This is a genomic window from Acinetobacter sp. CIP 101934 (assembly GCF_000369585.1).
GTDB lineage: Bacteria > Pseudomonadota > Gammaproteobacteria > Pseudomonadales > Moraxellaceae > Acinetobacter > Acinetobacter schindleri.
In genome coordinates this window covers 448,338-506,008 of the sequence record NZ_KB850094.1, presented here as the reverse complement: position 1 = coordinate 506,008, position 57,671 = coordinate 448,338, and the positions used below count along the sequence as shown (strand labels likewise).

Sequence of the window (57,671 nt, the reverse complement as noted above, 5' to 3'; positions counted from 1 at the left end):
GAATCTTCATATAATTTTTAATATCTTTTTTTACATCACCTGTCGAGGCTCCTGCTGCTTTTTGAACGGCTTCGAAAAGTTGCTGGGTTTTATCTTCTATCTGAAATTCATCTTCAAATAAAATAGGGTCTTCTTTTTTAAGACTTTCATAATTAAAAATTTTAACACCTGAATTTTCAGCACTTTCAAGCATATCTTTTAAAGGTATACGTGCAAAATTATTACTAATGGTTTGTGAGTTCGGCTCATAGCCACCACCTACATCGGAATGCATCCCAGGATAGACTATTTCTTTCCATGTTCTTGGATTAGCTAATTTACCATTTATATAAATTGAATCTACTGGAAAAGCAAAACGTAATTCATTCCCAGCAACTTGATGAACGCAATTTTTTACTCTTAGATCGACTACCATGTCTCGACCTTTGAAACTAAATTTATTTGGCATATTCGTCGCCGGTAAACCAAAAGATGCAACAGTATCAAATATGCCTAAAAACTGAATTTCCATCGGTACAGGATCAGCCTGACCTGAGATTTGATACTTTAGACTCAAATCCTCAGTTTCAGTTTTCCAAATCATTTCATTAGAAAATACCCGTGCCAGTGCAGCCCCGCGTGAGAAACCAAAGATCGATAAATTAACTTTTTTGATTAGACGATGTTCGTTGAGCTTTGCCTCCATTTTAACTATCGCTTCATTTTTTCGCGCTTCAACTTGAGGCTTTAAGGCCGCCTCGGCTTGGGCTATTTTTTGTTTTAAGGTGTTTTCCAAACTTTTACTAATCTGACTCTCACCATATTCTAAGCGTCTTCTACCACCAATGCCTGTAAAACCGCCCGAAAGATCATGATCTTGCACTTTAGCTATTATGTTATCAACTTTGCTCAGCTCACCATTAAATGGGGTTCCAACCCCAGAAACATAAATAGGATGATTTAACTTCACTGGCGACTTTGTACGCTCAATTTCGAATAAACTATAAGATTGTGCATTTCGCCATAACTTTGCTGGGTTGGCGAGTTTTCCTTTATCTTGGTCTGCTTCTAAATTGTTTCCTGTCCCATCAAAAAAAACAGAAATATTAACTACATCAGCGCAATCTTGCTTGGATTGTGGATGCAGATTACTGACATCTTGATTGCTATTTTTTATTTTTTGTAATTGAGAAACCATATTCTTACCTTTTCATTTTTTTATCATTTTCATTTAATTCATCAATTAATTTCGATCTCACATCTAATCCTTTTTTTGTAGCATCAGGCATATTCCGCCCTTCCGTCAATGTGATTTCAACCGTATCATCCGGATAAAGATGTACAGCTAAATAACTTTTTCCTTTCAAATCCTCTTTGGTTAAATAAGGAACATTTTTTGCGACGTGTTGTTTACGAATATTTGTTTGTCCCCATGTAATATATTGTGGTCCAGTAATAATCGCAGATCGTTTGGTGGCTGCACCAAATCCTCCTCCGACTTCCTCGCCATTTACCTGTACAATATAAGGTCTATATCTTGGATCATAACCAAACGATGTCGTCGTAAGAACATAGGTTTTACCGGAACCTGAACTGCATCCCACCAAGCCTAAAACCAGGCCTGCTGGTAGCATCACAATTTTTTTAAATATATTCATAACATCCCCTATAATTTTTAATTTACTTAAAGAATATTCCTAACTTCACGCGTTGCTTTGATGATTAATTAATTGTGTTAGCATAAAGTTCATGTTTTATGATTTATTCGTTTTCTTCAACTGGACTCTCTAAGTCTTCCATCGCCTGATCCATTGTGATCATCTTATTCTTCACTTTTAATAGCACACTTTGAAGAAGGTCATCTTGTTCGAAATTATTTTTATATATCAAAGTTAGACAAATAAAATTTAAAATATCCCGAGTACCTTCCAAACCATATTCACGTGCTAATGCTATTTTTTCCACAACATATGGGTAAAGCTCCCATTCCTTAAAGTCCTCAACCAAGAAAGGATTATTCAGATTTAGATAATAAATCAAATGATCAGGAAAGGTTGCTTCTACCATCATGTCTTCTTGTACTGGCGTAAACGTAAACGGATTTTGCCAATCATAAAATTTCAAAGATTCATGACCATTACCGCCGATGATTTTATGTAATTTGTCTTTTCGATCCCAATACCACCAACTATGAATAGGCTCTAATAAAACTTTCTTCTGCTGGTCTGATAACACTTGCTGCTTAACATAAAGAGTCTGGTCTGAAATTTGACCGACTAAAGTACCAAGAATAGCTGGATCCCAAAATGCTAAATACATCTCTAATCCACTTTTAAACTGGACATTCAGAAATTGCCTCAAATGTGAATATAAACTATCAAAATCTAAAGAACTGATTATTAAGGTTAATCGAGGAGTCCCAACCATGCGTTTGGAGATATATTGCCACTCGACATTATGATTGTGTCCGAGTTGAATCAAATGAGGTGAGATTTCTGCAGCTTTATCACCAGCAGCTTCTGTTAATAAATTGCGATAATGTAAATGTGAATTCTTTTTTAAAAACCAACTGTCTTGTGCTGCATCAGCCAAAGCATAAATAAAATAAGTCTTATGTTCCCCAGATGGATATTCTTCAAAAAAATAATGTAAATCAGGGTGTAATAAATTTATCATTTATGAACCATCCCCTTTATTGACAAATGCCCCACGTTGACTTGCTCTTCGTGCCAGACATTCCCAACACACACTTTGTGGGAAGAATGGTAAGTTCATATTTACTTTCATGCCAGGTACAAACTGATGCTGCCCCGCCTTCACCTCAAACTTGCCACCAGTGGTTGGCAAAACTCCTGAACTACTGATTTCAATCTGTGACCCGCCCGCGGTTAGTACAATCTTTTTGGCTGCAGTAATTTTGATCTGATCTTCAGTAGAGATAATTTTGATACCTTTACGCGCAATAACATCTATTCCATCTCCTTGTGCCTGAATCTCGACTTTGCCTTTACCTGCATATAAACGTGCTCCGTCTTGCACTGCGAACAGGCTTAGTTTCTGGCTGGCATGGGCAATTAAAGATTGTTGTGTACTCAGGTTAATACTCTCTCCTGCACTTTGACTAATCTGACCATCAGCAGATAAATGAATGTCCTGCTGGGTACTCAGCGCAATCGATTGTGGTGCCGTTAAGATCATGATTGCCTGTTTAAAGGCAGCAGCTTTTTTCTGATCCTGTTGTTCAATCTGCTCAATCAGGCTTTTTAAATTCTCAAAAATTTCCAATGGATCAGTTTGCTGATTTTTAGCCACATCACTGAGCACCTGACTCATCTGTAGAGCTGATTGAAGCTGGCTTTTCGCTGGTTCAGCATCCATATGTGAACCATCTGCAGCTCGCTGTTTATGAGTCGAGATCAACAAACCTTCACCGGCACGGACTGCACCCCATTGGTCAGTTCTCAGTTCAAAACCTTCTCCACGCCCTTCACTTTCAGCCTGTTGTTTCGGATGACTCAAATCACCCAGGTTAAGTTGACTCGCAGCATGGCTGCTATGCAACTGTGCACTGATCTGTCCGGTGGTATCATCAAAACGTAACTGGTTAAAACCTTCTCCTTGCACTTCTTGAGAGCGAATACCACTAAGTTTTTGGGTCTCTGGTAAGCGTCCTTTCTTGTCAAATTTTGTTGGTGAACGCTGACCTTCATGAATTCGGCCCACCACAAAAGGCCGGTCAATATTGCCATCAAAAAAGTCGACCACAACAATCTCACCAATACGTGGCAAGAAGCGCACACCATAACCTTCCCCTGCCCAAGGCGTGAGAACATCTACCCAGGCCGAGTCAGCATCACTGTCATTCGTTCCGGCTCCATTATCATGGGTATGATCGTCCGGACGGGTGAATAAAAACCGGATTTTGATGCGTCCCCATTCATCCACATAAATGTCTTCACTTTCTGGCCCGACTACTTTTGCCCGTTGCGGGCAGGCTGGTGGTCGATGCAATAAAGGCTGATATTCAGGAACCAAAGGAATATTGCGACGTTGTAAGACTAAATGATTGGCCTGGCGCTCATCAGCATCTTTAACTTCTGTCAGCTGCCACTGGCTTTGCTGGATTAAAGCATTCACCTGTGCATTCAGGTCTTTGGGTAGATTATTCTGGTTATAGAATTGCTTGGAAAGAATCAGAAATTCTTTATCAGCTACCTGATGCTGGTCAATTTCTGGATGCTGATCTAGTCGGAACCAGTAACCGACTTGCGCATCACGTACAGTGCATGTTGCTAAAAACTGCTTGGTCTGCGCATCATAAAAATGTTGCAGGTTCTGGTTAATTTTCTCAATTTGCACATTTGATGCTGACGTGGCCTGGTCCTCATGCTTGAGGTCAGTGACCCATGCCGGACTGATATGCCAGGCCTGTTCCAGTCCCAGACAGGCATTATCCTGAGTTTGGCTATGCTGATGCCTACTTTGTACTGAACCTGCACCTTCTTCCTGACTCAAGCAATCAGCATGCCAGCGCTGGATATGTACAGCAGTCGGCTGTAATTTTCGTTCTGCAATAAAGCTGGTCATGCTATCTGTCTGTTCGGTAGCACTAGAACGGTGGAAACGGATTACCCGGCGGCTTAGAGCCTGATATTGACTATTATCATCAATCAATCTGAGTTTCTGTGCTGTAATCGGTGCAGAGGAATGTAGGAGCAATAGCTGAGATTCATCAATCAGCCAGTTAATACCTTCACTGCGCCATAAACGGGTTAAAAATTCATAGTCAGTTTCATTTGACTGCATACTAAAAGGACGCACATCATAGGTCTGCTGCAAACCGGATAAATCCAGCTTGAGTGCAGCCGCAAATAATGGGCTTTTACTCTGCCATTCCTCAAATAATATTCTGGTAATATCGCGGACACTTTTGTCCATAAACACACGACTATTCCGGCGTTTATGCCAAAGTGAAGTGGCATCTTCCAAAGTAAGTTTATAAAGCGTTAATGCGCCATCACTTTGCCCCTGAACTGCCCGGGTAATAATGCCTGAACTGCGAAACAGCTGCCCTTGGTCTGTCACCTGATCTACCGCGACCTGTGTACCTATGAAGCTTTTGAGAGGAATCAGGGCATTGCTAGATAAACAAATAAGTTCAATCGTCAGTCCTTGATTGAGCAGATGCTGTCCATCAATACGCTGCAGAAAGATTTCCGAATTAAGCTGTTGATTAGAAAACTGAATATGTAAAGCGCGTTTCTGTGCGCTTAATCCCAAATGTTCGAGTAGTTGAGCAATAGAATTTCTAATCATTTTTATTTTTATGCTTATTTTTTCGGCATTATAATAAATTTAATTGATTAAGCCTAGCCAGTTTGGTCTGATGGATTTGCTTCAATGATTCTCTGACCAGCGAAAATATGTTTGCTTGCTAAAGAGATAGGCTTCTTTAAACTTTATCGCTTTAAACTCAAGTTTTTATTGTGAAATAGGCTTCACGCCCAGAAAGCATTGATTAATCGAAGCAGGGCAAATAATTCAGTTCATCTGCCCAACACGTTATTACCCTTTCTTTACCAGATAATGAAACTCTTTATTGCCATTTTCATCCAGGCGTTCTTCCTGTAACAGTAATTCATGCCCCAAGTGCATACAGAATTTTGGAATATCCCATGAAGTCGAATTATCCGTTGCAAACACCTCAACCACATCACCTGACTTGGACTTACGAATCGCCTGATGCAGCATCATCACAGGTTCTGGACAGCGTAAACCGCGGGTATTTAGTTGCAGGCTAGGAGTAATTTCAGCTTCAGACATCGGCAGGCTCAGGAGGGAAAGACCAGGTTATTTTAACATAAACATGTGTCTGTACCCATGACTGGCTTTATTGCCATTTTCGTTTTAAGTAGTTGACTGCGACAGTCACGGTCGCCTTAAATAATTGCAATAGACAACTGCATTTTCTGCGGTATGATAAAATTACATTTTTTTAGATATTAAGAGTTTTTAGGAAAGATCATGCACGAGGAATCAGGCCCGTCGTGGGGTATGCGCGGCTTACGCAAATGGCTGGGAACCGCTCCCGAAACTCGCGACGAACTGCTAAAACTAGTACAAGATTCACGTCGATTTCTAGAACCCGATACTGTAGCGATGCTAGAAGGTGTACTCGACCTTCCAGCGACCAAAATTCGTGAAGTGATGACACCACGCACTTCCATGATCAGCTTACAGGAAGATGACCAGCTTCTTGATATTCTGCATGTTTTGGTAGAATCAGCGCATTCACGCTTTCCCGTATTTTCATCAGATCAGCCTGATAATGTGGTGGGCATTTTGCTTGCCAAAGACTTGCTGCCTTTCCTGACCGAACCGACTTCTAAGGTGGATATTCGTGCCTTAATGCGCCAGCCACTGTTCGTACCTGAAAGTGCACGTTCAGATCAGGTTTTGCGTATGTTGAAAAATACCCAGACCCATATTGCAGTCGTAATTGATGAATATGGCTCCACTTCTGGTCTGGTGACATTAGAAGACATTCTGGAAGAGATTGTTGGTGAAATTGAAGATGAACATGATATTGCTGATGAAGAAGCACTGTATATTGTTCCCGACAATGATCCGACCACAGCCAATACCTGGATTGTGCAAGCACTGACTCCAATTGAGCATTTTAACAATATGCTCGATGCCGACTTTTCTGATGATGAAGTAGAAACCATGGGTGGCCTGTTATTGCAGGAAATCGGATTGGTGAGCGATTTAGAAGGTCAGGTGATTGAGCTTGGAAATTGGATCTTTACCATTCTGGAAGCGGATGCCCGTTCTATTCACTCGATTCGGGCTGTGCGCCAATGAGGGCACATTTCGACAAGTTGTTGAAGCAATCTGAAGGCTCTGAGCAACCTCCACTGATTTATCCACTGCTGCTGTCTTTATTTTCCGGTGCCATCTTCAGTTTTGCGCTGGCGCCGTACCACTATTGGTGGTTGGCCATCCTGTCTCCGGCGCTGCTTTATGCTTGTCTGCGTAAACGCAGTGCCAAACAGGCTTTTGGTATTGGCTGGGCTTATGGCATTGGTTTATGGTTTGTCGGTGCATTCTGGTTGTATACCTCGATCCATGAATATGGTGATACCAGCTCATTCCTTAGTGTCGTGATGATTCTGATCATGGCCTTGGTCATGGGTCTATTTACCGCAGTACAGACCTTTATCTACCGTCGCTTCTTTCCGGAAACCCCTCTGACCTTTGCGCCATTGTGGGTACTGTTTGAATGGGCGAAGACCTGGGTCTTTACAGGTTTCCCATGGCTATTTGCCGGCTATGCCTTTACCGAACGTTTGCTGGATGGCTATGCGCCACTCTTCGGTGTGTTTGGCGTATCCTTCGTGGTGATCATACTGGCTTGTGCTTTGGTTGAGATTCTTAATCGTCGTGTGTTCTGGGCAATCCCATCCCTGCTGCTTTTGCTGGGTGCCTGGGGAGCTTCGCAACTGACTTTTGTAGAACAGAAAGAAGGCACTAAGCCACTCAGCGTGTCCCTGATTCAGGGTAATATTCCACAAGATTTGAAATGGTTGACTGAATATCAGGTTAAAACCCTGCTGATCTATGCCAATCTGACCAAGACCGAATGGGGTCGTGATTTGATCGTGTGGCCAGAATCTTCGATTCCGATGTTTCAGGCCGATATTCCTGATTTCCTGGATGCGATGAAAGCACAGGCAGAGAAATCCGGAAGCTCCTGGGTTACCGGTATTCCTTATTGGGATCTGAAAGAATCCCAAGCCGAAGGCACACCTAAGTATTACAACAGCATCATGGCCATCGGTGATGAAGCGAGTGGGCTATATAAGAAACAGCGCCTGGTGCCATTTGGTGAATACATCCCACTTTCCGGCGCGCTCAGCTGGGTACTTCCCGCTTTGCAAAATGATCCATCTATGAGCGGTTTTTCTCGTGGGGCAAATGATCAGCAACCGCTAAATATCAAAAATCAGCATCTAGGCTCTGCGATTTGCTATGAAGTCGCTTATCCGAATCTGACCCGTCGTAATGCCAGTCAAAGCGACTTTCTGGTAACGGTATCTAATGATGCCTGGTTTACTGGAACTGCCGGACCGCAGCAACACCTGCAAATGGTACAAATGCGGGCCAAGGAAAATGGTCGCTGGTTTATCCGTGCTACCAATACCGGTGTAACCGCCTTTATTGATCATAATGGTCATATCGTGAAACATGCGCCTATGGATCAAGAAGCGGTATTACGCGGTGAGTTGCCAGCAATGCAGGGTGAAACACTGTATACGAAACTGAGTGACTGGCCTGTACTGATTCTCTCAACCCTACTGTTATTACTTGGATGGCGTTTCCGCCCACGTAAAGTGGATGTCAGCTTTAAGTCGAGAAGATAATTTCTTAAGTTCCCCGTCCTGAGCTAATTTTAAAGCACTGCTTTTTAAATTAGCGCAAGTGAGGGTTAGGGAGAGGTAAATTTTTACCCTCTTCTCTTGCAAAGCAGTGCTTTTCATCTCCCAGAGGGAGAAAAAATTTTATGCAGTATTTTAAAATAAAAACCGAGGCTTATACCCCGGTTTTTTTATTGAGAAAATAATTAAATCTGTACAGCAAGATAGGACATCATACTGGCCAATGATAGCATCGGCAGAAAACGGTAGAGCTGAACCACGCCACGCTCAAAGGATGAAATTCCTTCCTGTTTCACCTCCATGACGCTGGCTTTTAATGCCGACCAGAAGCACAAAGCTAACAGGCTGCTCATCAGACTCAATGCAAAGAAACCTACCATGATCTGGCTGCTACCTTCCGTGCTTTGCCACAAATGCAAAACTGCTTGGCTCACCGGAAGAATGCTTAGAACCAAAAAGACAGATTTCAGCATCGACCAATGAAACTGATTTATTTCATCTCTTAAAATTAATGCTTTCATACCTATCTCCTTTGGCCGAATTTGTGCCATAGAAATCATTATGAGCTTTTTTATAGAAATGAAAAGTCTATATTTATTCATATTTTACGATAATTGTAATCGATAAACATGGGAATAATTCTTATTATGACTATCAAATAGAATAGATTATAAAATTAATTTTAAATTCATGTATTTAGATTATATTTATGTATTAATAGTTATTATCACTTCACTTAGTATTGAAATATCTAATTAAATGAAGTGATATATTCCATAAATAAGAAATTTATAATGGTTCTCAATTAAGGCTGATAATAAATATCCGCATCTGTGCCTTCACCGCCAGACTGGCCATCGGCACCAAATGAATAAAGGTCAAATGAACGTCCATCCGTACCAGGAATGACATATTGCAATTCATTATCCCAACTGTCTTTCGGATAACCGCCTTTGACATAGCCACCCGGTAACCAGTTTTTTGCAGATGCAGGTTTGTTGACTAAAGCATCTAAACCACCTTCCTGCATACTTGGATACTTACCATTATCCAGCTTGTACTGGTCCAGAGACCCGGCCACGCTTTGCAGTTTGATCACTGTAGTATCAACTTTTGCCTTCTCACCACGGCCCATCACGTTAGGTACGATCAGTGCAGCCAATACGCCCAGGATCACAATCACGACCATTACTTCGATCAGGGTAAAACCCGAAGCATGTTTGATACGCGTCATACCTGAGCCTGTTTTTAAAGAATCTGGCTGTTCATTCATCATCTCAGTCCTTTTCACTCCATGTCTCTCATTGCTTAATTTTGAAAATCTGTTTGGGCTTATAATTGGAATTCTACCCACACTTTATTTAAATCATATTATTCATATTCACAATTGGCAGCATCACCGCAATTACGATTACTAACACAATACTTGCCATCAGCACCAGCATAAGAGGTTCCAGCAAAGCCAGTAACGTCGAAATCAGTGTGGTCACTTCACGGTCCTGCATGGTTGATGCCCGGTCCAGCATCCGGTCTAGTTCCCCGGAAGCTTCACCACTTCGAATCATTTGTACCATCATCGGTGGGAAATAACCACTACGCTCCAGCTGGGTCGCCAGGTTGCCGCCTTCAGTCACCTTTTCTGCTGCCAGATTAACGGCATCACGAATGACCCAGTTATTGCTGACCGCCGCACCAATCTTTAAGGCATCGACCAGCGGTACCCCAGAACGAGTTAAAATGGACAGGGTACTGGCAAAGCGTGCCGCATTAATCCCACGTGATAGTTTGCCAAATAGCGGTAATTTCAAGGTCAGGCGGTCAAAAGCATAATGTCCTGCGGTGGTGCGTAGAAAACGCACCAGCAGGAAAATAGCAACGGCACTACCAGCCAACATGAAAGGCCAAGCCATCCGGATAAAGTCACTGGCTTTCATCAACGCGACCGTGATCCATGGCAAAGCATCTTTGCTCTGGTCAAAGGTTTTGACAATGTCTGGAACGACATAGGTCATCAGGCCCATCACAATGGCAAAGGACATCAGCAGCAGAATAATCGGGTAAATCATCGCACCCTGAATTTTTTTCTGCATGGCAAAGCGGTTTTCGGTATAGTCCGCCAGCTGGTCCATAATCAGGTCCAGATGTCCGGAACGTTCACCGGCAGCAATGGTTGCAATATACAGTTCCGGAAAGCGGCCGGATTGCTGCAAGCCCTGTGCCAGACTATGCCCTTCCAGCACCTTGGAACGCACCGACATCAGCAGATTCTGTACATGCACCTTTTCGCTTTGTTTACCGACGGCGCGAATGGCTTCTTCCAGCGGAATACCGGCGGCAACCAGAACAGAGAGTTGCCGGGTCATCAGTGCCAGGTCATAAGCTGTAAGGCTTTTTTCAAACCAGCGCGGCCGGTAATGCTTGTCCTTTTGCTCGACTGGATCAACAGACACCGGAATCAAGGCTTTGTCCCGAAGTTGCTGACGGATCTGACGTGCAGAGTCCCCTTCCAGTACGCCTTTTTGCTGCTTACCCGAAGCATCAAGCGCGATAAATTGATATGCTGGCATTGTAATGCTCTAATTTTCCAAAAATTTGCCCCAACGCAGTTGCGTCAGACCATCAAAATCATTCATATTCTTAGATATAAAATATCTGCTCACTCTAACACAACTGCCTTTTTAGCACGACGAAAATTCATCAGGATGTCTCACTTGCCCATCTCAGATCACCCAGCCTCAACTCCTTCAGTTTATCGTGTTCGTGTTGCTGTTCCTGTTCATCTGTTTGACTGTTTTGATTACAGTTTAAGTGCGGCACAATATCAGCAGGCTGAGGTTGGTGCGCGCGTGGCGGTGTCTTTCGGGCGGCAGAATCTGGTTGGGGTCATTATGGAAAAGCTACCGCCAGACACTCCGCTAGATTCCAGTTTTAAACTTAAAGAGATTACTGAATTACTGGATGACCGGGCACTCATTGATGACAAGGTACTGAATCTGCTGAACTGGTCAGCGCAGTATTACCAGTTCCCGATTGGTGAAGTGGTGCAAAGTGCCTTGCCAACCTTATTACGTCAGGGTAAGCCCTATAACCTGCTGGCCCGGAACTGGAAACTGTTAGATGACCAGGCAGAAGCCAAGGTGCGCCGTTCCGAGCGTCAGCAGGAAGCCTATAAAATTTTAAAATTGCATCCAGTCGGTACCACTGAAACTGTACTGAACCTGGCAGGGATCGAAACAGCTACCCTAAAAGCTTTAGAGAAAAAAGGAATTTGTGAATGTGTGCTGGAACCTCAGGATTTCAGCCCGCAGCCTGTTCAATTGGCACAAATGCCGCTTACAGCCAATCCGGAACAGCAGCATGCCATTCAACAGGTACTGAAATTTAAAAATAAATATCAAGCCTTTTTACTGGATGGTCTGACCGGCAGCGGCAAGACTGAAGTTTATTTGCAGATCATGGAAAAGGTGCTGAAACAGGGAAAACAGGTTTTAGTGCTGGTACCGGAAATTGGCCTAACGCCACAAACCATTAGCCGGTTCCAGTCACGTTTCCATTGTCATATTGCCTTGTTACATTCTGGTTTAAATGACTCGAAACGTCTGCAAGCCTGGCAAGCTGCAGAAACCGGTAAAGCCTCGATTGTGCTGGGTACCCGTTCTGCCATTTATACCCCGATGCCCAATCTAGGATTGATCATCCTGGATGAGGAACATGATCTGTCTTTTAAACAGCAGGAAGGCTTCCGTTATCATGCCCGAGATGTTGCGCTTTATCGCGGGCATTTGCAGCAATGTCCGGTGCTTCTGGGCTCTGCCACACCCAGCATCGATACGTATGCACTGGTTGCCAATGGCAAAATGCAGGTACTGGAACTTAACCAGCGTGCTGGTACAGCCTTAATGCCAAAGATTCATATTTTAGATTTAAAGGTGGCACAGAAACAGCATGGCATCAGCGTGCATCTGATTCAGGAAATACGCAAACGTCTGGAAAAAAAGGAACAGGTACTGGTATTCCTGAACCGCCGTGGTTATGCACCCGTTTTGATTTGTGACAGCTGTGGCTGGCAGGCACAGTGTCCAAACTGTGATGCCAATTTCACTGTACACCGTCAGCCATATCAACATTTGCATTGTCACCATTGTGGCACCCTGCACCGTATGCAGGATCATTGTCCAAGCTGCAATCATACTGAACTCAAAACACTCGGCATGGGAACCGGCAAGGTCGAAGAGCAATTGAATGAACTCTTTCCCGATCATGAAATCATTCGGGTAGATCGTGACTCTACCAGCCGGGTCGGTAGCTGGCAGAAAATCTATGACAAGATTCAGAAAAGCGAGCCGGCGATTTTACTCGGTACGCAAATGCTGGCCAAAGGTCACCATTTCCCCTATGTCACACTGGTCGCTATTTTAGATATTGATTCTGGTCTGCTCAGTGTAGACTTCCGTGCCACCGAACGCACTGCCCAACTGATTGTACAGGTGGCTGGTCGTGCCGGTCGTGGCGAGCACAAGGGTGATGTCTATCTACAGACCTTACGTCCTGATCATGCTTTGCTAAATACCTTGGTGACAGATAATTACCGGGCTTTTGCTAAACAGACCTTAGAGCAGCGTCAGATTGCCCGCATGCCACCCTATCGCTATGCAGTGATGATCCGTTGCGAATCACGTGATCAGGCATTAAATACAGAGTTCTTACAGAAACATGCTGCCTTCTTAAGGCAGTATCAGGACCTGCAACTGGAGATCTGGGGACCTATTCCCGCACCAATGGAACGCAAGGCGGGCCGTTACCAATCACATATGGTACTACTGTCTGCAGACCGTCCACGTTTGCACTATTATATCAGGGCATGGTGGCAAGCCATGCTGCAAGACAAGCCTTCCTCAATGAAGTTAAGCCTGGATGTCGATCCACAAGAGCTGAGCTAATCCTGCAAGCTGCAATACGGAAATAAGATTTAAGGTTAAACATGTCGATACTGTTGCAAATTACATTAATTCTGGTGGCAGCATTGCTGATTGTACCAATCACCCGCTATTTGAAACTGCCAGCAGTGCTGGGTTATTTATTGACAGGCCTTGTGCTCGGTTCTGAAACACTGAATCTCATTACTGATCCCCAACTTCGTTCGATGCTAATGCAAATCAGTATCCTGTCTCTGCTGTTCTGGACGGGTTTACAACTACGACCACAACGCTTCATCCAGATGCCTCATTCTGCCTGGATCTCAACTGCTGCACTGGTCTTGGGGTCAGGTGCCATTCTGAGCTTATGTTCTGCCATTTTTTTACAGCAAAGTCTCATCGCCAGTGTCGTCATTGGGCTGGCTGGCAGCCTGTCTGCGATGACACTCAGTATTCAACATCTGATGCGACAGGAGCAACTCGCGACTTCCCATGGTCAGCTCAGTTATATCAGTTTATTAATTCAAGCCCTGCTGCTGATTCCACTAATTGCCATTATTCCACTATTTTCCGGAGTAAGTTCGACTGAACATGGCGTGGCTTATTTTGCTGCCATTATGGCAACCTTTACCGGACTGTTCCTGTGTAACCGCTATTTGATGCAACCCCTGTATCGCTGGATTGCCAGAAGCAGCAGCCATGACCTGCATGCTTTGGTGGCAATTTTTGTAATCCTCGGCTTGTTGGTACTGATGCAGACACTGGGACTAACACTATATTTAGGGGCCTTATTTGCGGGAATTCTGCTGGCAGATTCCGATTTCAGACCACACGTCGAAAATGCCATTCAGCCTTTTCATGGCATATTGATCGGTTTGTGTTTTATCAGTATTGGCCTAGCGATTCAGCTAAGTGATGTTTTGCAGATGCCTGGATTGATCATTGGTGGCGCCGTGCTGATCATATTGAGTAAATTTGTGCTCAGTCTGGCTCTTGCCCGTTATTATCAAAATAGCTGGCGTACCAGCACCTTAACCGCAGTTAGCCTGGCCCAAGGCGGTGAGTTTGCTTTTGTGTTACTCACTATTGCAGTTACCCATACCATCTTAGATATCAGCTTGTTATCACCATTGCTATGCATGCTGGCGTTATCCATGTTAATGACACCAGCGCTCTACTGGTTGCTTGATCAACAAATCTTACCGCGATTAAATCGCTCGCATCATCTGGTCGCAGACTTTGATACCCAGGTAGAGCCTTTAGCCACTACACCAATTTTACTGATTGGTTTTGGTCGCTTTGGGCAAATCGTAGCGCGTGTACTTCATCAGCAAGGTCTGAGCTTTAGTGTAATGGACAATACGGTTGAAGCAAGCGAACTACTCAAAGATCAAGCTATTCCCTTCTTTCAGGCAGATGCAACTGAAACCACGGCGCTACAACTGGCAGATATTGCTTCCAAAGATCAGGTGATTGTCGCGATTGATGATATTGAGGATTCTTTGCTGGTCGTACGTCATTTGTGCTGGAATTACCCGGATCTAAAATTGTGGGTACGCGCGCGTGATCGCCATCATGCACATTTGCTGCATGAACTGGGTGTGGAAAATGTTTTCCGTGAAACTTATCTTTCTGCTTTAGCGCTGACACAGTCATTACTGGCAGCAACCCATCAATCTGTAGAACTCGCTGAGCAGACAATTCTACAGTTCCGTCAGTATGATGAAACTGTATTAAAAGCAGAACAGCAGGCTGAATCTGCTCCTGAGTCATTACATGCTCAACAGCACAGCAGCATGGCGGAGTTAAGCTACCTGTTCGAACAGGATCAACATCGTAAAAGTGTAATAAATCCAATACAGAAGCAACAGAATGTCAACGGCACAGGAATTGATACCATAACAGATGATCTGTCATAACTTGTGTTTTACAATAGTGTCACCATTAAAGCAGGGTTATGGAGAATTTTATGTCTGATTTACGCCAACGCTTTTTTATTGAGGATAGCCCTGTTCGTGGTGAAGTAGTGCATCTTCAAGAAGCTTTACAAACAATTTTAGCGCAGCGCGACTATGCTCCTGCCGTACAAATCCTTTTGGGCGAGATGCTCAGTGCAACTGCCCTATTGGCAAGTACGTTAAAAATCAAGGGACGCATCAGTCTGCAAATTCAGGCTACTGGTACGTTTAAATGGGCTATGGCGGAATGTAACCATCGTGGTGAAGTGCGTGCGTTGGCTGATTATGAAGAGGATCCTCGTTTTCAGGTGGCAGAAGACAGCAGTACCGTTCTAAAAGCCCTGATCAGTCCTGTACTGTTTATCAATATTGAGCCTGAAGTGGGTGAGCGTTACCAAGGTATCGTACCACTGGATAAACATAATCTGGCGGGATGCCTGATGCAGTATTATGATCTGTCTGCGCAGATTCCAACCCGTATTGTGCTGGCAAGTGACCAGAAGCGTTCAGGTGGCTTGCTGATCCAGCTTCTACCACGTAATAGTGAAGAAGAACAACGCTATGTGGATGAAGATTTGTGGCCACGCGTGACCATGTTGACTGAAACCTTGAAAGCAGAAGAACTGGTTAGCCTGGATACCAATGAAATCCTCTATCGTTTATATAACGAAGAACAAGTTCGTTTGCCTGAAGCAGAACAGCTGAAATTCGGTTGTACCTGTTCTAAAGAACGCTGTGCCATTGCCTTGCAACAGATCGGGGTTGAATCCGTTCGTGAAACTTTAGAATTCCAGAATCCAATTGAAATGGATTGTCAGTTCTGTAACAGCCAATACACCTTTACTGCTGAAGAAGCTTTAGGTCTGTTCGGTGAGCACCTTAGTTAATTACAGGTATCTTTGTTAATAAAAGCACTCAATAGGAGTGCTTTTATTTTTATAAATCCAGAGTTTTCTTTTCCATGAAGAATAAATATTTTTAATTTCAAACTTACCATATCCTTCAGCTCTACACGGCTATATGGAAATACCAATACTTGGCCCCACTCTATTCTTAATGAATATAAACTCAATCCCCTATTAATTAACCCTGACTTCCAAAGCTGTCTGAGCTAATTATTTAACCAGCTTTCAGCCTCTTTCCCTTTTTAATGTGCTAATCCATCAAATACTCATCACGTCCCACATTTCTCGATTAATGTGATTTTTCATCAATTTAGGTTTTAATTTTTCTTGGAGATATTTGATTATTCACTGGTAATTAGTAGATTTTTCACGCTATATTAATCCCATAATATTTTTATGCCTTTAAGATTTTAGAAGTATTTTTAATACTTGGGGAATGTGTGATGATGAAATTTAAACTGTTCTGTTCCTTGATTGTTGCAGCAGCAAGCACAATTAGCCTGTCAGTATCTGCCAACAATGATCCACTGCTTGGACAATGGAAAACCATTGATGACCGTACCGGTTATTCTCTGGCAGATGTCATCATCAGTAAGGATGCTAAAGATCGCTATATGGCCAAAATTGTAAATGTACGTGAGGTTCCGGGGGCGGTTCCACAACAAAACTGTACTCAATGCACCGGCTCTCTCAAGGATCAGCCTCTGGTTGGACTGACCATGCTTAAGGGTCTGAGCAGTCATCCAGAAAAGACCAATGAATTTATTAATGGCACCCTGCTCGACCCCATCTCGGGAAAACTATATCAGGCACGTGCACGTCTGAAAAATAATGGTCGACATCTGGCAATTCATAGCCGGACTGAAGGATCTCCAGTCGGGCGTAATATGACTTGGATCAAAAATTGAAAATTGCGTTGTCCAAGTTATGCGATACGACTTGGACAAGCTTCAAACATTTTCGATAAAACATGATTTTTCGTTCATTTAACCCATATTAAAACAACTTTCATCACAAAATAATAAATTGATTTATAAAGTTATTATTTATAAATTAGAGCAATAAATCTATTTTTAAAACACGATAATTTCCTAGGATGGATATGAAACAATTAGTACGCGCTTTATGTATGGGGATTTCTTTAGCAACCGTATCAGTATGCAGTTTAGCCAATGTAGATCCATTGATTGGAATATGGAAGACTGTAGATGACCAAAGTGGCTATTCACGTGCAGATGTCGAAATCCGCAAAAAACCTGATGGCACCTATGAAGGGATTATTGTCGAAACCCGGAGTCTACCAGGTGCCGAAAAACAAGTTATTTGCCATAACTGCCCTGGCAAGCTCAAAGGTAAACCGTTCATTGGCTTACCTTTTATTTGGAATTTTAAACAAAATCCAAATAAGCCAAATGAATACATTGATGGTCAAGTCTTGGATCCAATTGGGGGCAAGATCTATAAAGGTAAAGCACGTTTGAACGCTAATGGTAAACGCTTAACTCTACGTGGTTATGTAGGCGTTTCCGTAATTGGACGCAGCGTAACTTGGATAAAACACTAATTTAGTTAGTATTTTAAAAAGCCTCTACTCGGAGGCTTTTTTATTGTCATGATTTGAAACAATAAGGTACAAATCTTCACTGTTGTAGTGCACTAAAACTCAGAATAATGGATCGAACGCGGTTATTTTTTATCCATTTACTATGTTCAGATCGTATACCTATATGCTCCAACGATTACCTGACTCTTTATTAAAAGCGGGTCACGGCACAGGGATGTCCAAAAATAAGAATAAGCAATATGGTGATGCATCTGAAACTATTTTTGACCAATGTTCGGCAAAACAGTTGCTATGGCGTGGCAGATATCAGCCACTTTTAGCTCATCACTTGCCTAACTTAAATTTAAGCAGGTTTTGTACCTCCAGCAGTTTTTACACGACTGCCACGCATATATTGAATCATGGGAAATCTGATCTCAGGCATTATCTCCAATCCTATCTATTACCATATGCCCCCGATCTGATTCACAGCAATGACTTTAGTCTGGATATTTAAGGAGCAGGCCATGACCACCATTCAATATAAAGAAAATTTTTCTCAGGGTTTTATCCCCTCAGAAATCATGGATGACCATCAATTTGATCTCAGCCATTTTGCAGAAGCATGCGGGCAAAGCCCGGAATGGGTAATACAGCTGATGGAACATGGCATTTTACCTAACCGTAGTCGTAACACTTCCTATCATTTCATTGGTGAAGATGTTACCCGAGCACAACGGGCATACCGCTTACAACGTGATTTTGATGCATCTTTTAGTGCTGTCGCCATGATGCTGGATCTGATTGATGAAGTTCAACAGCTACGTCGTGAAGTGAAGCATCTGCACTTCAAATAACCTCCCCCTCCCTGGTCTATCTCGGCTGAAACTGAGATGGTTCGGGGATTCTTACATTATTTTTTTGAGTTTATAACTGATTATGAAAACCAGAGATTGCAATAAAAAATTAAAGTACATGTTCCCCGAATATCGCGACCTTATTACCCAGCTTCGGGATGAAAATCCGTATTTCGCCCGTATTTTTGAGGAACATGATGAATTGGATCGACAGATTGCACAGCTGGCATTAGACCCGGTAAATCTTGTTAATACAGATATCGAAGCAATCAAGCGAAAAAAATTAAAGCTAAAAGATGAGATTTACAGATTACTCAAGAATTCAGAGGCAGATCCTTTGACCTGATTCAGAATAGTTAAGACTAAAAGCAGGCAGCTCATGTTATAAGAATCCAAAAGTGATTTTAAGCATAAGCAGGAGAATGATTGGCATCCTACTTCCTGCCTCTATAAAAATGCCAAAAACCTAAGGTGGTCTAAATAATTTAGTGGATGATATTTTGTTCATAAGCGAAAGAATCAATTCAGTATTGTTTAGATCACATCTCTGCTGGCAGCAAATTCAATTAACTTTAATTTGCTGCCAGCGCTCTGGTCAAAATAAAATCTAAAAATATGATCAAGACATAATCCTCCAGCAACATCATCGTAAGCGATGTAATTCAAATATTGACTGGATCTAACGGATTTTTCTCACTTAAATCAGCCGGTATTTTTTAATCTCATAAACTTCAAATGTAAAAAAGCCTGCATAAAGCAGGCTTTTTTCAGACTTTAAAAGTCATCTCACAATTAAGCTTGTTCAATGTCTTTCATTGTCAATTTGATACGGCCACGGTTGTCAACATCAGCAACCTGTACTTTCACTTCCTGACCTTCTTTCAATACGTCTGCAACGTTGGCAATACGTTCGTTAGAGATTTGAGAAATGTGTAGCAGACCATCAGTACCTGGCAGGATATTAACGAACGCACCGAATTCAACGATACGAATCACTTTACCTGTATAGATCGTACCTGGTTCAACTTCAGCAGTCAGCGCCTGGATTTTTGCAATCGCAGCTTGTGCAGCAGCTTTAGTTTCACCAAATACGCGTACTGTACCATTGTCTTCAATATCAATCGCAGCTTTGGTTTCTTCAGTGATTTGACGAATAGTCGCACCACCTTTACCAATGACATCACGGATTTTGTCAGGATTAATGGTAATTACCTGGAAAGTCGGTGCGTGCATAGAAATTTCTGGACGAGCACGTGAAATCACCTGGTTCATTGCATTCAGGATGTGCATACGACCTGCATACGCCTGGTTCAAAGCAACTTCCATGATTTCTTCAGTGATACCTTCGATTTTGATATCCATCTGAAGTGCAGTAATACCGTTTGCAGAACCAGCTACTTTAAAGTCCATATCACCAAGGTGATCTTCGTCACCCAGGATGTCAGAAAGAACTGCGAAACGTTCGCCTTCTTTCACAAGACCCATCGCGATACCAGCCACTGGTGCTTTAATTGGTACACCTGCATCCATAAGTGACAGAGAAGCACCACATACAGAAGCCATTGAAGATGAACCGTTCGATTCAGTGATATCAGATACGATGCGGATTACATACGGGAAGCGGTCAGCTGCTGGAAGAACAGCTTGCACACCACGACGTGCCAAACGACCATGACCAATTTCACGACGTTTAGGACCGGATTCACGACCAGTTTCACCTACAGAGTATGCAGGGAAGTTGTAGTGAAGCATGAAGTTGTCAGTTTTAGTACCTGACAATGTATCAACCATCAAGGCATCACGTGTGTTACCTAAAGTTGTTGTTACCAACGCCTGAGTTTCACCACGTGTAAACAATGCTGAACCATGTGCACGGTCTAACACGCCAACTTGTACGTCAAGTGCACGAACTGTTTTCGTGTCACGACCGTCGATACGTGGCTTACCAGATAGGATGTTGTCACGTACTGTGCGGTATTTCAGATCTTCAAACAATTCGTTCAAGTCATCTGCAATACCGGTTTCGTCATTTTCAGGAACGAATTGAGCAACTGCTTCTGCTTGAATTGCATCAAGTGCCGCATAACGGTCTTGCTTAACTGCAATGGTATATGCTTCAGAGATTTTCGCTTCAAACGCTTCTTTCAGTTTTGCCTGAAGATCTTCGTTTTTAGTTGGAGCAACCCAAGTTGATTCTTTCGCGCCAGCTGCAGCAGCAAATTCTTTAATTGCTTGAATCGCGATTTGCATTTCGTCATGACCGAACAATACAGCGCCCAGCATCTGGTCTTCTGAAAGTTCTTTCGCTTCAGATTCAACCATCAATACCGCAGATTCTGTACCTGCAACCACCAGGTCAAGGTCAGACTGAGCCATTTGCTCATAGTTCGGGTTAAGAACATATTCACCGTTGATCAAACCAACACGTGCGCCACCGATTGGACCACGGAATGGTGTACCCGCAATCGCAAGTGCAGCAGAAGTACCTAACATCGCAGCGATGTCAGCTTCCATGGTCTTGTCAGAAGAGATTACAGTCGCAGTCACCTGGATTTCGTTGTAATAACCTTCTGGGAACAATGGACGGATTGGACGGTCAATCAGACGTGAAATTAAAGTTTCAGCTTCAGATGCACGGCCTTCACGCTTACCATAACCACCTGGGATACGGCCCGCAGCATATTGCTTTTCTTGGTAGTTTACGGTTAACGGGAAGAAGTCTTGACCCGCTTTAGCAGTCGGTTGAGCAACAACAGCGACCAGTACGGTTACGCCGCCCATAGTAATCACAACAGTATTGGCCTGGCGTGCAACACGACCAGTTTCAAGAACCACCTGGTGCTGACCAAACTGGAATTCTTTACGAACAATATTAAACATCGACATGTTTTATTTTTTCCTAGTTCTTGTGAACAATTATTCTAGTGGAGACCCCTAAGGTTTGGCATTCACGTCCTTTTGAACGAGTAAATGACAAAGCTTAGAAGCCGACCTCACCAGAAAGAAACACTAATTTTAAACACAAAGAAGGAGCGAAACATTCGCCCCTTCCTAGGCCTGACTAAAAAGCCAAGCTGACTTTAGTTTTCAGCTGTAAAGCACAATGCATGCAATAAACCCGAAAATAAAGCTTAAATCGAATTAACGACGTAAACCTAAAGCACCGATCAAAGCAACATAACGACCGTGGTCTTTACCATTTAGGTAGTCAAGAAGCTTACGACGTTGGTTAACCATACGGATTAGACCGCGACGGCTATGGTGGTCGTGTTTATGCTCTTTGAAGTGACCTTGTAAGTCATTGATTTGAGCAGTTAAAAGAGCTACTTGAACTTCTGGTGAACCAGTGTCATTTTCAGCGCGAGCAAATTTAGCGATGATCTCTGCGCGATCTGCGTTTGTTAAAGCCATTCGATTTCTCCGAGATGCTTATATATCTTGATAAAAATCAAAGTAATGAGAATTCAGAACATTGACTGCCGTGCATCACTACAGCAAGTTGCATATTTTAAGGGAAATTACGTTAGATTGCAAAAATAGATCATGCGACGATAGATAGATTTAAAGAAATCCACTCAGTTCATTGGAATCAGATTGTTTATCTGCAAGATAAAGCTTGTCGAATTGGTTTAGAGATTGAACGAAAAATTATGAAAACACCTTATTATTTCAGACAAATATAGAACAGCTGATCTTTCGCCTCATTGGCTAAATATACAGGTAATTTTATTTAACTATAAAAAAAAGCCCGAGAGGACTCGGGCTTCTTGTGCGCTGTAGTTTCTTCTTCTTCATTATTTTTTTATTGTTTATTGTTTTTATTACGCTGCATCGCGCTTTATAGTTATTATTGTTAATAAAAACTTTCCATGCTCTTACTGCAACATCCCTGTGTAGTAGATTCTGCCATAAAGCCGGGCTACTCATAGACGCATTTTTCGCATCTATATGTAAGTATTTTCTTACATTAATTAACCTAAATTGTGATTAATATTACACAAATCTCATTTTTAACCCATCCTGTTCATCTTACGCAGATGATTTAGATAAATTAAATAATTTATAAAATTATGCTACCTTTCCATAAACTCAAGACATAAAAAAGCCTTGTAGTCTCTCCCAAAACTACAAGGCTTAGCGGCTGTAAGTTTCCTCTTTTTTCACCTACATCAATGTAAGTTCGCTGTCTCACGACTTTCTTATAATAATTATGCGATTATACTCAACTTTCCTTGTTGAGTTCTTTGTAGGGCCCATCTTCTCAAAAAGGGCAGTGAAGCTCTATCCGCAAATCTCCTGAATCGCTGTAAGCATATGCTTACATTAATCAGTTTCACTATTACCTGAAAAGTTATGACACTGTTCAATGATTTTTTTGCTTAAGCCACTACGACGGGTAGTTTTCAGGCTTAATGATTGTATAAATGCTTCACGATCTACCAATAGTGTGACTGCTTTTTTTGCACGTGTAATCGCTGTGTAAATCAGTTCCTTACTTAACAGGTTACTGGCTTTATGATCCAGTACGACTGCAGTGTGCCGAAACTCTGAACCTTGGGATTTGTGAATGGTTAGAGCAAAGGCAGTTTCAATACTTTTTGGCAAACGCGTTGCTAAAACCCATTTTTCCAGACTCGGAAAATAGACTTCAAACTGGCGCTGTCCAAGATGCTCCCGCAGGAAACAGATCCCAATATCCCCATTCGATAGTCCCAGCTGGTAATCGTTATAAGTCATCATCACCGGACGACCGATATACCAGTCGCCCTGCTTGATCTGCCCGGTTGCAGTGAGCAGGCGCTGTTCAATCTGCTGATTAAGTCGGGTCAGACCCAAAACCCCATGGCGGATTGCCGTCAGGATACGGTAATCATCAAAATGACGGATAATCTGCTCTACAAACCTATTAAAATCTTGACTGCCTCCCCCTGTTTTGAGAGCCTGTACATAGCCCTGATAACCATACATCAGCTGGTCATAATAAGGTTGAGCATCATTGAGCAGTAGATTTTCCGGCAGGTATTGCAGCTGTAGATGGTCAATTTCGATCTGCTCCAGATCAATGGCCTGTAGCTCGGATGCAGTTACCACCTGCTGTTCAAATTCGGTTAACAGATCATGATCAGGATGTGCTTTCTGAATAAAATGTGCCAATGCACCAATCCGTGCCCCTTCACTAAACCGTCGAGTTTTCATCAGATTGATCCGGTTATTGGCCAAGGCCGGAACCTGCTGCAAATCAGCCAATACGGTGCCGACATCGACAGAAGCCAGCTGATTCGCATCGCCCAGTAGAATCAAACGCGCCCCATCTGGCACCGCTGCCAGCAGCATCTGTGCCAGGCTCAGATCAAGCATAGAGGCTTCATCGACCACAATCACCTCATAAGGTAGTGGCTGTCGGGCATGGAATCTTGGCTGTGCAGTTATTCCCAGACCCAAGAGTCGGTGTAAGGTCACAGGTTGTAACTGTTTCAAAGTTTCCAGATTAAACTGGGCCAGTGCTGGACTGCTCAAGGCATTCTGCAACGCTTCCTTCATACGCTGTGCCGCCTTGCCGGTCGGTGCTGCCATGGCAATCCGGATGTCCGGCAAACTTTCATTCAGTACCGCAATGATATGTGCCAGCGTATAGGTTTTCCCGGTTCCCGGGCCACCCGTAATGATACTTAAACCTTGACTGGCCACCATTTCCAGCGCTTTCTGCTGTTGCGGATCAGCAAGCAGGCTGCGATGATGCTCATTCAACTGAACGGCTTTTAACTGCTGGGATTTGATGCGAACCACATGCGCAGCGATTGCGTGTTCCAGTTTCCAGTAACGGTACAGGTACAACTGCTGGTCTTGAAAAATAAAGGGTGCAATCGCATGCTGATCAGACTCGCCACGGCGCACCAGATTGTGCAGCAAGGCGACTTGATCCTCTGCCGCGTCAATACAGCTGTTACCATTTTGCATGGCTTCCAGTACGGCATGCATGAGCAGCTTGGCCTCATCGCCGAAGTTAGCTGAGCTGAATGGTGGCTGACATATATGCTCGATCCAGAGCATCGATGGCGAAGCCAGCTGTGATATGTGATTTTGCTCATTTTCCACACAGTTATCCTCAAACTTATCCACAGGATAATTTTCTGTTTCTATTGTATATATTTCTTAGTTTCGCCATTTTATGCCGACTTATTCACCGCATAATAGCCCAGAATCTGATCCAGTTTTTGGATAAATTCAACTTCAGGCTGCCAGTGATATAGCCCCTGTCCGGCCTGCCCATTCATGCCGCGCAGATACAGATAGGTCGCTCCACCCAGATGCTGCCGGATGTCATAACCCTGCAGATTAGCACTTAAATAGCGGTGCATGGCGACTAGATACAGGGCAGCCTGCAACCAGTAACTGGAATGCGTCATGCTGTCATGAATTGCTTCCGGCAGATAATCCTGCTGATTGGCACCGAGATAGTTACTCTTATAATCGGCGATGTGATAGCGCTGACCATCAAAATATACCAGGTCAATTGCCCCGGTCAGGTAACGTGCCGATTTGGCTTCATTAAAGTCCGGCATGATCAGGCCATAATCCGCAAACAGCTGATGAATCTGGCGAATCTGTAACGGGGCATCATTCAAAGCCAGATAAAACGGGAATTCTGACAAAAAGCTGTGCTGATCCAGCTGGCTTAAACGAAACTCGCTCTGAATCGGTGTGTTCAGGATTTCCCCGACCCAATCATGCATTAGATTCAGCAGAATATCTTCGGATAATTCCTCAAAGAATAGCCCCGCTGACTGCTGCATTAGTCCAGTCACATCAATATTTTCATGTGTGCTTGCTTTAGGCAGCTGCCCCATTTCCTGCTCAAACTGCTGAATAAAGGCATCATCATCCAGTTCTAGAAAATAACGCTCAAACTGCGTCATAAACTGTAGAAAATGAGTGACATCTAAAGATGGCTGCTGAAAAAAGCTATGCCATGTATGGCGATAGGCAACACTTTGGTCATGCAAGCGGATACCGGTCAACAGTTTATAGTTGACGCTGGCTATAACACGTAAAATAGCCTCAGCTAACGCTTCTGCTTTTAAGCCGGCATTGCTGGCTACCCGCTTAAACAGAGTATTCAGGTTAATCGTAGCCTGCAGATAATGCTGCTGGAAGGCCTGCTGCAGCCGCTGCAGAATCTGAAAGTCCTGCTGGAACTGGTCTTTCAATTCCATCCAGATATGTGGCGCGGTATTCTTGAAACGACGGCGGATTTCCAGATTCCAGTAACTGCTATCCTGAAAATCCAGATGCTCGAAAATACTGTGCAAGAAAGTTCCGGCCACAGTACCTTTAGGAAAATTCAGCTTGATCCAGTCCAATGGCTGTTGCAGCACTTCTGCTTCTGTCTGCAGATGGATTTCATCGGCAGCACTTTCTGGGTGTTCATATAGACTGACCAGATCATCTTGCAGTACGGTTACATGCAGCTGATGTCTCGATAAAGCGGTGAAGCTGGTTTTGGTCCGTGGATAGAACTGCTGTTCCGGTAAAGGATGAGCAACTAATTCCAGTGCTGTTTGCATCTGTTCTACCGCAATACGCGGTGGTGCTGCTGTTAAGGTATTTTCCATACAGCTGAGCGGGTGCTGGAAGACCTGTTCACCCTGCCCACGCCAGTAGGCCAGACACGAATCTGATTGACCACTCTGATCCTGTAGCATGGCGTAAACCCGATGGCTGGCACGCGTTAGCGCCACATACCAGAGACGGTGATTCTCTGCGGCATTCCGTGCTGCATTCTGCAGCTGTGCCTGTTCATGCAGATCCTCACGATTTACCGCAATCACTCGTGACTGATTCAGAATATCGTCCTGCTCATGACCGGCCAGCGAGAAGTTAAGGTTACCTTTGTTGACGTCAAACGGCGCATCAGCGCCCATCAGGAATACGATTTTGAATTCAAGACCTTTGGAGGCATGGATTGTCAGCAACTGTACGCCACGATCGCCAGAGAGCTTGCGCTCTTTTTCGCTGTCCTTGCCAGAAGGAGACTGTAGCTGGCGCAGATACCAGTAATACAGTTTCTGTGCACCCTGATAATATTCGCTTTGCTGCGACAGAATTTCGGTCAGATGACGCAGATTGACCACAACACGCTCATTATCAATGCTCTGGCTTGATACCAGATTAGTCCAGACGTCAAACAAGTTCAGGGCATAGTTCCAAGCACTCAGGAAGCCCTTGTCGAACCACATTTCCCGGATCACCTCAAAATCGGCAATAAAAGTACTTAGGCCAACTGGCTGCTGTTGCAGTTCCAGCAGCTTTTTCAGGTCAAAGCCGAGCAGACGGGTCACTAAAGCACGGCGGACCTTGGCTTCATTAAACGGGTCCATGATCGCGGTCAGCACCGCGGCAACATCTTGTGCCACATTACTGGCAAAGACACTCTGTTTTGATTCCTTATAACAGGCAATCCCCATGCGTTGCAGACGCTGCTTGACCTGTTCCAACGTATAATGTCCAAAGGACAGTACAGCAATATCATCCTCAGTTAGAGGAGCAGAACTTTCCTGCTGCTGGAAATACAGTTGTTGCTGTGCAGATTGATTCAGTAATTCGCGGATTTTCCAGGCCACCTGATCGGCTTCATGCTCCTGCTCACCTAGCTGCATCCAGCGTAATGGATAAGGATTAGCTTGTCCGGAATCAATCAGGTCCGGATGGGGACGACTACCAGCCTGAATCAAACTATAATTAACACTTTCACCAAAATCCATCCGGCGCTGGAACAGGGCATCAACCACTTCCACCAAAGCTTTGACCGAGCGGTGGTTCTGGGTCAGGGTATATTCATAGCCCTGCTTTAAACGGACATCAGCATGTGCCTTGTTATAGGTCAGCATGTCGCCGCCACGGAAACCGTAAATCGCCTGCTTTGGATCACCGACCATAATCATACAGCCGAGCTGTACCCGTGCAGCATCCCGCCAGATTCGTGCCAGCAGATCGTCCTGATCCTGGTTAGTGTCCTGAAATTCATCTACCAGAATTAAGGGATAACGAGACTGCACAAACTGGGCAAAACGGCGCCCCTGCTCACCTTGCAAGGCTTCAGTCAGGGTACGGATCTGTTGCGAGAAGGTAGTTTCTCCCTGCTTATGTAAGGTCTGTGGCAGACGACGCTGCACACTGCGAATTAGGTGATATTCCAGATAAGCCGTGAGCTGTTTGAATTTCTCATCCAGTGCCTGTTTCACATTGCACAGGGCTTCGATGGCACAGATCAGAGGATGGCTGAGGAAATACTGCTGCTCTTCTTCGCTACAGCTTTTGGTAAAACGCTGCTTGCCTGGCTGAAAATCAGTTTTATTACGCAGCAGATAACATAACTTCAGCACCAGCTTGCACAGCTCAGGATCAAAGAAGCACATACCCTTCTGTTCACTCAGCTGTACCGCCCAGTCAGAAAAATTGCTGCAGATTTCCGACAGTTTTGCATGAAAGTTTTTATGAAAATATTTCGGGGTTTCGGCGCAGTAAGTCTGTATCTTGAGCAGTTCTGCCGGACTGATATTGACCAGCTGCTCAATACAGGCATCCAGTTCACCCAAATCCCATTCTACCTGGCGGACTGATTGGAAATGATTGGCGCTAAAATTGAGTGCATCACGTACCAGCCCCACATAGTGTTCAGGAGCTTTGAGCTGGTTCTGTAAATACATCTGGTTAATGACATACTGCGGCTGCTGCTGGATCCATTCCCGTAGCACATCATGAATCAGCTGCTGAATATACAGGTCCTGATCTTCAGTCAGTTCAGCACGTTCAATCCGACCACTTTCAAAAGCAAATTCACGCAGTAACTTTTGACTAAAACTGTCCAGCGTGCCGACAAACAGTTCATCCAGCTGGTTCAATACCAGCCCCAGACGACGGCGAGCGTAATCCATACGACTGCCATAATCTTGCAGCACTTTCTGCAACAACGGATCAGATTCCTGCTCGATTTTCTGAGTCATTTCTACCGAATTAAGATGCTGATAGCGCTGGATATAACGCAAAGTTTCTTCCACACGTGCGCGTACCCGGCTTTTCAGTTCAGCTGTTGCCTTACGGGTAAACGTCGTCGCAATGACCTGATGTGGATAGTATTTATCCAGAAAAATCCGTACCATCAGGCTGGACAGGGTATAGGTTTTGCCAGTCCCTGCCGAAGCCTCGATCCAGTGCAGACCAGTAAAGGTCATGTCCTGAATTGGATTGGTTGAAGTTTTATGTTGCTGTTGAGGGGCGATGGTCATTTATTTTACCCACTCTAAATGTTGTTGAATCGGAGCATACAAGTCATAGGCAAATTTCAGCAGACTGTGCTGCAACGCCTGCTCTGAATCCTGATCCTGTAAAATGAACTGCCAGTCCTGATGCAGTACACAGGACTCATCCGAACTCAGTGGGCGGGTACTTTCATAAGTGTTGTTCCAGGCCGCCAACAGCTTATCCAGATCACCAATAATCATTTGACCCTGCTCATTGGTTTCCCATTGCCAGTCTTTTTTCAGAATGAGCTCAGCCGGCAACACTACCGGTTGCTGCTGACCTGCTTCCCAGGCCTTAAACCAGTGAACCAAATATTCTTTAGCCTGAGAAGATGTCACCTTGCAGAATTTTACGGTCTTGTTACTGAATAGCACAATTCGTTCCAGCTCTGCGGTATAACTGTCATCATTTAAATAGGCCAGCCAGAGCAGATATTCCAGCCAGACATGCGCGCGACGGCGCTCTGAGGCTGAAGCGGACTGCATACTCAGCCAGTACGACGCATTCGGTTGCTGCGGCACAGTAATCTGCAACATCAGATCAGATGAATAACGATAGTTTTGCTGCGTGGTACGAGTAATCTGTTTGTCCAGTTGCTGTAGGCGCTGCTGCAGCAATTCCTGTTCCTGCTGGGTACTCAGCCAGGTTGCTTCCTGGGTTTTTCCGACTGGCAGACGATCCAGCATCAACCGGGTATCTATTTCCTGTTCCTGCTGCTGCAGGAAATCCCGTACCTGATATTGCTGCAATTTATCCAGCAATAATGGTTCCTGTGCCGCGGGCAAGTCTTTATATTTCACGCTGGAAATGCCAACACTTTTCAGGAACAGACGTGCCGGGAAGATCATGTCCCGAATCCATTCATCGCCATGCAGAATCCGAATCTGCTCCTGCTGTACTGGCGGACAATGGATATTAATCCAGCTGCGACGCTGCCCTTCAGCCTTACAAAGAAAAGAAGCCACATCATGCCACTGATCCTGAAAACGTGGGGTACGTAGTGTACTAAAACCAACTGGATCAAAAGGCTGTAAAGGATGCACATGATAGAGCTGCTGGATATGCGCTGCGACTGGCAAGCCATTCATCTCGGTCATCACATCGACATCTGCATCTGGATGCTCGGACTGGCAGATCAGGGCAATATGCTGGATTAATTCCTGCAATGACGTGGATGGATCACGCACTTCGCCATCATTCACATCAAAGCCGTTGTAGAATAGCCACAGATTTTCCTGTGCTAACAGCAAGGCATCCAGAAATGCACCCTGATCATCATCCAGACGGGAGCGGTCACCGAGCTGTGGCTTGAGAATGCTCATCAAGTCAAACGGTAGCTGCTGATTTCGGCTCGGGAAGCCAGTATCCAGATTCAGCATCACCACCAGCTTATAAGGCAGCGGGCGAATCTGGCCAATCTGGCTAAAGGTAATTTGTCCGGTCGGTTCGGCCTGATCCAGTTGCATGTCCAGGCTATTCTGGATTTCTTCCAAGACATAAGGCAATGGTAAGCTCAATGCCACCAGTTCCTGAATCGCATTTGGATCATCCTGATCATGATAATCGGCCAGCGTCAGCATACGCATCTGCTTTTCAATGATTTCTGCTACGGTTTTTAATGACTCAACCCCATTGCTGCGGAATGCATTCACGTCCCGATTTAGATATTCCAGCCAGGTTTTTACCGGTGTACGCTGTCCCTGCTCATGTGCATTCAGCCAGCCGCGACGTTCATTGAAATCCTCATAGATCTGAATCAGGATAACAATCAGCGGAAAATCACTGCTGAGCACTTTGGCATAACTAAGGGTATCTTCAAACAGCTGATGTTCTGGCACCGCCATGCCCAGTACCAAGCGATCCAGAGCAAAGCGGAAGCTAAAGCGGTAATCTTCATCACCTTCATATAAATGCTGCTGTAAATGCTGCTGATCTAAGCCACGCTTAAAGCCGGCATCACTGAGCAGCTGGATGATGCGTTCCACTTGTGCATAGTCCAATGCATAGTACTGCTGAGTCGCACTTAAACTCAGCCAGTCGGCAAAATCTTCAATGCTAAAACGGCGATGCATCAACTGTATGCGGCCCAGCACGGCACGCCAGGCATTGCTGACATCCAGACGGGATACCCCGGATATCTGGATCGGCAGATAAATATTGTTTTTGCGCAGACGGGACTGGCTGCCTTCTCGTTCACGTGGTGGTGGTGCAAAGACACTACGAATCGCCGGTTCCAGTTCTTTCAGGTTTGGACTCAATACCAGGATGTCACTTGGCTGACGCGGTACCTCTTCCGTGCCTTGAGCCAGCCAGTGAATGATCTGTTCGCGCAGTACTTCCAGTTGGCGTAATGAAGAATGACAGACATGGATCTGTACCGAGCTATCATCCGGCTTCAAGGGATAAGTATGCCGCTCCGGTTCTACCAGATACAGAATATCCGACTGGATTTTTGCCAGCAGATGGTCCTGATAGTCATCGACAAAGGCATCCGCCCAATGTCCTTCCTCACCCGAAGACAGTTTGGATAATAACGAGAAGTGATCCCGTGCCTGCTTACCAAAACGGGTCAGTAAAGGATGACGTGATTCACGGTCTTCAGCATTAAAGTTCAGCTGGAACTTTTTCCAGAATGCAGCAATTTCCTCATCACTCGGCTTACCTCCACGCGACTGTTCGTATTTGCGGATAAAGCGTTCCTGTACACCCAGGTCATAGCGCGCCTTCCAGCTCGGATCGACACTATCCGCCCAGTATTCCTGTGACGGGTTAAAATGGAAAATATAAATCTCGATGTACTGACCCAGACGGCGCAAGAAATCCAGCTGAGCCGGTGGCAATTCCAGCATGCTAAAGACCACCACCTGGGATGGCAGCTGCTTTAAGGCCTGCGTTCGGGTTTCCGGATTTTCGATGCGTTCCCAGTACAGCTTTTCAATTTCCAGGATTTTGGCATAGTCATCCTGAAATACGTTCTGCCACAGCCAGCGCTGCCAGGCTTCCAGTTCCCGTGCCTGAATTTTGACGAAATCTGCTACCGGAATTTCCTGACCATTTTCATCTTTGGGGATATATAGCATCTGCTCTATTTCTAAAGGCAGATTTTGTCCCCAGTTGTTCAGCCAGTTGGTCGGGCAACTACATTGTTGCGGCGGACAATTGCGTGCGCAATAGCCGCGATAATCCATATAGTGACTAAACAGGCGCGATACCTGTTCACAGACCCAGTACAGCATGCTTTGTTTTTTAAGCAGACGCTCATTCGGCTGTTCCAGACGGTCAGCGCTGTCATAAATCCGCTTTACGATCGAATACAGCGGATGCGGGGATTTGAGTGGAATTTCATCCGCCAGAATAGTCTTGCGTAGCGCCTGAAAGGCTCGCCACTTAATGATGATACGTGGGATATTGGCTTCACGGACCTGCTCCAGCTCTTTTTGGCTGTTCAGTACCCATTGATAAGAAGTCCATTGAAAAGCACGAATTCGATGGTGAAATTGTGTATTGGCACTGATGCCCTTTTTCTCGGCAATTTTCTGGGTGAGCCAGGCTTCAACGGCAGGCGAAGGCACAATGAAATGCTGCGGCTCAAGCACCTGAAAAGCAGTTCTTTTCTGCTGACTCGTAACCAGCAGCATGCTATCCAAAAGCACATCAATTTTCTGACTTTGAATAACATGAATAGCCATGAATTCCCCAAATTAAAAGAAAGCAGCACTACAAAACAATAAAGATTATTTACTATACACCCTGTTCTGTCTATGTCACTTTTAATCTACACTTAAGTAGAAAAATTTCTTTTAAAAAAGCATCTTAAGGATACTTTTTTAGAAAAACAACAACAGGAAGCTTTAGGTAATCGCCCATGAAATTAGACAAATTTCCCGATCAAATTGATCCAAGTTTAAATCTAGAACAGATCCGTGAAGAATGCCTGGAGCTGATTAAGAAGCGTGCCTATATGTCTGCAGGTGCAGCCGTGATTCCGGTACCGTTTCTTGATGTCTTGATTGACGTCGGCATCCTGTCACAGCTAATTCCTGAAATCAATGCCCGATTCGGCTTGGCACCAGAGCAGGTCAGCGTATTTGATCCAAAAACCAAACAGGTTCAATGGGATGAATTACGTAAACGCGGCGTACAATTTTCTGGTTTTGTAGTGGCACGTACGGCGGTAAAAAAATCCATCAATAATGTTGCCGCAAAATATATCACCAAGCAAGTGACCAAATTTATCCCGCTCGGTGGTCAGTTAATTGCTGCAAGTTTAGGCTACTTCGTAATGAAAAAAGTTGCCGAGGCACATGTGGAAGACTCTTATAAACTAGCCAAAAATATCCAGCAAAAACAGCAAGCTAAAACAGTATAATTTTGATTTAGAATCATCTTATTTAAACGCAGCTTGGTCGTATTAACTTACGCCAAGCTGTTTCAGTATAGTCTTCAAGATTTGTAAACGCGCGCTATCTTTATCATCGGTAGCAATCACATGCCATGGCGCCTGATCGGTGCTGGTATGCTCAAACATATCTGCCGCTGCCTGCAAATAATCCTCCCAGCGTTCACGGTTACGCCAGTCTTCATCAGTGATCTTGAAACGCTTATGCGGCGTCTGTTCACGCGCCTTAAAACGTTCAGCCTGTTCGTCCTTGGAAATCGCTAGCCAGAACTTGATAATCACGGTTTGCGCCTCAATCAGGTCATTTTCAAACCGGTTAATTTCTGCATAAGATGCCTGCCATTGCGCAGGACTAATCAGTTCTTCAATCCGTTCTACCAGTACCCGTCCATACCAGGACCGGTCAAAAATCGTAATCTTGTCTTCCGGCTGTAACCTGGTCCAGAAACGCCACAGATAAGGACGGCGCAATTCATATTTTTCCGGTGCACCAATGGTATGAATTTCATATTCGCGTGGATCAAGCTTTTTCACCAGCCGCTTGATTGCTCCCCCCTTACCGGCTGCATCCATCCCCTCGAATACGATCACCACATTACGTTGATCCATACGCATTGCGCTAGCCACCTTGCGGGTCAGTTTCTTGAGTTCGTCCTTATAGGTATTCTGATCCACCGGCTCCCGCGAAGGCTGCAGCAATGCTTCAGGAATAGACGCCGGGGACCATGTTTTACTCCCTTTAGCAGGATGATCCGGACAGTGGTTCAAGGCTGCAAGAATAGTCTGGGCAAACTGCTGGTCACGCCGGGTTGCATCTTCACCATCAATGATGATCCAGTCATTGGTAAAGCGCTGACGCAAACGCTGGATCGCGTCATATTGCTTACGACTGCGCCAATCCAGACCGTGTAAACGATGCCAATGCATCTCACTTGGATCAATATCATCTAAACGCTTTTGCAAAGACTTCCAGGGCAGATCAAACCAGATCTTGATCACATCAACATGGTTATTTTTCAGATCTTGCTCAAAGGCACGCATCTGTTCAACATAATGATCAAACATGCTTTCATCTATAGGATTCGCTACATGCATGGCGGTACTTAGCAAATCTGTGTACCAGTTACCAAACAACACCATGATCTGTCCTTCAGCCGGGATAAATCGTGCATAAGGCTGCCAGAAAGTCTGTCTTTCATTCAGGGGCCGTGGCTGGTCTGCTTTTACCCGCAAATAACGCGGGTCAACCCATTCCCGTAATTGCTTAACCGCTTCACCTTTGCCGGCCAGCTCAATTCCATTGACCAGTATGACTAAACTTTTAGCATTCTTCTGTCCGCGTGTATCTTTCAGGGCATATTGCGCATCGATAAGCTGTAACGATAATTCATTTTCTTCAATCAATTGAAATTGTTGCTGTTCTGTAGACATAACCTGTTCTGTTTTTCTTGTTCGTGAATACAGTATAGACAGGCTTTTTGCCTGGTGAATAGCGATCGATACGATTTTTAAACGATCTTTTTTGTCGAACTTTTCGACAAATTGACTTCAAATCCTGTGCAACCGGTCAATTTGTCATAGCGCGCCATCCTAACTCGTTCTAAGATTCCCGCATCCATAACCATATTTGAACTTCCCATGTCCAAACTTGCGGTTTTAGACGATCTTCTGGAACGTTATTATCAACTGAACTATCACAAGCAACCGGAACTGCAACGACGTCTGCAAGATGTACAGCTCTGGCAAAAAGAGCGTATGCAACGCACTCATGCCAAGCAGTTTGCAGAAAAGCAAAATGTGCTGATGTCAGAATATTTCCTGAACCGTCTCTATGGTGGACTGGACTTCGATGCGCTGGCAGAACAGATTGCCCGCTTGACGCGCTATGCGCATAAGGCGGAAAAGCTGATTCCGGATAATGCGATCAAGACCGGCACTCACGGAGTAGAGCTGGCCATTCTTGCGGTACAGCTTGATGAGCAGGTGGCACAACAGTTATTGGAAGATTATCATCCAGCCGAATCACTGACTGATGAAATTATGCGTCTGACCTATTTAAAGCTGGATCAGGGCCAGGATCGCCTAAAACAGTTAGCTATGCTGGATCAGCTTGGTACTCATCTGGATAAATATATGCGGTCTTTCATTGTGCAGGCAGCATTTAAAATGTGTAAAGGTGCCGCAGAAAAATACCGTTTTGAAGTCATGTATGAGTTTATGCAGGATGGATTCCTGGCGATGAAACCACTTAAGTCCGCAGAAAAGTTTGTACGTGAATTTACAGCAACTGAGCGTAATATCATTGATCGCGTGCATGCTGGTGATCCACAGCCTTTCCGTTAATTTCCGACAGCTTAAAAATCTGAAAATATCACCTCAGGATAAAGCTGGCATCTGCTTGCCTTATTCTCTTAACCCAATCAACAAGCTATTTTTAAATCGTAGTAATTTCATCGATACAAAAAAATCAGGTCTTAATAAATAGACAAAATAATGGTTCCAAAGCCCTAATCGTATCAATCAATTATAGTCTCTAATAAAGTTATAAAAATTATGCAAAATTTACAGAAATTAATCTGTTTATGGTCAACGTACTTGATCGGCTTACGTGTTATCTAAGCCTCCGTATATCTTGATTCTTTATAGATGTACCCATGTCAATGAATTTTAGGAAAAATGTAATGGGGTACAAACAGCTATCTATTCGCGGCACTGTACAAATAAACCTGAGACCCTCAATAAACAGTTATAAAGTTGATGCTCAAGATATACAGATTGAAAGCCATAAGTCTTTGGATATTTACGGTCAGGCGATGCTTGTTCATGATCTGAAATGCAAGTTAAAGATAGGCTATTTCCATATTGTGATTACTACAGATAAACAACGGATTATCTCTGTTGAACGTGGGGATTATGCACTAGGAGATGGTCTTTATTATGAACTGGATCAACTGTCCATTCGCTATGGTAAAAACCAGTTCATCCATAAACTGGACGAATCTTAAAAATTCTGGATACAAAATGAAAAACCCCGGCATCCTGCCGGGGTTTTCCGTATTGGTTCGCTTGGTACAACTCCTGTCGTACCTTACTTTCCTTGTATTTATCTATTTTTATTCTTAGAGGGAACATCCTGTTCCTGATGAACTTATCATATGAAATTTCTATCACTATAAAATAGTCGCCAAAAACCTGAATCAATGTAAGCAAAAACGTACAAAGAATTGAGTAGGTTTTGACTCGCCATTTAATTAAGCTATGGTGCACCGCAGCAGCAGGAAGATATAAAAATTCAGAACGTATATCATGACTTTTTATCATCAATTAAGATCGATTTTTCGGCTGAGATTTCAGCTAAAGACGCATTTTTCTGTATATTATTCATAACAATTGCATGATGATTGCTGTATAACATCTTAGAATCTGTCATTATGCAGTCCATGCATGCATGCAAGATTAACCCCATTGATCTGTTAGGAGTGACTCCAATGTCCAATGAAAATACTACGCCTACCCCTACAGCTGAGTCGGCACAACAAACAGACAAAGTGAGCCCATTCTTAACTGCACCGTTACCACAAGGTGCGCCACAAGGTCAGCAACAGTCTCTAGAACAACGTCTGACTGATACACCTGTCACAGGTAGCATACCGAAATATAACCTGCCACGTGGGGCGAATACCGGTAATGTCGGTCCAACCACTCACTTCGGCTATCAGACTGTCAGCAGTGAAGAAAAAGCGCAAAAAGTCGCGGAAGTATTCCATTCTGTCGCCAGCAAATACGACATCATGAATGATCTGATGTCTTTTGGTATTCACCGTCTATGGAAACGTTTTGCCATTAACATGTCAGGCGTGCGCCGTGGTCAGCATGTGCTGGATATCGCCGGTGGTACGGGTGACCTGGCCAAAGTATTCAGCCGTGAGGTTGGTCCAACCGGTCATGTGGTGTTATCTGACATCAACGAATCCATGCTAAATGTCGGTCGTGATCGCTTGATTGATGCAGGCTGTACCAATGTCGATTTCGTACTGGCCAATGCCGAAACTTTAGAGCCATTTGCAGATAACAGTTTTGACCTGTTGACCATTTCATTTGGTCTACGTAACGTCACTGATAAAGATGCTGCACTTGCTTCGATGTACCGTGTGCTTAAGCCAGGTGGCCGTCTTCTTGTTTTAGAATTTTCTAAACCAGTCTTTGAGCCATTCTCGAAACTGTATGACCTGTATTCGTTCACGGCATTGCCAATCATGGGTAAAATCATTGCCAATGATTCTGAAAGCTATAAATATCTGGCAGAATCGATTCGTATGCACCCAGATCAGCGCACCCTAAAAGGCATGATGGAAAATGCCGGCTTCCAGAACTGTGATTACCATAACCTGACGGGTGGTATCGTTGCCGTTCACCGTGGTTTTAAACTTTAAGGTTCCCATTCATGTGGTCAATTCTGGCACTTGGTGTCGTTGAACGTGTGATTCACCATTTCATTGATCTGGATGCGATTACCCGCATCCAGTTAAATGCATTGGCTGGCAAAATGCTACGTGTAGTAATTGCCTCACCGCAGCTTTCTATAGATGTATTCTTTGATGATGGCAAGGTTCGCCTGGAACCAACAGCCACTGGGCATACTGAAGCTGCTTCGATTTTTGAACAGCGGCCTTATGAAACCGACAGCTCACAGAGTTCTGAAGCCACTGCAACTTTACAAGTCGATAATGTCATTAGCCTGCTGAAACTGCTGCTTTCAGATGAAATAGGCAATATTCCGCTGCAAGGTGATTATAAGTTATTGCAGGAAATCCAGCGCATTATGCAACAGGCTGAACCTGATCTGGCGGCTCATTTAAGCCCATGGATCGGACCAACCCTTGCGCATGAAATTGGCAAATTGCAACTGGCACCCAAACATCTCAAACGCAGTCTGCAAAGCGGTCTGTTCTTTATGGAAGATACGCTTAAAGAAGACAGCGGTCTATTTGCTGCACGTTGGCAAATGGATGATTTACAGCAAGATACGCGTATACTCAATCAAAATATTGATCGCGTAGAAGCCAAGATTCGTCAGCTTCAGATACAGATTGAAAATCAACAAGATTCAACTCAAAACTAGGTACACCACTTTATGATTCCGCATGTTTCACGTTTACTCGAACTCTGGCGCATTGCCGCGCATTATCGACTCGATACGTTGTTTCCTGCGGAAGAACTCCCAGAAAAAAGCCGTCATATCCTGTCCCTGATTCGTATGCATCCGGCTGCATGGTCCAGCCGAGAGCGTAAAAATCCTCTCAAGCTGAAAGAAGCTTTAGAGGAAATGGGGCCACTGGCAATCAAACTGGGCCAATTGCTATCTACGCGTCGTGACCTGATTCCACCTGAAGTACTGCAACAACTGGTCTTACTACAGGATCGCGTCAAGCCATTCGACAATGACGTGGCTAAAATGCGTATTCAGGAATCGCTGAAAGCCGATGTAAACACCCTGTTCGCCCGTTTTGATGCTCAGCCACTTGCTGCTGCATCAATTGCACAGGTGCATACTGCTGCTCTGCATGATGGCCGGGAAGTGGTAGTGAAAGTGACCCGCCCGAATATCCGTAATCAGATTTTGCAGGATTTCGAAATCCTGAGCTGGTTAGGTGATTTTCTGGAAAAGCGTCTGGAAGCAGCGCGTGCCCTACATTTATCGGAAATTATTCAGGATTATCGCCAGATTATTCTGAACGAACTGGACCTGACGCTGGAAGCGGATAATACCCGCCGGATGCGTCATTATTTTACCGGCTCCAGCATGATGTATGTGCCTGAAGTCTACATGGACAGCAAGGATGTGCTGGTCGCAGAACGGATTACCGGTGTACCGATTTCGGATATTGCCACCTTTGATGAACTGGGTATGGATCGTGCTGACCTGGCACGTAAAGGCCTCACCATCTTCTTTACCCAAGTATTCCGGGACAACTTCTTCCATGCCGACATGCATCCAGGCAATGTCTTTGTAGAAACCATTAATCCGGCCAATCCACGTTTTATCGCACTGGACTGTGCGATTATGGGCGAGCTATCCAAACATGATCAGATGACTGTGGCGCGCATGCTGCTGGCGGTCATGAACAGCGACTTCATGCAGCTGATCCAGATTGTGCATCAGGCTGGCTGGATTCCACCGGGCACCGATCAGGATGCGCTGGCACGCGAAATGCGCCGTACTGTGGGTCCCATGGTTTCAAAACCAATGCATGAGCTGGACTTTGCCGGCATTCTGATTCAAGTCATGGACATTGCCCGTCGCTTTCATCTGGAAATTCCACCGCAACTGATGTTGTTATTGAAAACCTTGGTCCATGTGGAGGGCCTAGGCACTGACCTATATCCGGAACTGGATATCTGGAGTCTGGCCAAACCGATCCTGACCGACTGGATCAAGGCACAGATGAATCCGCAGAAAAATCTGAAAGAACTGGGACAGAAAATCCCGGATCTGCTTTTAGGGGCGCAGGATTTACCAACCTTGATGATCGATAGTCTGAATGGTCTAAAAAACCAGTCGGCCTGGCATGCCAAACAGCTCAATGAATTGCAAAGTATGCGCCTGCAAATGGAACATCAGCAAAAACGTAGCTGGATTTTTGGCAGTTTAATGGCGATTTTACTGTCCATTGCCATTATTTCACCTTGGTTTGTGTCAGTGATTCTGATTGTGCTGGCAAGCATACTTGCTGTCTGGCGGATTGCGAAATAACTAAATGAGCTTTAAAAAAACCTGACACTGTTCAGGTTTTTTTGTTTTCTAGGCATCGCATGACTGTAAAGTCACCTTCGGGCACATCTTGCCATTGGGTCCAAAGGCACAACGCTTAAAATAAGTCCTCACTGGTCGAATATGGGTTAAACCTCTATGCAGATTTTACAAAAACATGCCCCTGCCCTGAAAATCCGTGCCGGGCATCTGGCACGTGAGCTGATTCTGAAAGAAGGTTTACAACCCGAACATGTGGATATTGTTCCTGGTGCTGCAGGGGGTCCGAAAGGTATTGGTATTCAGGGGTTGGATCAGGCAATTTTTGGTGATTTTTTCCCACGTGCCCCTCAGCGTAGAACCCTGGTGGGTTCCTCCATTGGCAGCTGGCGTTTTGCCAGTATTGCTGCTCATGGTTCTAAACAAGGAACCGAACGCCTAGCTGAACTGTATACCAACCTTTACTTCCATAAGAAAATGTCACGTTTGGAAGTGAGCGAAGTCTGCCGCGGCATGTTATTCGACTTGGTCCAAGGCAAAGAGAATGAGCTAGTTAATCATCCAGATTATCATCTCGCTGTGATTTCGATTAAAGCCCAACACATTTTCCAGAGTGACAAGGCCTTACCTTTACTGGCTTCTGTAGCCGGAATTGTCGGGGCAACTGCAGTTGCACGCAAGCACAGCCGTCATTTTATGCAACGGGTCATCAGCCAACCGAATATGGGTGAACAGTTTAAAATCGCTGAAGATGGATTTACCACGCATTATCATGCCCTGACTGAACAAAGTGTCCTGTCCTGGTTAATGGCATCTGCCTCTATTCCGGGGGTGATGGCAGCGGTGAATAACATCCCGGATGCACCGCAAGGTTATTACCGCGATGGTGGTTTAATTGACTATCACATTGACCTACCCTTCCAGAGCAAAGGCATTGTACTATATCCGCATTTTACTGACAGCATTACGCCGGGCTGGTTTGACAAGTTATTTAAACGCACCTCAAATCCGGAAAATCAGGCACGCACTTTGCTCATATCTCCATCACAGGAATATCTGCAAAGTTTACCTTTAGGCCGTTTGCCAGACCGTAAAGATTTTACCTTGAAAGGCTTGGATCAAACTCAGCGGATTCAGCTCTGGAAGCAATGTATTGCTGAAAGTCAGCGTCTGGGCGATGAATTTCTGGAACTGGTCGAGAAACAGAATTTTGCCGACCTGATGCAAGCCTTGTAATTGGCCGCAGCTGCCCGATTATTTGTATAATTGCCTTAATTTTTTGAGCTGTTGAGATTTATGCAGAAGTTTTTAGTGGTCCTGCAATATGCCTGTATTGCCTTTGGTCTTTATCTGATCTATAGCGTTGGCATGTCGCTATATACCCAGCAATTTGAGCTGATGGAACTGGTGGCCGATATTGGTACGATTCTGATCTGTATCGACTTGGGGGTGTTTTTATATACCAGTAAAGGTAAGTCTGGAATTAGCATGGAAGAATATGCAAAACGACTGGAACAGCCACCGTCGAAACTGGTTTATGTGACACGAAAACTGGGGCATCTGGGTATTTTGCTGATCATTACCAGCTGGATTGTGCCGATGATCAATTCATAAAAATCAGACATAAAAAACCTCCCATTTGGGAGGTTTTTTATTGGGTAATTAAAGATTATTTCGAACCTTTAATTCCTGCTTGCAATAACAATGCACCCAAACCACCAATTTTTTGCTCTTGCGGTTTAGCCGCTTGCGGTTTCTTGCCCTGAGGACGCTCACCTTGCGGACGTGCTTGCTGTGGAAGTTTAGCTTGAGGCTTACGTTCACCACGTGCTTCATTGTTTTCACGGCGTGTCTGACGTGGTGCTTTTGCCGGAGCTGCAGAACCTTCAGGACGCATCGACAAATTCACGCGGTTACGTTCAGCATCCACATTCAAAACACGAACTTGCACGATTTGACCAGGTTTCACCACTTTATGTGGATCAGCGACAAATTCATTGGCAAGTTCAGAAATATGCACTAAGCCATCTTGATGGACACCGACATCGACAAATGCGCCGAAGTTAGTCACGTTGGTCACTACACCTTCCAGTTGCATGCCTTCAGTCAATTGTGCAACTTCAGTGATATCATCACGGAACTTGGCGGTACGGAATTCTGGACGCGGGTCACGACCCGGTTTTTCCAGCTCTGCCAATACGTCTTGAATCGTTGGCAGACCGAATTGCTCATCTACAAACTCTTCAGGATTTACCTGGCGAATGATTTCAGTATTGCCAATAATGTCTTTTACAGTCGTGGCTTTCGCTTCAACAATTTTGCTGACCAAAGCATATGATTCAGGATGCACTGCAGAAGCATCCAGTGGCTCAGAGCCATCTAGAATACGCAAGAAGCCCGCAGCCTGTTCAAAAGTACGTTCGCCTAAACGTGGCACTTTTTTCAACGACTGACGGTTATCAAAACGGCCATTTTCCTTACGGAAATCTACGATCTGCTGTGCAATCGATTTATTCAGACCGGCGATATAACCCAAAATTGCAGAAGATGCAGTATTGACATCAACACCCACCGAGTTCACGCAGTCTTCTACCACTGCTTCAAGGGTTTTCGCCAGGCCAGTCTGATTCACATCATGTTGATACTGACCTACACCAATCGATTTTGGATCGATTTTCACCAGCTCAGCCAGTGGATCTTGCAGACGGCGTGCAATCGAAACCGCACCACGGATCGATACATCCAGCTCTGGAAGTTCTTGAGAAGCCAATTCAGAAGCAGAATAAACAGAAGCGCCTGCTTCAGACACAGAAACACGGGTCAGTTTCAGGTCACTGTTTGCTGCCATCATTTCAGCTACTAGCGCTTCAGTTTCACGGCTTGCCGTACCATTACCAATCGCAATCAGGTCAACATTAAACTCACGGCATAAACGCGCTAGCTCGGTCAGTGAACCTTCTTTATCATCTTTTGGAGCAAATGGATAAATGGTGCTATGTGCCAGAACATCGCCAGATTCATTCACGACTGCCAGTTTCACACCGGTACGGATACCTGGGTCAACGCCCAGCGTCGTACGCGCGCCAGCAGGTGCAGAAAGCAGTAAGTGACGTAAGTTTTCCGCAAATACGTTCATTGCTTCAGATTCAGCAGCCAGACGTTTTTCAGTCAATAAAGAATGCTCAATCGTCGGGCGGACTTTACCCAGCCAGAACAGTTTCGCAGTCTGTTTCAGGAAATCCTGACGAGACTGGGGCTGAATGGCATCCAGATTATATTCTGTTTCAATACGTGCCAATGGAGCATCGTCTTCGCCATCCACTTTCAGGCCCAGGACATTTTCCTGACGGCCACGCAGCATTGCCAACAAACGATGCGAAGGAACTTTGTTCAGGTTTTCAGAGAAATCGAAGTAATCACGGAATTTCTTGCCAACTTCTTTTTTCTCATCAGAAGCAACCAAACTTTTTAAAATGGCAGTTTTTGCAAATGTCGCTTTCAGCTCAGTGGTCAGCGCAATGTTCTGTGCCCAGTCATCAATCAGGATGTGCTGGATCGCATCCAACTGGCTTTCTTGATCTGGATAATCTTCATGACTAAAGCCTGCAAGTGCTTCGGCAGGATCAACCGCTTCAGCAAAGATTTTCTCTGCAATCGGACCAAGACCAGCTTCTTTGGCTTTGAATGATTTACTGGTACGTTTTGGACGGTACGGCGCGTAAATTTCTTCTAATGCATTTTTGGTTTCTGCCGCATTTACCCGCGCCAATAAATCATCAGATAATTTATCTTGTTCTTTGAGTGATTCAATCACCTTTTCACGGCGCTCATACAAATCACGCAAGTATGATAAACGCGTATCGAGCTGGCGTAGTTGCGTATCGTCTAAGCCCTGCGTTACTTCTTTACGGTAACGTGCAATAAATGGAACACTGGCACCTTCATCAATAAGTTTGATGGCAGCTTCTACTTGAGTTGGACGTACGGCAAGTTCTTTTGCCAACTGCTGAACTAAGTCAGTCATCGTGTTTGATCCCACAAGGATAAGTACTAAATGGCATGATTATAAAGACCAGGCCTATAAAATCCACAATTGTTTTTATTAATTTATCTTTATGAATTATGACAGTGTTGTTCAATATTTGAAGAATGACGTTTAGATCCAGGCGATGACTGCCTCATATTTGCGAAACTTTTATCATTTACCTGTATATATTTGGTATCCATCCCTTGATTTTAACTGCAATTTTTGTTGCTTTAGAGCATAGTCAATCGCTATAAATGAATCGTATACTCAAGACATCTATTAGTTTTTGTTTAAGACGACAATAAAGAATAAAGGAGCACCTTATGAGTTTAGTTGTACCCGCTGAAAAAACCGATGCAGTACATACCGAAACCGATCGGGTAGAACGCATTCTGGTTGTCGATGACGATGTCCGTTTACGTACCTTGCTGCAACGCTTTTTAGAAGATAAGGGTTTTGTGGTCAAGACTGCGCATGATGCTACTCAAATGGACCGACTGCTACAGCGAGAACTGTTTTCTCTGATCGTGCTCGACTTTATGCTCCCTGTTGAGGATGGTCTGAGTATCTGTCGTCGTTTACGCCAGTCCAATATCGATACACCAATCATCATGCTGACAGCACGTGGTAGCGACTCGGATCGTATCGCAGGACTTGAAGCTGGTGCGGATGACTATTTACCTAAACCATTCAATCCAAATGAATTATTAGCACGTATCCGTGCCATATTACGTCGTCAGGTGCGTGAAGTACCAGGTGCGCCAAGCCAGCAAATGGAAGTGGTCAGCTTTGGCCCATGGTCACTTGATCTTTCTACCCGCACCTTGACTCGCGAAGGTCAGGTGGTAACCCTCACAACAGGTGAATTTGCTGTATTGAAAGCCTTAGTACAGCATCCACGTGAACCATTAACACGTGACAAGCTGATGAATCTGGCACGTGGTCGTGAATGGGGTGCAATGGAACGTTCGATTGATGTGCAAGTATCTCGCCTGCGTCGTCTGGTAGAGGAAAATCCGGCTCGTGCGCGTTATATCCAGACCGTATGGGGTGTGGGTTATGTCTTTGTTCCAGATGGTGCTGAATAAGAAAAACTATAAAGGGATAAGGATTACCTTCGTCTATTGTCTCTAAATGCCATTCGCTGTTGTCTGAGCCAAACCTACATTCCTGGCTGGCATGGAACTTTACGAGTTCAGCGAATGGCACAGTTTTACTGGAATAATAGTATTATATTTATTGAAATGTCTTTTATTAAAGACACAGGCAGTTAAGATTCTATCCCAAGAATATTTCTGTAAAATCTGGAAAACGCCCACAGGATGCTGGTGTGAAACTTGACCCCATCGACCCACAAGAATTTACTGATTTTGTCCATTACTCGGAAAAGAAACGTACCCGTATGGAACGTTTTCTCGACAAAATCAAGCCACGTTCAGCTGCAATGCGAACCGCGGTACTTGTGGTTTTTGTGGTCCTGTTCAGTCTGGTGATGTCGATCTGGTTTTTCTGGCGAACGCTCTATTTGCCGGAAATTCAGCAACATGCCCGCTATCTTGCTGTTGAACTGGAAATCCTGAATAATCCTAGCCTGCGCCTGTATCACCATGATCAGGAAGTAGATATTGATGATTATTTAAAAAGCCGTATCGGGATTGAGTACATTACCGACCCTGCACAGTATCCCAATATTCGTGAAAAGGTGATTGCCGAATTTTTTACCAGTAAAATTGAGGAAAAGCTGGCAAAAGAATTACGTATTGACCGGGCAACTGTATATTTCCAGTTTAAGCCAAGTCCACAGATCTGGATTCAAACACCTGAAATGAATGGTCACTGGGTTCGTGAACCTTTAAAAACCTATGCTAACTATAGTCCTGAACTGATTTTTGGCTGGTTGCTGGGTACACCATTGATTGCTGGCATTATTATTCTGACTTTGGTCCGTCAGCTGAATCGTCCGCTACGTCGCTTACAAGAAGCCGCGAATAGCTATAGTGCAACTGGTTCTGCACCCTATCTGGATACCAATCATGGGCCGCTTGAAATCCGCCAAGTGAACAATGCCTTTAACCACATGATCTACACGCTAGAACAGACCGAGCGTGAACGCCGGATTATGCTTGCTGGTATTTCACATGATTTGCGCACGCCTCTGACCCGTATCCGCCTGAGTGCCGAGATGATGCCAGACGAAGATTTCCTCAAAGAAGGTCTGATTTATGATGTCGAGGACATGGATGCAATTTTAAATCAATTTATTTCCTTTATGCGCGATGGTTCCGATGAAGAGCCACAAGAAACCAATGTCAATACCCTACTACAAGAACTGGTTACCCAGTTTAAGCCGCTTGATATCCGCTTCACGCCTCAGGAATTACCGCTAATCCAAGCCCGCAGTATGTCGCTTAAACGATTGATTGGTAACTTGATTAACAATTCAAAACGCTATGGTGCCGAACCAGTTGAACTCTCGGCCCAGATTGAACAGGATCGACTGTTAATCAAAGTGGCTGATCATGGTGAAGGCATTCCAGAGGATCAAATTGAAGATCTCATGCAGCCTTTTGTACGAGGTAATTCGGCTCGTACTGTTCAGGGTAGTGGCTTGGGACTGGCCATTGTAAAACGGATTGTCGATATTCATTCTGGTGAACTATACATTCATAATGGACCTGAAGGTGGATTGGAAGCCATCATTTCACTACCAATTCATCAAGCGGAACCAGAACAGACTGCGACCCCGACCACGCTCGACAAAATCCGACAAAGTATCACTGGTCACTTTTAAGAATAGATTAATATTTATACATTTTATTTTTAGGATTTAATTTCTTATTTATATAAATAATATATTATTCAATATGTTAAAAATCATCATTTATTTTTATACCCCTATTTGGCTAAAAAATTAGACCTTAGCCTAACACCTATGCAAAATACTTTTTTTGATCGGTACAATCCGTATCAGTATTCAGGAATTTAAGAGAGTTCAAATGTCTTTAGACCGTATCCGTTTAGCATCCCTACACAATAAGGTAATGAGTGCAGAACAGGCAGCTCAGTTCATCGAAGATGGCATGACTGTAGGTATGAGTGGCTTCACTCGTGCAGGTGAAGCAAAAGCGGTTCCACTGGCGCTGGTACAGCAGGCAAAAGCGAACCCATTAAAGATCACCCTCATCACTGGGGCTTCTCTAGGGAATGACCTGGACAAGCAATTAACAGAAGCTGGTGTATTGGCACGTCGTTTGCCATTCCAGGTCGACAACACCCTGCGTAAAGCAATCAACAAGGGTGAAGTGATGTTCATCGATCAGCATTTGTCTGAAACTGTTGAACAGATGCGTAACCAGCAGCTGAAAAAACCAGATGTAGCAGTGATTGAAGCGGTTGCGATTACTGAAGACGGCGGCATTATTCCTACAACTTCAGTTGGTAACTCTGCAAGCTTTGCAATTTTTGCAGAAAAAGTGATTGTAGAAATCAATACAAACTTAAGCCCAGCTTTTGAAGGCTTACACGACATCTATATCCCGACCTATCGTCCAACACGTCAAGCGATTCCATTGACTAAAGTAGATGAGCGTATCGGTACACATGCAATCAACATCGATCCGGCGAAAATTGTCGGTATCGTAATTAACAGTGAATACCACGATTCTCCATCTACAGTAACAGCTCCGGATGATGAGACTCAATCTATCGCAAATCACCTGATTGCTTTCTTCGAAAAAGAAGTAGCAGCAGAACGTTTACCGAAAAACTTAGGCCCACTTCAGGCCGGTATCGGTTCAATTGCAAATGCCGTATTGACTGGTCTGAAAGACTCTAATTTTGAAGACCTGGTCATGTACTCAGAAGTACTGCAAGACTGTACTTTCGAATTGATCGATGCGGGTAAAATGAAATTTGCTTCAGGCTCATCAATTACCCTTTCTGCAAAATACGGCGAGAAAGTATTTAACAATCTTGAGCAATACAAAGATAAACTTGTATTACGTCCGCAAGAAATTTCTAACCATCCTGAACTGGTACGTCGTTTAGGTATTATCGGTATTAACACTGCACTTGAGTTTGATATCTACGGTAACGTGAACTCTACTCACGTATGTGGTAGCAAAATGATGAACGGTATCGGCGGTTCAGGTGACTTCGCGCGTAATGCACACATTGCGATCTTCGTAACCAAGTCAATTGCCAAAGGCGGTGACATCTCATCTGTTGTTCCAATGGCATCTCATGTTGACCATACTGGCCATGACGTAGATGTGCTTGTAACTGAACAGGGTCTGGCAGATCTTCGTGGTTTAGCGCCACGTGAGCGTGCTCGTGCCATCATCGACAACTGTGTACACCCAATGTACAAAGATGCATTAAATGACTACTTTGATCGTGCATGTGTACGTGGTGGTCAGACACCTCACCTTCTAAATGAAGCGCTGAGCTGGCATGCAAACTTTGAAGAAACTGGTTCGATGTTAGTCTCTGTAAAAGAAGCTAAATCTGCATAATTGAGTTGATAAAAAAACGCCCTTCGGGGCGTTTTTTTATCGGCAAAACTTAATTAAACTTGATTTGATCACCAAGGGTTTTTCCGACTTCTGAGAGACCGTGAATACTTAAAGAACATTCAATCACACCAATCGATACTACATCCTGATTGATCTGTAAGGTTAACTGCCCTTTTTCATTAAACTGAAATACACTATTAAATAAACTCAAACTCTCCTGATTACTCTGTGCAGCTACTGGGAAACCCTGCGGCGTCATTCTTTGCAATGTATCAGCCCAATATAAATCTGTTTTTGTTTGAAATGAACGATCCTGTCCTGACACCAGCGCAAGTAAATCATCATCCAAATGTTCAAAATCAGATGAATCAAAAAAACTTGCAATTGCTGGAAGCTGTATCCCTGCCATTAACATAGCGCATGTATAGCTACAGACCCTATTCATAGCACTGCCTCCTAAATTTCAACAATATCAAAATAGCATTTTAATTCACAATAAGATCAATCACTTATCATTATTTTATGAAATATCCACAACAGATCTATGCTATTCATTGAACTATTTCACAAAAAACATGAATATTCAGACGAATAACCAAAGACAAGTTAAGTAATAAAGAATGTCTAGAATTTAAAATTCTTTAATCTTTTCCCTAGTTCTTTCGACCTATTCAACCTTTAAATTCTGGCTATATGCCCTCATACTTCTCTGAATAGAAATATTTAGGAAATTTCATGCGCGTAGATATCTGGTCGGATGTGGTCTGCCCTTTTTGTTATATCGGTAAAAAACGTTTAGAAGCTGCTGCAGAACAGGCAGGTGTAGAACTTGAAGTTCACTGGCATAGCTTCCAGCTTGATCCTGAAGCACCTGTACGTCAGGAAATTTCTAATTCTGAACGACTTGCGCAGAAATATGGCCGTACTGTGGCAGAAGTCGAAGAAATGCAACGTAATATTGCCGAGATGGCCAAGGCAGAAGGTATCCAGTTTAACTGGGAAGGTGCCAACTCAGGCAATACCTTTAATGCTCACCGTATTATCCATCTTGCCCAGAGCAAAGGTTTAGGTAACGAAGCTGAAGAAGCTTTTTTCTATAGTTATATGACCCAAGGTCTAGCCATTGGAGAGCGTGAAACCTTAGAAGATGTAGCAGCCCGTATAGGCCTGAATCCTGTTGAAGTTGATGACGTGCTGAATTCAGAAGAATATGCAGATTTCGTTAAATTCGATCAGGAAATTGCACGCGACCAGTTGAAAGTTACAGGTGTTCCGTTCTTTGTATTTGACCAGCGTATTGCCTTGGCGGGTGCCCAACCCAAGGAAGTATTCGTACAGGTTCTAGAAAAAGCGCTAGAGCCACCGCAGGCTGCGGCAGAACAATGTACTGATGATCAATGTGATCTGCCTTAATCTGAATAAGATAAGACACATAAAAAAATCCCCATTTCAAATGGGGATTTTTTGTTCTGTATTTATTCGACCAGAAAACTGATTTTAAGATTGACCCGATATTCAGTAATTTTATTGTCTTTGATGACAACTTTTTGTTCATTAATCCAGGCACCCTGAACATTCTTGACGGTTTCGGTGACCTTAGCAATACCAGTCTGAATCGCGTCCTCAAAGCTCTTATTGCTACTCGAATTAACTTCAACAACTTTTGCAATCGCCATGATGAAACTCTCTTTTTATGGTGAGTGAAGCATCATCATAGTGGATTTAAATTCTGAGCAAACGTTCCTTAAACATCGGACAGCAAATCCTTACATGTGTTTTACAATACCGTGTCCACCTCAGCCTAATCAGCATGGCATCACCCTTTAAATCTTTCATATAAAAATCTTTATTCTTATTTAAATTGTTGTTTTTTAAATAAGCCTTATAAGAATGAGTTTTCTTGAAATTAGAGTAAAAGTTCTAATTTATTGTTTTTTATAAATAAAATTTTATTATTTTTTATAAAATTGCCGAATCAATCATTTTTTAATACTGCCGCTTTGGTATCATTTTCACACAAATAAGGTTCGATTTTCTCCCAGTTCAATATATTGAACATCAGCTTATAAAGGTCATATTATGAACGCAATTAAATTTGTTCTGGCTGCAACGGTAATGGCACTTTCAGTAACTGCAACTGCGCAAATTGTCTACACACCTGACTTTCCAGCAAAAAAAGCGGCTGCAGTTGAAACTGTTGCGGCGGATACTGCTGAAACTGTAAAAGAAGCTTAATTTTCTAGCTTCTTTCTTAAAAAACAGGCTGAAATATTCAGCCTGTTTTTTATTTTTGCAGTACTACATGACAGAAAACGATTAAATTTATATTCAAGCTTATTTCAATTACCTAAATATTTTGATCCATGATTCATCCAGGTGATCTTCAACACCATTCCAAATTTTATCGCGCTACATTTCTAGAAAATAATTGATAAAAAATAACATTTTTATATTTTCCTCCATATAATCAAAAAATGATCATTTTTTATATGTGACAAGTTTTGCCATGAATGAATTGCAAGCTTTAGTACAAGGTCAAATTTCACCACAGGCGATTCCGGTTGATCATCTGTTGCAGTTAGCCGAACGTTATACCGATCCTAACTCAACTGAATATAAACTGATTGAACTGGCTGCCAATATCATTCTGGCCAAAAGCCTGGATAAAGCACTTAAATATTTATAATAGATGACGATGATGAATGCTCTTGAAAAAGTACGTCTGATTAAAGAACTGCATGAATTAGGACATGATCTGGATCATCGTAGTCTCAGCTTATATGAAGTAGTCCGCTCTAAAAAACGTGTGCAAGAAATTTTCCAGCAGTGCAATGAGCCTGTTTTCAAGAAACAGCTACTGGCATTCAAAACCCGTCTTCAACCTGAACTTGCTGCACAGGAATTTGCTCGAGAAACCCATTATTACCATAGCTTCCGTGGTTTTTTTCTCAATGCAGATCATCTAAAGGAAGCCCTGTATGCTCACCCGCTTTCAGGTTGGGCTTTCTTGCATGATCCTAAACGTGGCTGGCAAATCTGGCTGATCCCAGCACCTCAACGTACTGCATTGATCAGTGAATGGAACCTTGATATAGAGCAGAGCTTTGGCTGGCTGTTACACCAGCAACAGCTTTCTTCATGTTTGAAAAGTGATCATGAATTACAAGCTACTGCAACCCCATTGTCTTTAGAGATGGTTGAAGATAAGCTTCCTGAACCGTCTATAAATACTTATATCTCCAAACATGAGATTTGGGCGAATCCTCAAATTTTACCCGTTCAACAAAAAGCTTCAAATGTGCTTCAGACAATCGTACCTTTAGCAGAATTAGATTTAAGTCATTCAGAGCCAGACGAACCACAAGTAGAGAATAAGGAAAGCGTCGCAGTACCCGATATTCCAGCGACCCTAGAATTTCAGGATTTATTATTTCAGGTTTCTGATGTTAGCTTGGTCGAAATAGGTAATCATCATCTTTTTGAATTAAGACTGGCTTCTGATTCATCCCTGCAACATCTCAAAATGGCTTGGCATTATCAGGCACATATAGACTGGAACTCTCAACCAGTTTACTTGGCTGAGCAGATAGATAGCACGGGACGCTTTAGCCACTATTGTATGCTATTAGGGACAAGTGAATGGCAGCAAGCCATACAGTTAATGCAGTTCTGGGGACAACAACAGAATTATCATACTGCTGCTATTAAAACGATTAGCGCTGCTGAATTAGGTACTAAATTCTTACAGCTTGATTCGCTCTATCAAACTTATTCCGAACAGGCCCGCTTGATCTGGCAACAAGAAGATTATTTCCCATTTATTCCTCTGCATCAGATTACCACCAAAAAATTTATTCTATTTGATGAGCAGCCAGCCAACTTTCATACTCCCCTTCTATTACTACAGGAACGTCAAAAATTGCGTGTGATTCATGGGGAACAACGTCTCAAGCTGTCTTCCACGGAACAGATGTATCCGTGCTTGATTCTGAAACGTGATCAGCAAATTAACTGGCAGCTGATCCACCAGATTCTGCTGGAGATTAAAGAGCCTGTGGCGGTAGCAGAACTTTATGCAAGCATCCTGGATAAGGCTTTGGAAAAATTGATGTAATTTTGTAGTTCTGGTTGCTTTTATTAGATGCAATTCTGCAAACTTATTCTTGAAATATAAAGAAAAAGAGCAAGAATAGCCCTATGAAAAAAAGCCGGATTTTGCCCGCATCTTTCTTACTGATCAGTTTAACAAGTGTTAGCCCGATACTTTGGGCCGGGCTTGATCAATCTTCTGATACAAGTCAAACAGCCGAGGCTGATGAGCAGGAAGCAGAGCCTTCCAAAAGCTTTAGTTTCCTTGACTATATTCCGCGATTCATAGATAGCACACCTACCTTTTTACCGGAGCAGTCGAGTGAACCCATCGTTCCCAGTACCCATGAGACTGAGGAAAATACCTGGGTAGATCGAAAACAAAAAGGGATTCGTCACTGGACTAACCGTACTGCAAATAAAATTGACAACTGGTTTGGTGAGCCAGATGAAAATGAACCTGCACGTGCGACCCTGAGAGTGATCGTGGATAATAGCTGGAACAAATATGATGAATACGAAGTCAAACCCCGTATTCGCGGCAGAATCAAGCTTCCCACATTAGAACGTAAACTCAGTGTAGTCTTTGGAGATGACAGCCTCGATAATGAACTGAATGACAATGTCACAATTACCAATGAGAATCCAGGCAATGCGCCTGACAGACGGCTGGACCGTAGCCGGACACGAGAAAATAACAGCTCTCTCGCATTGCGCTGGTCGGAACTTTCTAAAAAACTCCCTTTTGAAACTGATCTGGATCTGGGGGTTCGTTCTGGCGATGATATCTATGTCCGTATAAAAGCAAGTCGAGATTGGGCACTACATAATGACTTCTCATTCCATGCCGAACAGATCTATCGTTACGGGATTGATAGTGAAAACTATCTGCGAACCAACCTGGAATTGACCCATGCGCGCCCTAATCAACCTTTTCTCTCCAACCAATTCAGCCTGATCTATGCAGATGAACAGGATGATGATTTACGCTGGAATAATTACAGTTTTCGACAGCACCAGTTCTTTAATGCTCACCGCTTCAGTTACGGCCTCTATACTGGTGGTTATATGAATGATACAGACCTACGTCTGAATACTTGGGGACCTTATGTTTCCTGGCGCCAGCCTTTTCTTCGTGAATGGTTCTTTGTGCAGACTGATGTCAATTATTTAAATGACCACCGTGAGGATCGGAGTCATTACCTAGGTGCCGCAGTCCGTCTGGAGGCCATCTTCTAAAATCAGTAGTGCTATATATGCAAAAAGCCCATAAAATATGGGCTTTTTAATGTCTGAATCCAATGAGTTTTTATTGGCGGTGCTCAACCGTTGTAAAGGCAATATGATCACTACGAATCACACGTTTTTGCTGCAAAGAAGGTTGTTCCATCTGTGGCATATTCCATACTGCACGATCTGTACGCTGAATTCGTTTTACTTTTGGTGCTTCTTTTTTCATTGGCGCCTGAAAACTAATACGATCACTACGAGTCACTTTTTTGGACTCAGTATCGGCCAGTGTGGCTGCGCTCATTGACATCAGAATGACTGTACTCAAACTCATCATCAGTGATTTTTTCATGGGAGAATTCTCTAAACTTAATAATCGTTATTATAAATTACTATTTTAATTATTATCTATTTTATAGATTTAAAGCTTAAAGGTATTTTTTTATTTTGGCTATCGCTTTTTTAAATCATTAAAAGGGAATTCAAGCTTTAAAAGCTAATTTCAGAACATAAAAAATCCCTCCGTAGAGGGATTTTTGAAATATAAAAATTAACCCAACAATAGACTGTTGATGCGTTTTACATACTCAGCCGGATTCTCTGGTAAACCACCTTCTGCAATCACCGCCTGATCAAAGATAACATTGGCCAGGTCATCAAACTGGGTAGTGCCTTCCAGTTTTTTCACTAATGGATGTTCAGGGTTGATCTCTAAAATCGGTTTCATATCCGGTACAGGCTGGCCCGCATCTTTCAGCATACGGATCAATTGTGGTGATAACTCCCCTTCTCCTGTCACCAGACAGGCTGGTGAATCTACCAGACGAGTTGTTACACGCACTTCCTTGGTTTTATCCTTCAAGGAATCCGTCAGTTTATCGACTACAGGCTTAAACTGCTCAGCAGCTGCTTCAAGCGCTTTCTTCTCTTCAGCATCTTGCAGATCACCGAGATCTACTGCACCCTTAGATACATTCTGCAACGGCGTACCATCAAATTCATGCACGAAGTTCATTGCCCATTCATCTACGCGCTCAGACATGAGGAGAACTTCAATGCCTTTTTTCTTGAACAGTTCCAGCTGAGGAGAATTTTTCGCTGCATTCAGACTGTCAGCCGTTACATAATAAATAGCCTTTTGACCTTCCTTCATGCGAGCTTTATAGTCTGCCAATGAAGTACTGATTTCATCATTGGTTGAGGTCGGATAACGCAGTAATTTCAGGATGCGTTCACGGTTACTAAAATCTTCACCCAAACCTTCTTTCAGCACAGCACCAAATTCACGGTAGAAAGTTTTGAAGTTTTCCTGATCTTTTTCATCTTCAGACTTGGTCAGATTATCCAGCATGGTCAGGATACGACGGGTATTGCCTTCACGAATCGTTTTGACGTCACGGCTTTCCTGTAGTAATTCGCGGCTTACATTTAATGGTAAATCTGCACTATCTACTACACCTTGTACAAAGCGCAGATAGTTTGGAATCAGGTTATCCGCATCATCCATAATGAAGACACGTTTCACATACAGCTTGATCCCTGCTTTGGCATCACGGGTGAAAATATCCTGTGGAGCCTTGCTTGGTACATAAAGCAGTTGGGTGTATTCTGTGCTACCTTCAACACGGTTATGCGCCCAAGCCAGCGGTGCAGCAAAGTCATGAGTCAGGTTCTTATAAAACTCGACATACTGTTCTTCAGTAATCTCAGATTTATTACGGGTCCATAAAGCACTGGCAGAGTTGATCGCTTCCCACTCGTCCGTCTTCACATATTGACCACCTTTTGGTGTTTCACCCTCTGCAGCTTCTTCTTCCTGCCAGACTTCTTTCTGCATCTGGATAGGCAGGCTGATATGGTCAGAATATTTATTAATAATCTGCTTTACTTTATAGCTTTGCAGATAATCCAGAGCATCTTCACGCAAATGCAGGATGATGTCCGTACCCCGGCCTTCTTTAGTGATCTGTTCAACTTCGAAATCACCCGTACCGCCACTGATCCAGCGTACACCTTCAGACTTATCCGTGCCTGCACGACGGGATTCTACGGTGATCTTATCCGCTACGATGAAACCTGAATAGAAACCGACACCGAACTGACCGATCAGCTGAGCATCAGCTTTTTGATCACCAGTGAGTTTCGACATAAAGTCTTTGGTCCCTGATTTGGCAATCGTCCCCAAGTTATCAATGGCTTCTTGCTGGCTTAAGCCAATGCCATTATCAGAAATAGTAATCGTTTTATTGTTTTGATCGAGACTGACCCGAACACGCAGGTCAGGTTCATTTTCATAATATTCAGGATGATTGATCCCTTCAAAGCGTAACTTATCACATGCATCTGAAGCATTTGAAATCAATTCACGCAGGAAAATTTCAGGGTTTGAGTATAGCGAATGTGTCACGAGGTGCAGCAACTGCGCCACCTCGGCCTGGAAACTATGCTTTTGTGCGTTTGACTCGCTCATTCTTCACTCCTTTCATTATTGGAAACAGACTTAAGCTGATGCCTATATGAATGGAGTGAGTTGTTTAATTTTCAATAGTATCTAATGATTTTCATGCAAAAAATTTAATCATTCAAAATGGTCCCTGACGGTAAACCCGATCAAATTGCAAGTCAATCTGCTGCTGGCGCATTTTATATACCTGCATCAGACAGTCGACAGACTCCTGACACTGATCACGAAACTGTAACCACTTGACCTGATCTCGCTGAATGACCGAGCGCGTACCCATGGGCACAAGATGACGGATAATATTGTAACTGGTGGCCATTTTGACATCGGCATCATTCAGTGTCCGATGCTGACAAATCGCCTTTTCAGTTTGTGACTGAGCCTTCTGGCAGTCGAAACTTGCCGCATAGCTTTGAGTCGTCCAGACCATAAAGAAGACCAATCCACTTCTAAGCAACCACTTCATTCTTGATCTTCCTATTCTCTTTATTGTATTCAGATTATCTTTGACTTTATTGCATTCAATATATTTGAACAGGGCGAATCTGCTCAATTAAATCACGTTATAAATCGTTGTTATTTTGCAAAAAAAAGCCCTATCCGTAGATAAGGCTTTTGGATAATTCCAAAAATTAGAATTTGTAGCTATAGCCAATGGTGTAAACCATAGGATCAATATCTAGATCAAATTTAGCTGGTACATCTCCAGTCAAAGTAACTTCAGGGCTAATTTGTGCATAACGTGCATCAAAGTAAACACCCCAGTTTTTCGCATCAGCTGGTTGATAGCCGAAGCCTACCTGTCCAGCAAAGCCAAAATCTTCTTTTACATCTACGTCAGTATCGCCTAGACCTTTTGTACGTTCATCCCAAGCAACAAATACTGTACCACCTACACCAATGTATGGAGTAAAGCGAGTTGAGTTTTTAAAATGATACTTTGCAGTCAGTGTTGGTGGTAAATGTTTAATTCGCACTACATCCGTACCATTTAATTCAACATCATGATTAATAGGTGCTGCAAGTAATAATTCTGCAGAGATGTTGTCATTAAAGAAATATTCAACCGATGGTGTAAATGCTAATTCATCCGCAGCTTTTAGCTCAGCATCTGGGCCAAGCTGATACTCACCAGTCGGAGAAACAACCGAGCCACCTACCTTAACTTGCCACTGGCCTGCCATCGCAGATACTGAAAGACCCATTAATGCAATTAGAGCAACTTGCTTTAACATTTTTAATACCCCACGGGAAGAATAATTATTAAGAAAAATATACCTTAATTAATAATAAACATGGTTA

At 43.7% G+C, this 57,671-nt stretch carries 46 protein-coding genes (1 of these 46 only partly in view); 25 read left to right on the top strand and 21 right to left on the bottom strand.

Annotation, left to right across the window (positions count from 1 at the left end; genetic code table 11):
• From F899_RS02855 to tusA, 5 genes are all read right to left on the bottom strand, one after another.
• Positions 1–1,177 carry the 5' portion of a T6SS phospholipase effector Tle1-like catalytic domain-containing protein gene (locus F899_RS02855; RefSeq protein WP_005220770.1) on the bottom strand. 527 nt of this gene lie to the left of the window's left edge, so 1,177 of the gene's 1,704 nt are visible here — the first part of the coding sequence; the start codon lies at positions 1,175–1,177; its stop codon lies beyond the left edge, outside the window.
• A 4-nt stretch (positions 1,178–1,181) separates the two neighbouring features.
• On the bottom strand, positions 1,182–1,637 hold the full coding sequence (locus tag F899_RS02850) for a hypothetical protein (protein WP_005220769.1): 456 nt from the start codon (positions 1,635–1,637) through the stop codon (positions 1,182–1,184).
• A 103-nt stretch (positions 1,638–1,740) separates the two neighbouring features.
• Entirely contained in the window at positions 1,741–2,655 is a 915-nt protein-coding gene (locus F899_RS02845; RefSeq protein ID WP_005220768.1) for a DUF4123 domain-containing protein, read from the bottom strand.
• Positions 2,656–5,295, bottom strand: a complete 2,640-nt coding sequence (locus F899_RS02840) for a type VI secretion system Vgr family protein (protein ID WP_005220766.1) — start codon at positions 5,293–5,295, stop codon at positions 2,656–2,658. It abuts the gene before it with no gap.
• Between the two features lie 249 nt (positions 5,296–5,544).
• Positions 5,545–5,802 carry a sulfurtransferase TusA gene (gene tusA, locus F899_RS02835; RefSeq protein ID WP_004813458.1) on the bottom strand — a complete coding sequence of 86 codons (258 nt, stop codon included), beginning with the start codon at positions 5,800–5,802 and terminating at the stop codon, positions 5,545–5,547.
• A 201-nt stretch (positions 5,803–6,003) separates the two neighbouring features.
• Here tusA and F899_RS02830 point away from each other — a divergent pair, with 201 nt between their 5' ends.
• Both F899_RS02830 and lnt read left to right on the top strand, forming a co-directional pair.
• Positions 6,004–6,843 (top strand): HlyC/CorC family transporter, encoded by an 840-nt coding sequence (locus tag F899_RS02830; RefSeq protein WP_004813460.1) that lies wholly within the window; start codon positions 6,004–6,006, stop codon positions 6,841–6,843.
• Positions 6,840–8,402 (top strand): apolipoprotein N-acyltransferase, encoded by a 1,563-nt coding sequence (gene lnt, locus F899_RS02825; RefSeq protein WP_005220764.1) that lies wholly within the window; start codon positions 6,840–6,842, stop codon positions 8,400–8,402. Before F899_RS02830 ends, lnt begins: the two co-directional genes overlap by 4 nt.
• A 200-nt stretch (positions 8,403–8,602) precedes the next feature.
• On the opposite strand, the gene F899_RS02820 is transcribed toward lnt, so the two are convergent.
• The 3 genes from F899_RS02820 to gspF form a co-directional block, all read right to left on the bottom strand.
• Positions 8,603–8,938: a hypothetical protein gene (locus F899_RS02820; RefSeq protein ID WP_005220762.1), complete on the bottom strand. Its 336-nt coding sequence runs from the start codon at positions 8,936–8,938 to the stop codon at positions 8,603–8,605.
• A gap of 284 nt (positions 8,939–9,222) precedes the next feature.
• Positions 9,223–9,690, bottom strand: a complete 468-nt coding sequence (gene gspG / locus F899_RS02815) for a type II secretion system major pseudopilin GspG (protein WP_227499334.1) — start codon at positions 9,688–9,690, stop codon at positions 9,223–9,225.
• An 88-nt stretch (positions 9,691–9,778) separates the two neighbouring features.
• The gene (gene gspF / locus F899_RS02810) at positions 9,779–10,984 is read right to left on the bottom strand and encodes a type II secretion system inner membrane protein GspF (RefSeq protein WP_004813469.1); all 1,206 of its coding nucleotides are present in this window, start codon (positions 10,982–10,984) and stop codon (positions 9,779–9,781) included.
• Between the two features lie 144 nt (positions 10,985–11,128).
• On the opposite strand from gspF, the gene F899_RS02805 reads away from it, so the two are divergent.
• The 7 genes from F899_RS02805 (at position 11,129) to F899_RS02775 (ending at position 18,942) form a co-directional block, all read left to right on the top strand.
• Complete coding sequence (locus F899_RS02805; RefSeq protein ID WP_005220758.1) at positions 11,129–13,357, top strand: primosomal protein N'; 2,229 nt, start codon at positions 11,129–11,131, stop codon at positions 13,355–13,357.
• Positions 13,358–13,398: 41 nt separating this feature from the next.
• Positions 13,399–15,252 (top strand): cation:proton antiporter domain-containing protein, encoded by a 1,854-nt coding sequence (locus tag F899_RS02800; protein WP_004813472.1) that lies wholly within the window; start codon positions 13,399–13,401, stop codon positions 15,250–15,252.
• A 50-nt stretch (positions 15,253–15,302) separates the two neighbouring features.
• Positions 15,303–16,178 carry an Hsp33 family molecular chaperone HslO gene (hslO, locus tag F899_RS02795; RefSeq protein ID WP_004813475.1) on the top strand — a complete coding sequence of 292 codons (876 nt, stop codon included), beginning with the start codon at positions 15,303–15,305 and terminating at the stop codon, positions 16,176–16,178.
• Positions 16,179–16,639: 461 nt separating this feature from the next.
• The gene (locus F899_RS02790) at positions 16,640–17,104 is read left to right on the top strand and encodes a DUF2147 domain-containing protein (RefSeq protein ID WP_004813476.1); all 465 of its coding nucleotides are present in this window, start codon (positions 16,640–16,642) and stop codon (positions 17,102–17,104) included.
• Between the two features lie 194 nt (positions 17,105–17,298).
• The gene (locus tag F899_RS02785) at positions 17,299–17,760 is read left to right on the top strand and encodes a DUF2147 domain-containing protein (RefSeq protein ID WP_004813478.1); all 462 of its coding nucleotides are present in this window, start codon (positions 17,299–17,301) and stop codon (positions 17,758–17,760) included.
• 506 nt (positions 17,761–18,266) lie between these two features.
• Entirely contained in the window at positions 18,267–18,596 is a 330-nt protein-coding gene (locus F899_RS02780; RefSeq protein WP_004813480.1) for a chaperone modulator CbpM, read from the top strand.
• Positions 18,597–18,678: 82 nt separating this feature from the next.
• The gene (locus F899_RS02775) at positions 18,679–18,942 is read left to right on the top strand and encodes an HP1242/YdcH family protein (protein ID WP_008303905.1); all 264 of its coding nucleotides are present in this window, start codon (positions 18,679–18,681) and stop codon (positions 18,940–18,942) included.
• 446 nt (positions 18,943–19,388) lie between these two features.
• Here F899_RS02775 and pnp read toward each other — a convergent pair whose 3' ends face one another.
• The 5 genes from pnp to F899_RS02745 form a co-directional block, all read right to left on the bottom strand.
• Positions 19,389–21,476, bottom strand: a complete 2,088-nt coding sequence (gene pnp, locus F899_RS02770) for a polyribonucleotide nucleotidyltransferase (protein WP_171063225.1) — start codon at positions 21,474–21,476, stop codon at positions 19,389–19,391.
• A gap of 261 nt (positions 21,477–21,737) precedes the next feature.
• A complete protein-coding gene (gene rpsO, locus F899_RS02765; protein WP_004637724.1) occupies positions 21,738–22,007 on the bottom strand; it encodes a 30S ribosomal protein S15 in 270 nt (89 codons plus the stop codon).
• Positions 22,008–22,919: 912 nt separating this feature from the next.
• On the bottom strand, positions 22,920–24,692 hold the full coding sequence (gene recD, locus F899_RS02755; RefSeq protein WP_005220753.1) for an exodeoxyribonuclease V subunit alpha: 1,773 nt from the start codon (positions 24,690–24,692) through the stop codon (positions 22,920–22,922).
• 71 nt (positions 24,693–24,763) lie between these two features.
• Entirely contained in the window at positions 24,764–28,882 is a 4,119-nt protein-coding gene (locus F899_RS02750) for a UvrD-helicase domain-containing protein (RefSeq protein WP_005220751.1), read from the bottom strand.
• On the bottom strand, positions 28,883–32,587 hold the full coding sequence (locus F899_RS02745) for an exodeoxyribonuclease V subunit gamma (RefSeq protein WP_005220749.1): 3,705 nt from the start codon (positions 32,585–32,587) through the stop codon (positions 28,883–28,885). It abuts the gene before it with no gap.
• A 176-nt stretch (positions 32,588–32,763) separates the two neighbouring features.
• On the opposite strand from F899_RS02745, the gene F899_RS02740 reads away from it, so the two are divergent.
• On the top strand, positions 32,764–33,267 hold the full coding sequence (locus F899_RS02740; RefSeq protein ID WP_004890494.1) for a hypothetical protein: 504 nt from the start codon (positions 32,764–32,766) through the stop codon (positions 33,265–33,267).
• 42 nt (positions 33,268–33,309) lie between these two features.
• Here F899_RS02740 and F899_RS02735 read toward each other — a convergent pair whose 3' ends face one another.
• A complete protein-coding gene (locus tag F899_RS02735; protein WP_005220747.1) occupies positions 33,310–34,728 on the bottom strand; it encodes a polyphosphate:AMP phosphotransferase in 1,419 nt (472 codons plus the stop codon).
• Positions 34,729–34,935: 207 nt separating this feature from the next.
• Here F899_RS02735 and F899_RS02730 point away from each other — a divergent pair, with 207 nt between their 5' ends.
• The 7 genes from F899_RS02730 to F899_RS02695 all read left to right on the top strand — a co-directional run bounded on the left by F899_RS02730 (position 34,936) and on the right by F899_RS02695 (position 41,662).
• Complete coding sequence (locus F899_RS02730) at positions 34,936–35,640, top strand: DUF8198 family protein (protein WP_005220745.1); 705 nt, start codon at positions 34,936–34,938, stop codon at positions 35,638–35,640.
• Positions 35,641–35,978: 338 nt separating this feature from the next.
• Entirely contained in the window at positions 35,979–36,302 is a 324-nt protein-coding gene (locus F899_RS02725) for a hypothetical protein (RefSeq protein WP_005220743.1), read from the top strand.
• 483 nt (positions 36,303–36,785) lie between these two features.
• A complete protein-coding gene (ubiE, locus tag F899_RS02715) occupies positions 36,786–37,730 on the top strand; it encodes a bifunctional demethylmenaquinone methyltransferase/2-methoxy-6-polyprenyl-1,4-benzoquinol methylase UbiE (RefSeq protein WP_004890506.1) in 945 nt (314 codons plus the stop codon).
• A gap of 11 nt (positions 37,731–37,741) precedes the next feature.
• Entirely contained in the window at positions 37,742–38,419 is a 678-nt protein-coding gene (locus tag F899_RS02710; protein WP_005220740.1) for a ubiquinone biosynthesis accessory factor UbiJ, read from the top strand.
• A 12-nt stretch (positions 38,420–38,431) separates the two neighbouring features.
• Positions 38,432–40,051: an ABC1 kinase family protein gene (locus F899_RS02705; RefSeq protein WP_005220739.1), complete on the top strand. Its 1,620-nt coding sequence runs from the start codon at positions 38,432–38,434 to the stop codon at positions 40,049–40,051.
• A 156-nt stretch (positions 40,052–40,207) separates the two neighbouring features.
• Positions 40,208–41,284: a patatin-like phospholipase family protein gene (locus F899_RS02700; protein WP_005220738.1), complete on the top strand. Its 1,077-nt coding sequence runs from the start codon at positions 40,208–40,210 to the stop codon at positions 41,282–41,284.
• A gap of 60 nt (positions 41,285–41,344) precedes the next feature.
• Positions 41,345–41,662, top strand: a complete 318-nt coding sequence (locus F899_RS02695; RefSeq protein WP_004890522.1) for a hypothetical protein — start codon at positions 41,345–41,347, stop codon at positions 41,660–41,662.
• 55 nt (positions 41,663–41,717) lie between these two features.
• Here F899_RS02695 and F899_RS02690 read toward each other — a convergent pair whose 3' ends face one another.
• Positions 41,718–44,072: a Tex family protein gene (locus F899_RS02690; protein WP_005220737.1), complete on the bottom strand. Its 2,355-nt coding sequence runs from the start codon at positions 44,070–44,072 to the stop codon at positions 41,718–41,720.
• 326 nt (positions 44,073–44,398) lie between these two features.
• Here F899_RS02690 and ompR point away from each other — a divergent pair, with 326 nt between their 5' ends.
• From ompR to F899_RS02675, 3 genes are all read left to right on the top strand, one after another.
• The gene (gene ompR, locus F899_RS02685) at positions 44,399–45,163 is read left to right on the top strand and encodes an osmolarity response regulator transcription factor OmpR (RefSeq protein ID WP_004890528.1); all 765 of its coding nucleotides are present in this window, start codon (positions 44,399–44,401) and stop codon (positions 45,161–45,163) included.
• A gap of 242 nt (positions 45,164–45,405) precedes the next feature.
• Entirely contained in the window at positions 45,406–46,866 is a 1,461-nt protein-coding gene (locus tag F899_RS02680; RefSeq protein WP_004813519.1) for an ATP-binding protein, read from the top strand.
• 205 nt (positions 46,867–47,071) lie between these two features.
• A complete protein-coding gene (locus F899_RS02675) occupies positions 47,072–48,589 on the top strand; it encodes an acetyl-CoA hydrolase/transferase family protein (RefSeq protein ID WP_005220736.1) in 1,518 nt (505 codons plus the stop codon).
• 49 nt (positions 48,590–48,638) lie between these two features.
• Here F899_RS02675 and F899_RS02670 read toward each other — a convergent pair whose 3' ends face one another.
• Complete coding sequence (locus F899_RS02670; RefSeq protein ID WP_228127786.1) at positions 48,639–48,998, bottom strand: hypothetical protein; 360 nt, start codon at positions 48,996–48,998, stop codon at positions 48,639–48,641.
• A gap of 326 nt (positions 48,999–49,324) precedes the next feature.
• Here F899_RS02670 and F899_RS02665 point away from each other — a divergent pair, with 326 nt between their 5' ends.
• A complete protein-coding gene (locus tag F899_RS02665) occupies positions 49,325–50,002 on the top strand; it encodes a DsbA family oxidoreductase (RefSeq protein ID WP_005220734.1) in 678 nt (225 codons plus the stop codon).
• A 62-nt stretch (positions 50,003–50,064) separates the two neighbouring features.
• Here the strand turns inward: F899_RS02665 and F899_RS02660 are convergent, their stop codons facing one another.
• Entirely contained in the window at positions 50,065–50,265 is a 201-nt protein-coding gene (locus tag F899_RS02660) for a dodecin family protein (protein ID WP_004813529.1), read from the bottom strand.
• A gap of 403 nt (positions 50,266–50,668) precedes the next feature.
• Here F899_RS02660 and F899_RS15615 point away from each other — a divergent pair, with 403 nt between their 5' ends.
• The 4 genes from F899_RS15615 to F899_RS02645 all read left to right on the top strand — a co-directional run bounded on the left by F899_RS15615 (position 50,669) and on the right by F899_RS02645 (position 53,917).
• Entirely contained in the window at positions 50,669–50,824 is a 156-nt protein-coding gene (locus tag F899_RS15615) for a hypothetical protein (RefSeq protein ID WP_004890542.1), read from the top strand.
• Positions 50,825–51,095: 271 nt separating this feature from the next.
• Positions 51,096–51,275, top strand: a complete 180-nt coding sequence (locus F899_RS02655; RefSeq protein WP_005220731.1) for a hypothetical protein — start codon at positions 51,096–51,098, stop codon at positions 51,273–51,275.
• Positions 51,276–51,284: 9 nt separating this feature from the next.
• On the top strand, positions 51,285–52,703 hold the full coding sequence (locus F899_RS02650) for a hypothetical protein (RefSeq protein ID WP_228127785.1): 1,419 nt from the start codon (positions 51,285–51,287) through the stop codon (positions 52,701–52,703).
• Between the two features lie 83 nt (positions 52,704–52,786).
• Positions 52,787–53,917: a hypothetical protein gene (locus tag F899_RS02645; protein WP_005220727.1), complete on the top strand. Its 1,131-nt coding sequence runs from the start codon at positions 52,787–52,789 to the stop codon at positions 53,915–53,917.
• Between the two features lie 70 nt (positions 53,918–53,987).
• On the opposite strand, the gene F899_RS02640 is transcribed toward F899_RS02645, so the two are convergent.
• From F899_RS02640 to F899_RS02625, 4 genes are all read right to left on the bottom strand, one after another.
• Positions 53,988–54,260 (bottom strand): hypothetical protein, encoded by a 273-nt coding sequence (locus F899_RS02640; protein WP_005220725.1) that lies wholly within the window; start codon positions 54,258–54,260, stop codon positions 53,988–53,990.
• A gap of 198 nt (positions 54,261–54,458) precedes the next feature.
• Positions 54,459–56,378: a molecular chaperone HtpG gene (gene htpG / locus F899_RS02635; RefSeq protein ID WP_005220724.1), complete on the bottom strand. Its 1,920-nt coding sequence runs from the start codon at positions 56,376–56,378 to the stop codon at positions 54,459–54,461.
• 112 nt (positions 56,379–56,490) lie between these two features.
• The gene (locus F899_RS02630; protein ID WP_004890554.1) at positions 56,491–56,835 is read right to left on the bottom strand and encodes a lysozyme inhibitor LprI family protein; all 345 of its coding nucleotides are present in this window, start codon (positions 56,833–56,835) and stop codon (positions 56,491–56,493) included.
• A gap of 166 nt (positions 56,836–57,001) precedes the next feature.
• Positions 57,002–57,604, bottom strand: a complete 603-nt coding sequence (locus F899_RS02625) for an OmpW/AlkL family protein (protein WP_004813545.1) — start codon at positions 57,602–57,604, stop codon at positions 57,002–57,004.
• Between the last annotated feature and the right edge of the window lie 67 nt (positions 57,605–57,671).

Excerpts from the sequence above, each read along its gene's own strand:
- F899_RS02850 (WP_005220769.1), bottom strand. The coding sequence starts at position 1,637 with ATGAATATATTTAAAAAAATTGTGATGCTACCAGCAGGCCTGGTTTTA.
- F899_RS02845 (WP_005220768.1), bottom strand. The coding sequence starts at position 2,655 with ATGATAAATTTATTACACCCTGATTTACATTATTTTTTTGAAGAATAT.
- F899_RS02840 (WP_005220766.1), bottom strand. The coding sequence starts at position 5,295 with ATGATTAGAAATTCTATTGCTCAACTACTCGAACATTTGGGATTAAGC.
- tusA (WP_004813458.1), bottom strand. The coding sequence starts at position 5,802 with ATGTCTGAAGCTGAAATTACTCCTAGCCTGCAACTAAATACCCGCGGT.
- F899_RS02830 (WP_004813460.1), top strand. The coding sequence starts at position 6,004 with ATGCACGAGGAATCAGGCCCGTCGTGGGGTATGCGCGGCTTACGCAAA.
- lnt (WP_005220764.1), top strand. The coding sequence starts at position 6,840 with ATGAGGGCACATTTCGACAAGTTGTTGAAGCAATCTGAAGGCTCTGAG.
- F899_RS02820 (WP_005220762.1), bottom strand. The coding sequence starts at position 8,938 with ATGAAAGCATTAATTTTAAGAGATGAAATAAATCAGTTTCATTGGTCG.
- gspG (WP_227499334.1), bottom strand. The coding sequence starts at position 9,690 with ATGAATGAACAGCCAGATTCTTTAAAAACAGGCTCAGGTATGACGCGT.
- gspF (WP_004813469.1), bottom strand. The coding sequence starts at position 10,984 with ATGCCAGCATATCAATTTATCGCGCTTGATGCTTCGGGTAAGCAGCAA.
- F899_RS02800 (WP_004813472.1), top strand. The coding sequence starts at position 13,399 with ATGTCGATACTGTTGCAAATTACATTAATTCTGGTGGCAGCATTGCTG.
- hslO (WP_004813475.1), top strand. The coding sequence starts at position 15,303 with ATGTCTGATTTACGCCAACGCTTTTTTATTGAGGATAGCCCTGTTCGT.
- F899_RS02790 (WP_004813476.1), top strand. The coding sequence starts at position 16,640 with ATGATGAAATTTAAACTGTTCTGTTCCTTGATTGTTGCAGCAGCAAGC.
- F899_RS02785 (WP_004813478.1), top strand. The coding sequence starts at position 17,299 with ATGAAACAATTAGTACGCGCTTTATGTATGGGGATTTCTTTAGCAACC.
- F899_RS02780 (WP_004813480.1), top strand. The coding sequence starts at position 18,267 with ATGACCACCATTCAATATAAAGAAAATTTTTCTCAGGGTTTTATCCCC.
- F899_RS02775 (WP_008303905.1), top strand. The coding sequence starts at position 18,679 with ATGAAAACCAGAGATTGCAATAAAAAATTAAAGTACATGTTCCCCGAA.
- pnp (WP_171063225.1), bottom strand. The coding sequence starts at position 21,476 with ATGTTTAATATTGTTCGTAAAGAATTCCAGTTTGGTCAGCACCAGGTG.
- rpsO (WP_004637724.1), bottom strand. The coding sequence starts at position 22,007 with ATGGCTTTAACAAACGCAGATCGCGCAGAGATCATCGCTAAATTTGCT.
- F899_RS02750 (WP_005220751.1), bottom strand. The coding sequence starts at position 28,882 with ATGACCATCGCCCCTCAACAGCAACATAAAACTTCAACCAATCCAATT.
- F899_RS02745 (WP_005220749.1), bottom strand. The coding sequence starts at position 32,587 with ATGGCTATTCATGTTATTCAAAGTCAGAAAATTGATGTGCTTTTGGAT.
- F899_RS02740 (WP_004890494.1), top strand. The coding sequence starts at position 32,764 with ATGAAATTAGACAAATTTCCCGATCAAATTGATCCAAGTTTAAATCTA.
- F899_RS02735 (WP_005220747.1), bottom strand. The coding sequence starts at position 34,728 with ATGTCTACAGAACAGCAACAATTTCAATTGATTGAAGAAAATGAATTA.
- F899_RS02730 (WP_005220745.1), top strand. The coding sequence starts at position 34,936 with ATGTCCAAACTTGCGGTTTTAGACGATCTTCTGGAACGTTATTATCAA.
- F899_RS02725 (WP_005220743.1), top strand. The coding sequence starts at position 35,979 with ATGGGGTACAAACAGCTATCTATTCGCGGCACTGTACAAATAAACCTG.
- ubiE (WP_004890506.1), top strand. The coding sequence starts at position 36,786 with ATGTCCAATGAAAATACTACGCCTACCCCTACAGCTGAGTCGGCACAA.
- F899_RS02710 (WP_005220740.1), top strand. The coding sequence starts at position 37,742 with ATGTGGTCAATTCTGGCACTTGGTGTCGTTGAACGTGTGATTCACCAT.
- F899_RS02705 (WP_005220739.1), top strand. The coding sequence starts at position 38,432 with ATGATTCCGCATGTTTCACGTTTACTCGAACTCTGGCGCATTGCCGCG.
- F899_RS02700 (WP_005220738.1), top strand. The coding sequence starts at position 40,208 with ATGCAGATTTTACAAAAACATGCCCCTGCCCTGAAAATCCGTGCCGGG.
- F899_RS02695 (WP_004890522.1), top strand. The coding sequence starts at position 41,345 with ATGCAGAAGTTTTTAGTGGTCCTGCAATATGCCTGTATTGCCTTTGGT.
- F899_RS02690 (WP_005220737.1), bottom strand. The coding sequence starts at position 44,072 with ATGACTGACTTAGTTCAGCAGTTGGCAAAAGAACTTGCCGTACGTCCA.
- ompR (WP_004890528.1), top strand. The coding sequence starts at position 44,399 with ATGAGTTTAGTTGTACCCGCTGAAAAAACCGATGCAGTACATACCGAA.
- F899_RS02675 (WP_005220736.1), top strand. The coding sequence starts at position 47,072 with ATGTCTTTAGACCGTATCCGTTTAGCATCCCTACACAATAAGGTAATG.
- F899_RS02670 (WP_228127786.1), bottom strand. The coding sequence starts at position 48,998 with ATGGCAGGGATACAGCTTCCAGCAATTGCAAGTTTTTTTGATTCATCT.
- F899_RS02665 (WP_005220734.1), top strand. The coding sequence starts at position 49,325 with ATGCGCGTAGATATCTGGTCGGATGTGGTCTGCCCTTTTTGTTATATC.
- F899_RS02660 (WP_004813529.1), bottom strand. The coding sequence starts at position 50,265 with ATGGCGATTGCAAAAGTTGTTGAAGTTAATTCGAGTAGCAATAAGAGC.
- F899_RS15615 (WP_004890542.1), top strand. The coding sequence starts at position 50,669 with ATGAACGCAATTAAATTTGTTCTGGCTGCAACGGTAATGGCACTTTCA.
- F899_RS02655 (WP_005220731.1), top strand. The coding sequence starts at position 51,096 with ATGAATGAATTGCAAGCTTTAGTACAAGGTCAAATTTCACCACAGGCG.
- F899_RS02650 (WP_228127785.1), top strand. The coding sequence starts at position 51,285 with ATGATGAATGCTCTTGAAAAAGTACGTCTGATTAAAGAACTGCATGAA.
- F899_RS02645 (WP_005220727.1), top strand. The coding sequence starts at position 52,787 with ATGAAAAAAAGCCGGATTTTGCCCGCATCTTTCTTACTGATCAGTTTA.
- F899_RS02640 (WP_005220725.1), bottom strand. The coding sequence starts at position 54,260 with ATGAAAAAATCACTGATGATGAGTTTGAGTACAGTCATTCTGATGTCA.
- htpG (WP_005220724.1), bottom strand. The coding sequence starts at position 56,378 with ATGAGCGAGTCAAACGCACAAAAGCATAGTTTCCAGGCCGAGGTGGCG.
- F899_RS02630 (WP_004890554.1), bottom strand. The coding sequence starts at position 56,835 with ATGAAGTGGTTGCTTAGAAGTGGATTGGTCTTCTTTATGGTCTGGACG.
- F899_RS02625 (WP_004813545.1), bottom strand. The coding sequence starts at position 57,604 with ATGTTAAAGCAAGTTGCTCTAATTGCATTAATGGGTCTTTCAGTATCT.